The 55,760-nt window shown below is 71.0% G+C and carries 58 protein-coding genes (1 of these 58 running past the window's edge); 40 read left to right on the top strand and 18 right to left on the bottom strand.

Annotated features, from left to right (window positions below):
• Together Q7T52_RS03985 and Q7T52_RS03980 are read right to left on the bottom strand one after the other, a co-directional pair.
• Positions 1–1,092 carry the start of a hypothetical protein gene (locus Q7T52_RS03985; protein ID WP_304799615.1) on the bottom strand. It extends 1,140 nt beyond the left edge of the window, so 1,092 of the gene's 2,232 nt are visible here — the first part of the coding sequence; it begins with the start codon at positions 1,090–1,092; its stop codon lies off the left edge, out of view.
• A gap of 418 nt (positions 1,093–1,510) precedes the next feature.
• Positions 1,511–1,999: a very short patch repair endonuclease gene (locus Q7T52_RS03980; protein ID WP_304799613.1), complete on the bottom strand. Its 489-nt coding sequence runs from the start codon at positions 1,997–1,999 to the stop codon at positions 1,511–1,513.
• 238 nt (positions 2,000–2,237) lie between these two features.
• Here Q7T52_RS03980 and Q7T52_RS03975 point away from each other — a divergent pair, with 238 nt between their 5' ends.
• Positions 2,238–3,116 carry a hypothetical protein gene (locus Q7T52_RS03975; protein WP_304799611.1) on the top strand — a complete coding sequence of 293 codons (879 nt, stop codon included), beginning with the start codon at positions 2,238–2,240 and terminating at the stop codon, positions 3,114–3,116.
• 578 nt (positions 3,117–3,694) lie between these two features.
• Here Q7T52_RS03975 and Q7T52_RS20600 read toward each other — a convergent pair.
• Positions 3,695–4,120 (bottom strand): sigma factor, encoded by a 426-nt coding sequence (locus Q7T52_RS20600; RefSeq protein ID WP_370692288.1) that lies wholly within the window; start codon positions 4,118–4,120, stop codon positions 3,695–3,697.
• 71 nt (positions 4,121–4,191) lie between these two features.
• Positions 4,192–4,851: a sigma factor-like helix-turn-helix DNA-binding protein gene (locus Q7T52_RS03965; protein WP_304799609.1), complete on the bottom strand. Its 660-nt coding sequence runs from the start codon at positions 4,849–4,851 to the stop codon at positions 4,192–4,194.
• Positions 4,852–5,692: 841 nt separating this feature from the next.
• Between Q7T52_RS03965 and Q7T52_RS03960 the strand changes: the two genes are divergently transcribed.
• Complete coding sequence (locus Q7T52_RS03960; RefSeq protein ID WP_304799607.1) at positions 5,693–6,409, top strand: TIGR02391 family protein; 717 nt, start codon at positions 5,693–5,695, stop codon at positions 6,407–6,409.
• A 59-nt stretch (positions 6,410–6,468) separates the two neighbouring features.
• Here the strand turns inward: Q7T52_RS03960 and Q7T52_RS03955 are convergent, their stop codons facing one another.
• Positions 6,469–7,287, bottom strand: coding sequence for a GIY-YIG nuclease family protein (locus Q7T52_RS03955; protein WP_304799605.1), 819 nt, complete (start codon positions 7,285–7,287; stop codon positions 6,469–6,471).
• 199 nt (positions 7,288–7,486) lie between these two features.
• On the opposite strand from Q7T52_RS03955, the gene Q7T52_RS03950 reads away from it, so the two are divergent.
• Complete coding sequence (locus Q7T52_RS03950; protein WP_304799603.1) at positions 7,487–8,089, top strand: hypothetical protein; 603 nt, start codon at positions 7,487–7,489, stop codon at positions 8,087–8,089.
• A 612-nt stretch (positions 8,090–8,701) separates the two neighbouring features.
• Complete coding sequence (locus tag Q7T52_RS03945; protein ID WP_304799601.1) at positions 8,702–8,980, top strand: hypothetical protein; 279 nt, start codon at positions 8,702–8,704, stop codon at positions 8,978–8,980.
• Positions 8,981–9,233: 253 nt separating this feature from the next.
• Here Q7T52_RS03945 and Q7T52_RS03940 read toward each other — a convergent pair whose 3' ends face one another.
• On the bottom strand, positions 9,234–9,740 hold the full coding sequence (locus Q7T52_RS03940) for a hypothetical protein (protein ID WP_304799599.1): 507 nt from the start codon (positions 9,738–9,740) through the stop codon (positions 9,234–9,236).
• A 611-nt stretch (positions 9,741–10,351) separates the two neighbouring features.
• On the opposite strand from Q7T52_RS03940, the gene Q7T52_RS03935 reads away from it, so the two are divergent.
• The 12 genes from Q7T52_RS03935 (at position 10,352) to Q7T52_RS03880 (ending at position 21,253) form a co-directional block, all read left to right on the top strand.
• On the top strand, positions 10,352–10,663 hold the full coding sequence (locus Q7T52_RS03935; RefSeq protein ID WP_304799597.1) for a hypothetical protein: 312 nt from the start codon (positions 10,352–10,354) through the stop codon (positions 10,661–10,663).
• Between the two features lie 275 nt (positions 10,664–10,938).
• Entirely contained in the window at positions 10,939–11,991 is a 1,053-nt protein-coding gene (locus tag Q7T52_RS03930; protein ID WP_304799595.1) for a hypothetical protein, read from the top strand.
• A complete protein-coding gene (locus tag Q7T52_RS03925; protein WP_304799593.1) occupies positions 11,991–14,162 on the top strand; it encodes a hypothetical protein in 2,172 nt (723 codons plus the stop codon). Before Q7T52_RS03930 ends, Q7T52_RS03925 begins: the two co-directional genes overlap by 1 nt.
• Positions 14,163–14,381: 219 nt before the next feature.
• The gene (locus tag Q7T52_RS03920; protein WP_304799591.1) at positions 14,382–14,756 is read left to right on the top strand and encodes a hypothetical protein; all 375 of its coding nucleotides are present in this window, start codon (positions 14,382–14,384) and stop codon (positions 14,754–14,756) included.
• A complete protein-coding gene (locus Q7T52_RS03915) occupies positions 14,753–15,439 on the top strand; it encodes a hypothetical protein (protein WP_304799589.1) in 687 nt (228 codons plus the stop codon). Before Q7T52_RS03920 ends, Q7T52_RS03915 begins: the two co-directional genes overlap by 4 nt.
• A gap of 52 nt (positions 15,440–15,491) precedes the next feature.
• On the top strand, positions 15,492–15,863 hold the full coding sequence (locus Q7T52_RS03910) for a hypothetical protein (protein ID WP_304799587.1): 372 nt from the start codon (positions 15,492–15,494) through the stop codon (positions 15,861–15,863).
• 735 nt (positions 15,864–16,598) lie between these two features.
• Positions 16,599–17,579, top strand: a complete 981-nt coding sequence (locus Q7T52_RS03905; protein ID WP_304799585.1) for an SDR family NAD(P)-dependent oxidoreductase — start codon at positions 16,599–16,601, stop codon at positions 17,577–17,579.
• Positions 17,580–17,592: 13 nt separating this feature from the next.
• Positions 17,593–18,222, top strand: a complete 630-nt coding sequence (locus Q7T52_RS03900) for a nitroreductase family protein (protein WP_304799583.1) — start codon at positions 17,593–17,595, stop codon at positions 18,220–18,222.
• On the top strand, positions 18,210–18,854 hold the full coding sequence (locus Q7T52_RS03895; protein WP_304799581.1) for a hypothetical protein: 645 nt from the start codon (positions 18,210–18,212) through the stop codon (positions 18,852–18,854). The genes Q7T52_RS03900 and Q7T52_RS03895 overlap by 13 nt, the downstream gene beginning before the upstream one ends.
• A complete protein-coding gene (locus tag Q7T52_RS03890) occupies positions 18,851–19,333 on the top strand; it encodes a glutathione peroxidase (protein WP_304799579.1) in 483 nt (160 codons plus the stop codon). Before Q7T52_RS03895 ends, Q7T52_RS03890 begins: the two co-directional genes overlap by 4 nt.
• Position 19,334: 1 nt before the next feature.
• Complete coding sequence (locus tag Q7T52_RS03885) at positions 19,335–19,805, top strand: SRPBCC family protein (protein ID WP_304799577.1); 471 nt, start codon at positions 19,335–19,337, stop codon at positions 19,803–19,805.
• Between the two features lie 101 nt (positions 19,806–19,906).
• Positions 19,907–21,253, top strand: a complete 1,347-nt coding sequence (locus Q7T52_RS03880) for an NAD-dependent malic enzyme (RefSeq protein ID WP_304799695.1) — start codon at positions 19,907–19,909, stop codon at positions 21,251–21,253.
• A 53-nt stretch (positions 21,254–21,306) separates the two neighbouring features.
• Here Q7T52_RS03880 and Q7T52_RS03875 read toward each other — a convergent pair whose 3' ends face one another.
• Positions 21,307–21,987: a hypothetical protein gene (locus Q7T52_RS03875; RefSeq protein WP_304799575.1), complete on the bottom strand. Its 681-nt coding sequence runs from the start codon at positions 21,985–21,987 to the stop codon at positions 21,307–21,309.
• 67 nt (positions 21,988–22,054) lie between these two features.
• Here Q7T52_RS03875 and Q7T52_RS03870 point away from each other — a divergent pair, with 67 nt between their 5' ends.
• The 5 genes from Q7T52_RS03870 to Q7T52_RS03850 all read left to right on the top strand — a co-directional run bounded on the left by Q7T52_RS03870 (position 22,055) and on the right by Q7T52_RS03850 (position 27,487).
• Complete coding sequence (locus Q7T52_RS03870; protein WP_304799574.1) at positions 22,055–23,665, top strand: von Willebrand factor type A domain-containing protein; 1,611 nt, start codon at positions 22,055–22,057, stop codon at positions 23,663–23,665.
• Positions 23,666–23,867: 202 nt separating this feature from the next.
• Positions 23,868–25,334 carry a fatty acid desaturase gene (locus Q7T52_RS03865; protein WP_304799572.1) on the top strand — a complete coding sequence of 489 codons (1,467 nt, stop codon included), beginning with the start codon at positions 23,868–23,870 and terminating at the stop codon, positions 25,332–25,334.
• A complete protein-coding gene (locus Q7T52_RS03860) occupies positions 25,334–25,540 on the top strand; it encodes a ferredoxin (protein WP_304799570.1) in 207 nt (68 codons plus the stop codon). The genes Q7T52_RS03865 and Q7T52_RS03860 overlap by 1 nt, the downstream gene beginning before the upstream one ends.
• Before the next feature lie 31 nt (positions 25,541–25,571).
• Positions 25,572–26,159: a TetR/AcrR family transcriptional regulator gene (locus Q7T52_RS03855; RefSeq protein WP_304799568.1), complete on the top strand. Its 588-nt coding sequence runs from the start codon at positions 25,572–25,574 to the stop codon at positions 26,157–26,159.
• Positions 26,160–26,233: 74 nt separating this feature from the next.
• Positions 26,234–27,487, top strand: coding sequence for a M15 family metallopeptidase (locus Q7T52_RS03850; protein ID WP_370692287.1), 1,254 nt, complete (start codon positions 26,234–26,236; stop codon positions 27,485–27,487).
• A 15-nt stretch (positions 27,488–27,502) separates the two neighbouring features.
• On the opposite strand, the gene Q7T52_RS03845 is transcribed toward Q7T52_RS03850, so the two are convergent.
• From Q7T52_RS03845 to Q7T52_RS03835, 3 genes are all read right to left on the bottom strand, one after another.
• Positions 27,503–28,795 carry a hypothetical protein gene (locus tag Q7T52_RS03845; RefSeq protein ID WP_304799565.1) on the bottom strand — a complete coding sequence of 431 codons (1,293 nt, stop codon included), beginning with the start codon at positions 28,793–28,795 and terminating at the stop codon, positions 27,503–27,505.
• 73 nt (positions 28,796–28,868) lie between these two features.
• Positions 28,869–29,717 (bottom strand): alpha/beta hydrolase, encoded by an 849-nt coding sequence (locus tag Q7T52_RS03840; protein ID WP_304799563.1) that lies wholly within the window; start codon positions 29,715–29,717, stop codon positions 28,869–28,871.
• Positions 29,718–29,766: 49 nt separating this feature from the next.
• Positions 29,767–30,198 carry a hypothetical protein gene (locus Q7T52_RS03835; protein ID WP_304799561.1) on the bottom strand — a complete coding sequence of 144 codons (432 nt, stop codon included), beginning with the start codon at positions 30,196–30,198 and terminating at the stop codon, positions 29,767–29,769.
• Positions 30,199–30,298: 100 nt separating this feature from the next.
• Here Q7T52_RS03835 and Q7T52_RS03830 point away from each other — a divergent pair, with 100 nt between their 5' ends.
• The 5 genes from Q7T52_RS03830 (at position 30,299) to Q7T52_RS03810 (ending at position 33,397) form a co-directional block, all read left to right on the top strand.
• The gene (locus tag Q7T52_RS03830) at positions 30,299–31,264 is read left to right on the top strand and encodes an NADPH:quinone oxidoreductase family protein (RefSeq protein WP_304799559.1); all 966 of its coding nucleotides are present in this window, start codon (positions 30,299–30,301) and stop codon (positions 31,262–31,264) included.
• The gene (locus tag Q7T52_RS03825; protein ID WP_304799557.1) at positions 31,251–32,015 is read left to right on the top strand and encodes a 2-phosphosulfolactate phosphatase; all 765 of its coding nucleotides are present in this window, start codon (positions 31,251–31,253) and stop codon (positions 32,013–32,015) included. Before Q7T52_RS03830 ends, Q7T52_RS03825 begins: the two co-directional genes overlap by 14 nt.
• A gap of 71 nt (positions 32,016–32,086) precedes the next feature.
• Positions 32,087–32,608, top strand: coding sequence for a DinB family protein (locus tag Q7T52_RS03820; protein ID WP_304799555.1), 522 nt, complete (start codon positions 32,087–32,089; stop codon positions 32,606–32,608).
• Positions 32,609–32,648: 40 nt separating this feature from the next.
• Positions 32,649–32,816, top strand: a complete 168-nt coding sequence (locus Q7T52_RS03815; RefSeq protein ID WP_304799554.1) for a hypothetical protein — start codon at positions 32,649–32,651, stop codon at positions 32,814–32,816.
• A 5-nt stretch (positions 32,817–32,821) separates the two neighbouring features.
• Positions 32,822–33,397, top strand: a complete 576-nt coding sequence (locus Q7T52_RS03810) for a GNAT family N-acetyltransferase (protein WP_304799552.1) — start codon at positions 32,822–32,824, stop codon at positions 33,395–33,397.
• A gap of 2 nt (positions 33,398–33,399) precedes the next feature.
• On the opposite strand, the gene Q7T52_RS03805 is transcribed toward Q7T52_RS03810, so the two are convergent.
• The gene (locus Q7T52_RS03805) at positions 33,400–33,687 is read right to left on the bottom strand and encodes a putative quinol monooxygenase (RefSeq protein ID WP_304799550.1); all 288 of its coding nucleotides are present in this window, start codon (positions 33,685–33,687) and stop codon (positions 33,400–33,402) included.
• A 46-nt stretch (positions 33,688–33,733) separates the two neighbouring features.
• On the opposite strand from Q7T52_RS03805, the gene Q7T52_RS03800 reads away from it, so the two are divergent.
• From Q7T52_RS03800 to Q7T52_RS03785, 4 genes are all read left to right on the top strand, one after another.
• Positions 33,734–35,704 carry a M13 family metallopeptidase gene (locus Q7T52_RS03800; RefSeq protein ID WP_304799548.1) on the top strand — a complete coding sequence of 657 codons (1,971 nt, stop codon included), beginning with the start codon at positions 33,734–33,736 and terminating at the stop codon, positions 35,702–35,704.
• Between the two features lie 91 nt (positions 35,705–35,795).
• Positions 35,796–37,445: a LuxR family transcriptional regulator gene (locus tag Q7T52_RS03795; RefSeq protein ID WP_304799546.1), complete on the top strand. Its 1,650-nt coding sequence runs from the start codon at positions 35,796–35,798 to the stop codon at positions 37,443–37,445.
• 28 nt (positions 37,446–37,473) lie between these two features.
• On the top strand, positions 37,474–38,019 hold the full coding sequence (locus tag Q7T52_RS03790) for a hypothetical protein (RefSeq protein WP_304799544.1): 546 nt from the start codon (positions 37,474–37,476) through the stop codon (positions 38,017–38,019).
• 29 nt (positions 38,020–38,048) lie between these two features.
• Entirely contained in the window at positions 38,049–38,342 is a 294-nt protein-coding gene (locus Q7T52_RS03785) for a DUF2470 domain-containing protein (RefSeq protein ID WP_304799542.1), read from the top strand.
• A gap of 4 nt (positions 38,343–38,346) precedes the next feature.
• Here the strand turns inward: Q7T52_RS03785 and Q7T52_RS03780 are convergent, their stop codons facing one another.
• Positions 38,347–38,511, bottom strand: coding sequence for a hypothetical protein (locus Q7T52_RS03780; protein ID WP_304799541.1), 165 nt, complete (start codon positions 38,509–38,511; stop codon positions 38,347–38,349).
• A gap of 82 nt (positions 38,512–38,593) precedes the next feature.
• Complete coding sequence (locus tag Q7T52_RS03775; protein ID WP_304799539.1) at positions 38,594–38,803, bottom strand: hypothetical protein; 210 nt, start codon at positions 38,801–38,803, stop codon at positions 38,594–38,596.
• Between the two features lie 228 nt (positions 38,804–39,031).
• On the opposite strand from Q7T52_RS03775, the gene Q7T52_RS03770 reads away from it, so the two are divergent.
• The 6 genes from Q7T52_RS03770 to Q7T52_RS03745 all read left to right on the top strand — a co-directional run bounded on the left by Q7T52_RS03770 (position 39,032) and on the right by Q7T52_RS03745 (position 45,757).
• Positions 39,032–41,146: a RecQ family ATP-dependent DNA helicase gene (locus Q7T52_RS03770; RefSeq protein ID WP_304799537.1), complete on the top strand. Its 2,115-nt coding sequence runs from the start codon at positions 39,032–39,034 to the stop codon at positions 41,144–41,146.
• A gap of 25 nt (positions 41,147–41,171) precedes the next feature.
• Positions 41,172–42,047, top strand: a complete 876-nt coding sequence (locus Q7T52_RS03765; protein WP_304799535.1) for an LLM class flavin-dependent oxidoreductase — start codon at positions 41,172–41,174, stop codon at positions 42,045–42,047.
• 23 nt (positions 42,048–42,070) lie between these two features.
• Complete coding sequence (locus Q7T52_RS03760; RefSeq protein WP_304799534.1) at positions 42,071–43,021, top strand: hypothetical protein; 951 nt, start codon at positions 42,071–42,073, stop codon at positions 43,019–43,021.
• A gap of 21 nt (positions 43,022–43,042) precedes the next feature.
• Complete coding sequence (locus tag Q7T52_RS03755; RefSeq protein ID WP_304799532.1) at positions 43,043–44,089, top strand: hypothetical protein; 1,047 nt, start codon at positions 43,043–43,045, stop codon at positions 44,087–44,089.
• An 85-nt stretch (positions 44,090–44,174) separates the two neighbouring features.
• On the top strand, positions 44,175–45,353 hold the full coding sequence (locus Q7T52_RS03750) for an ATP-binding protein (RefSeq protein ID WP_304799530.1): 1,179 nt from the start codon (positions 44,175–44,177) through the stop codon (positions 45,351–45,353).
• 17 nt (positions 45,354–45,370) lie between these two features.
• Positions 45,371–45,757 carry a nuclear transport factor 2 family protein gene (locus Q7T52_RS03745; RefSeq protein ID WP_304799528.1) on the top strand — a complete coding sequence of 129 codons (387 nt, stop codon included), beginning with the start codon at positions 45,371–45,373 and terminating at the stop codon, positions 45,755–45,757.
• A 10-nt stretch (positions 45,758–45,767) separates the two neighbouring features.
• Here the strand turns inward: Q7T52_RS03745 and Q7T52_RS03740 are convergent, their stop codons facing one another.
• Complete coding sequence (locus Q7T52_RS03740; RefSeq protein WP_304799527.1) at positions 45,768–46,196, bottom strand: hypothetical protein; 429 nt, start codon at positions 46,194–46,196, stop codon at positions 45,768–45,770.
• A gap of 149 nt (positions 46,197–46,345) precedes the next feature.
• Here Q7T52_RS03740 and Q7T52_RS03735 point away from each other — a divergent pair, with 149 nt between their 5' ends.
• The gene (locus Q7T52_RS03735; RefSeq protein ID WP_304799525.1) at positions 46,346–49,129 is read left to right on the top strand and encodes a DEAD/DEAH box helicase; all 2,784 of its coding nucleotides are present in this window, start codon (positions 46,346–46,348) and stop codon (positions 49,127–49,129) included.
• The gene (locus Q7T52_RS03730; RefSeq protein ID WP_304799523.1) at positions 49,126–49,839 is read left to right on the top strand and encodes a hypothetical protein; all 714 of its coding nucleotides are present in this window, start codon (positions 49,126–49,128) and stop codon (positions 49,837–49,839) included. Before Q7T52_RS03735 ends, Q7T52_RS03730 begins: the two co-directional genes overlap by 4 nt.
• Before the next feature lie 34 nt (positions 49,840–49,873).
• On the opposite strand, the gene Q7T52_RS03725 is transcribed toward Q7T52_RS03730, so the two are convergent.
• Positions 49,874–50,434, bottom strand: a complete 561-nt coding sequence (locus Q7T52_RS03725) for a TetR/AcrR family transcriptional regulator (RefSeq protein ID WP_304799521.1) — start codon at positions 50,432–50,434, stop codon at positions 49,874–49,876.
• A gap of 19 nt (positions 50,435–50,453) precedes the next feature.
• A complete protein-coding gene (locus Q7T52_RS03720) occupies positions 50,454–51,989 on the bottom strand; it encodes an MFS transporter (RefSeq protein WP_304799519.1) in 1,536 nt (511 codons plus the stop codon).
• A 185-nt stretch (positions 51,990–52,174) separates the two neighbouring features.
• Here Q7T52_RS03720 and Q7T52_RS03715 point away from each other — a divergent pair, with 185 nt between their 5' ends.
• Positions 52,175–52,846: a TetR/AcrR family transcriptional regulator gene (locus Q7T52_RS03715; RefSeq protein WP_304799517.1), complete on the top strand. Its 672-nt coding sequence runs from the start codon at positions 52,175–52,177 to the stop codon at positions 52,844–52,846.
• A gap of 13 nt (positions 52,847–52,859) precedes the next feature.
• On the opposite strand, the gene Q7T52_RS03710 is transcribed toward Q7T52_RS03715, so the two are convergent.
• On the bottom strand, positions 52,860–53,966 hold the full coding sequence (locus Q7T52_RS03710) for a homoserine O-acetyltransferase (protein WP_304799515.1): 1,107 nt from the start codon (positions 53,964–53,966) through the stop codon (positions 52,860–52,862).
• Entirely contained in the window at positions 53,963–55,249 is a 1,287-nt protein-coding gene (locus tag Q7T52_RS03705) for an O-acetylhomoserine aminocarboxypropyltransferase/cysteine synthase family protein (RefSeq protein WP_304799513.1), read from the bottom strand. Before Q7T52_RS03705 ends, Q7T52_RS03710 begins: the two co-directional genes overlap by 4 nt.
• A 114-nt stretch (positions 55,250–55,363) precedes the next feature.
• Between Q7T52_RS03705 and Q7T52_RS03700 the strand changes: the two genes are divergently transcribed.
• Positions 55,364–55,760, top strand: a 397-nt coding sequence (locus tag Q7T52_RS03700) for a carboxyl transferase domain-containing protein (RefSeq protein ID WP_304799511.1), incomplete at its 3' end; no start/stop codon positions are given.

The following is a 55,760-nucleotide window of genomic DNA, read 5'->3' as shown; positions in this document are numbered from 1 at the left end:
TTTGCCGGGGACGTGATAGCTGCGGATGAGTTCCTGGATGGTCGCCGAGACCGGGTTTCGTTCTTGTGCCGTGGTGACGGGGTCGGGCTGGACTCGCAACGTGAGGTTGACCGGCATCGTTCGCATGAGCTGAAACGCCACGGCTGCGGGGTTGTGCTCGGCGACGTCGTTGAGCCAGACGTCCTGGTCGGCCCCGGGGAAGTACCCCGCGGCGGCTGTTGTCTTGAACCGCAGTGCTTCCTCCAACGCGCGGACGTCGTCGGCGTCGTAGTCACGCAGCCGGGCGCCGCCTCCGTCGAACCAGTGGGCAGTGGCGAGGGTATGAACGGATCGCAGGGCGAGAGCGTCTAGGCCGAGCAGCGATGAGAACAAGCGCTGTGCGCCTTCTGCGGCCTCGGCTACCCAGGCCGACCCGGTTCCGGAGACGAGTTGGGTGAGCATGATGTCGGGCGGCTCAAGGACCCCGAACTGGACGATGCTGTCGATGCGGCTGCGCTTCTTGGGATCCGCTGAGGTGTAGGAGTCGAGCTTCACGAGGTGACGTTGAGCATTGATGATCTGCAGTACGGCCTCGGCGTCGTCGACCTCCATGACAGGCAAGTCGTAACGGTCGTGGTCAACCGCAGTGGTCAGGAGCTTGGTGTGGCCGCCGAGCGCGGATCCGAGTCGCCGCAGTGCGCGGCCGTTGGTCAGCCATGGCAGGACGAGCGGGACGTTGACCAGGAATCGCACCTGGTGGAGAACCCCGAACTCGGTTCGCTTTGTCTGCGGAGCCGACAGAAAGGCGTGGTTGCGGTCGGTGTCGGCGTTGAGGGCTTCGATGAGCCTGATGAGACCGAGATCGACGTCGTCGGGGTCGATGTGGTGGATCTCGGCGAACACGTCGCGGAAGCGGCTGCCGACCTTTGTGAGGCCTGCCCCGTCTGACTGCCGGGTGCTGCTGCGTTCCGGTCGGAAGGCGATTGGCCGGAGCGGGCGGCCCTCGAGTCGGCTGGCGGGGGGTGCCAGATCTGGATCGCTGAGCGGGTGCAAGACCGCGCTACTCGTCTGGCTGAGCGAGGACTTGGCTGTGCGGGTGATGTTGCGGGACACGTTGACCTCCTGGGGTCGACGAGCCCGTGCCGGTGATCGGCGGGACGGTCAGAACACACCGCAATGTGCTCTGGGTATGAAAAAGCCCCTCCGGTCGGACCGCTACCTAGGACGGGAGCATCGAGACAGTCTGGCTGCGCCGAAACTCCGTGCACCTGGGTGAGGCACGAGCAGATGGATATTGAACCTTGAGGGTTCACTGCCGTATCCGCCTTGTCAAGGCCACCTTTGAAGTTGCACCCGCGTCGCGTCCGCACCCGAACCGGTCCTGCCCAAACGAAGAACCCCGGCGGAGACAACGCCAGGGCGAACGAATAGCTGGCACTGTTGCTGGTCGTCCTGTGCACTCTACGCGGGCTTTGCAGGACACGTTGTCGTCCGGCTGACCAAGGCGCCACCACCGCCTAGTGGCACGGGGCTACCTCCATGCGCCCCGAGCGCGCACGCACCTTTCGACCTCGGAGGCCACCAAATCCGGATCCTCGTGTTCCCAGAACCGTAGCGGCAGCCACCCAGCAGCTTCGAGTGTCCGCACTACCCGTTCATCCCGCTCACGGTTCGCTGCAAGCTTGGCGGCCCAGTAGTCCTGGTTCGACTTGGCCACGGTGTGGTGTAAAGGGCACCCATGCCAGAAGCATCCGTCGATATACACGGCTACCCGCGACCCCCGAAACACCAGGTCGGCACGGCTGCGAACTGTCGGGATGGGCGCCTTGTCGACGAGGTATCGCAACCCTCGAGCGTGCAGCCGACTACGGACCCGCAACTCGGGCTTCGTGTCGCGCCTCCGGTTGCCGAGCATGACCTTCCGGGTCGCAGGACTGCTGGCCCACGAGCCAGAAGGTGAGCTCGTCGCATCTTTCGATGATGCCTGTGGTCGTCGACCACCCGGCCCGGGACGAGACATGTCGCGACCGTACGCCGAGAGCAAGCCCTCCCACTTCACCCAGCATGGCTACGACAGCAACACGGGTTGCCTGAGGATGGAGCGGGCTGAGCGGGTGGCCCTCCCGCCCCGCCGATCGCAGATCTCGATCCAGCTCAGACCATGCGGACTCTGCCGAATGCTCGAAATTTCTGTGGACTCACGCGGTCCGTCCGGGCCGCAAGAGGTGTGTCGGCCAGGAATCTGCGAACGTGGCCAGATGGTTCCCGCTTCGTTCTACAGCGATCGCACCGGCGGAACGGTGCCCCGCACCGCTACAGAGGTTCCCGACTCGACCTGGCGGGGACTTCACAGCCTGGTGAACGTCAAACTGGACGCGGACTGGTTCGCAGAAGCGTTCCCCGAACCGTGCCCCGACGGACGCGGAACCATCGGAACCAACCGTACGAATTTCTTCGATACGGTTCAGGCACTGGTCCCCTCGCTGCCCTGGCCTGCGCCGAAGGAGGCACCCGCGACGGCGACGATCTTCGACCTGATCGAGTTCGCGGCCCAGCGCGTGTCGAAGCCTTCAAAGGCCCGCTACCACCCGTTCTTCAGCCATGACGAGCTCAAGTTCGATCGTGCGGCCGGACGTTCGAGGTATCGCGATGAGGTCAACGAGCTCCTCTCTCGCGGCGGTGTGGCTTTCGAGCTTCGAGCCGACCTGACGATCGCCCGTCTCGGCCCCCCGGAAGGGCGACAAGTCGTTGCCGACCTGATGCCGGACACCGGCGATGCGCGACTGGATGAGCTCATCGTGGAGGCCCGCACTCGTTTCCTATCACGCCACCCCGATGACCTGCGGGCAGGGCTGGAGCGACTGTGGGACGCGTTCGAACGGCTGAAGACGCTGGAACCGGGCAGCAACAAGGCGCTACAGGCGAAGGCACTGCTCGACCGGGCGGCCTCCGGCTACATGCGCGATGCCCTCGACGCAGAGTCCCGCAATCTCACCGAGATCGGCAACCGAATGCAGATCCGCCACTTCGAAACGAATAAGGACCACGTCGAAGACCTTGAGGTGGACTACCTCTTCGTGCGAATGGCGGGCTTCCTGGTCCACGTGCTCCGCGCGACCGGTCGCCTCGCCACCTGAGCACCACAGGGTCCCCACGCGTGACGCGTAGCGCAGGCATTCATCGAGTTCCTCCCGACCCGGGTCGCGGTCCCTGACGACGCCCACCTGCGTCTCGCGATCTCCGTGTGCCGCTCTGACGGCAAGTTCGAGCCGGGCACCTTGAAGGTCCACGGTGACTCGGCGCTGCTCCTGCCGACAGTTCAGGCCTCAGTCGACTGAGCAGGGACCACGTCGGCTGACCGAAGCCGACCCACGAACCCCCGGGCACCTTGAAGGCCCGGGGCCCTCGTGCGCGGTAGGGGGGCGCACGACGAGGGAAGCGTCGGGCCGGGCGGAAACGCCCGGTCCGACGTTTTGTGCGATCGAGGCTAGGGATCGACGAGCAGCTCGGATGGCCCGCCACGATTCGGAACCTTCCCAGGCAATCGAAGTAGCGAAGGCGGACCCCGGCGGGTCAGCAAGTGCGCAGCGCCTGCCAACAATGCGGCCGCTCACGCCCGGCGCCCAGCCTGCTGAGCCGCCCTGCACGGTTCAGGTTGGGCCGCCCCATCCCAGTACGTGCGTCAAGCTCGCAATTGGAGGCAGGACGCCCGTCGTCACGCCCCAGGGCCTCCTTCGATGAATTCCTGAACGAGTTCCCGCTGCCATGGATACCCGCTCTCGGTCTTCACCTCGGCGGGCTTTGGAGCGCGGTCTTTGAGTTCGAGGTTCGTCAGGCAGACGTTGGTGGCGATCCGGTAAAGCCAGGTGCGCACCGAGCTGCGGTTGCGGAAAGTAGAGCTGAGCGTCCAAGCCCGCATGAACGTCTCTTGCACCAGGTCCTCAGCCTCCTGCGCGGACCCGCTCATCCGGTAGCAGTGAGCCGTCAGCTCGCCCTTGAAGCGGCTCACGAGCAGGTTGAAGTCGGTGAGTTCTGTCGGCAGGGCTTCGGGCTGGGCGACAGCCGTGGCGGGGACGGCTTCCTCGACTCCACGTCGCATACCGCGGATCCGAGTCAGAGACGCGCGCTCTGCCAGCTCCACGTTTGCTGGCTCGGCGAAGGAAGCTCCCGCGACCAAAGCGCGATCTGGGGCAATGTCGGACTCTATTGGGCTCATGCCCGCCTCCGTCCTGGATACCGCTCGTCGAGAGCAGTGCGGGCTCTGGCTAGTTGGCTTCGGACCGCGCTGGGTGTGATCCCGAGTATCGCTGCGACCTCGGTCTTTGAATAGCCCAGCGCAATCAGTACTACCGTCTGCTGCGTGATGTCAGGAAGCTGCTCTAGGAGGTCCTCCGCCTCCTCATCTAGGTAGAACGGCGGGGCATCTCTTCCGGCGGCTATGCCGCTGGGGTTCGTCAACAGCTCAGTCATCGAGGTGGGGTCCACGAGTATGTCGCTTCGGCGCAGATACCCAGGGAGCCATTGCTTGTAGCTGTCCTTGAACTCTTGGATGCAGGTGCCGACCAACCATTGAACGAGGGTCGCGCCCCCTTCCGGGTTCCACTTCGAGCTCATCAGAGCGTCGCGGAGGAACCGTGCCCAAGCCCGCTCGACGACGTGCCACGCCAACAGGTCCAGGTCAGAGGGGCACGCTCGCAGTTGTCTCAGTCCGGCCGTCGCACTTGGGACGGGGCGGCCCAGCCGGGCGCACTCGTCGAACATCCGTCCCGTCAAGACCATGGCCTTGACGCGCTCGACCGCCGATCCGATCAGTAGGTCTGCACCCAGGTCGAATGGCTCTCCCGAGTAACCAGCCTCCTTCACGGCAAGCACCCAGACACCATCGCGCTGCAGATTGAGCGCATGCTGGTCTGCTGGCTCAGGGCCAGAGCTTCCCCTCAATGCACCGGCTGTCGTCATCCCGTCCCCGTCGTCGCTGCTCCTGCGAAACTTATAGGGGCAGTCGCTCGCGCAAACGTCCCTCCAACGTAGGAAAACCTTCAGTCAAGTTTCGTGGGACAGATGTCGCTTGTCCCGGCCCTAGTTGTTGTAGAGGCGCACGGGACGTGGCACGAAAGCCGACACAAGTCAGTTGGCTCGCCCCTGAACCCTCAACCATGAGCGCAGAAGGAGACGATGATGGTCAAGCGCGAAGTGCTCTATCGCCTGCTCATCGAGCGGGAGAAAACCAACCGCGCACTGGCGCTTCAGGGCTGGGGGCCAACGCTCCGCCTCAAGGTACTGAGGAGCTCCGGTGCAGTTGCAGCCGTTGTCGGAGGCGGCGCGGGAGTCGGGGTTCTCATCCGCGAGCTCGTTCGACTTGTGACCTAGAGCAAACTGGCACGTGAGGGACGCCCCGGTTCGGACAGTCGGTCAGTTCAACCCTCCGCCCTCTCCGTCCACGAGCTGCGGCGGTGACGAGAGTGGAACGCCTCAAATGCAGTCAGCACAACTGATCCAACGAGGCGGCCGACAGAGCTCCTAACTAAGGAGCAAGGTCGCCCCGCCGCCCTCTGGCGACATCGCGGTCGGTGAAGCGTCTCCCATCCACACCAGTACGCGGGTCTGACCGTCAAGCGGCCGGATAAGTGGCTCGCGAGCCTCCGTCCGAGTCGGAGCCGGGCTAACGCAATTGAGTGCCGGTGACCTCGTGCATGCTGTCGGAGTGACTCGCATGGACAAGACCTGGGCTATCGGTGAGATCGACCTCTTCCTATCAATCACCACTCGGGTAGTCCCCGACGACCGAGCAAGCGCGGCCTACATGGGCACGGTCCAACGTGGCTCATCAACAGACGCCGCGGCTCAAGCCCATGTGGTCGAGCAAATCATCGACCGCGTCATTCCGGGTTGGCCCAAGGAACCCGCTGTCGCGCAGCGACGTCGCTGGACCCACTTGCAGGAGTGGGCGGCGAGAGCTCGGCTTATGTTGACGCGCGAAGACGAGATCCGAGACAGGCTCGGCGACGACGCGCCAGAAATGGACGCGTCAAGGTTGCACCCGTGGGTTTGGGAGGCTGCAGCTCCCTACTGGCGAACCGGACACCACGCCGTGGCTGTCACCCAGTCCGCGATTCGGGTCAACACGGAGGCACAGGCGAAACTAAGCCGTCGCGACATCTCTGAGGGAGACCTCTTTGCCCAAGCGTTCACTCTCGATGCGCCCAAACCCGGGGCACCTCGCCTACGCCCGATGCAGGACGACGGAAGCAAGACTTACCAGAGCGTTCACCGTGGCGCTCGAACTCTTGCGGAAGGTCTGTACGCAGGGATCCGCAACCCCACGTCCCACGAGATCGTGGTCGTCGACGAACAGGTCGCGTTGGAGCAGCTCGCCGCTTTCAGCGTCCTAGCGCGGTGGGTGGACTCCGCCACCGTTGAGCGGGCGTGAGCGTTGGCCGGGAGGCGCGACGTGTGCCGGAATGTCGATCACAGGTTTTGCTACGGCACTTAGTTGTAGTTCAGGCCGAACGGTTGTCGGGTCATGAGTGCGTTCTTGTAGTGAGACTCGGCGGCGTACACGACTTCGGGGTCCACAGACGGCCCGAACACGCGTAGCAGACTGTAGACGAAGTGCTCGGCGTGAAGGGGGTCGTCGCGGAACAGGCTGAGCAGCTCCTTATTACCGCCGTGCCCGTTGCCTGCGTACTGCGACCAGCGGCCGAGGATGCGTTGGCCCCCAGCGGTTTGGCCGACATAGTGGCGGCCGTCGCTGGAATCGGTCATGAGGTAGATGCCTTGAACCGACTCCAGCGCGGTGCGCCAGTGTTGGTAGAGCGGGTCGTTGACGACCGTGCGTAGCTGCGCCTGGGTCAAGATGAGGGAGTCGAATCCAGGGAACGGTTCGGCGACCGGGTCGGCCAGGGACACCACTTCGCCCTTGGCTGCGGTGGGGCCGTACACACACCAGCGGCGTGGGTTGGACCAGGTGATGGTCAGCCGTTGTCGGTAGGTGTCGAGCAGGTCGGTTTCTTGCAGGTCGAAAGTGCGGCCCTCGAACCCATCCTCGGCAGTCCAGCGTTCCACTTCGCCGTGGTTGTCGTAGACGGTGATCAGACGAGCGTTGCGGCCTTCACCGATGCACACGATCCAGTAACGCGGCGGCTTGGCTGGGAACGCCTTGCCGTCGACGCCCTGCCGTGAGGTGTAGAGAAGCAACTTGTCACGGTCGGCGAGGTCCTCGGGTCCGCGAAGGTGGTCCGCATCGGTCTTGAACACGTGCCTGATGACGATGGCGTCCTCGGCGGCGATACCGGCGGACTCGAGCACGTGACTCAGCCGCAGAACCCCATGGCCTGAAGCTGCCCGGCCAGGCTCGACGACGGCGGTCCCGGAATCAGGTGTCGTGTCTCCGTGCATGGAGACCATCGTCGCAGCATCCACAGGACGTCGACAGAAGTCAGCGTGCTGACCGCTGACACCCGTGCCCGTTGCCGTGGCGCCCGGGTCTGTCGCCCTACGATCAGCCGTGCCGTCATTCGAACTGCTCCCGGAGGAGCAGCAGTTCCTGGATCGGATTCTCAGGCAGGCCGCCGGATCACGGTCCTTCGGCGCAAAGGATGAATGGCTCTTCGACGAAGTCCTCGACGGGGTCCCGCAACGCAGCGAGGACGACAGCGCACAATCTGGATGGCTCAATGCGTGCCGGACGATCGCTCTGACCGCTGTCTCTGAACGTTGCCTGGCGCCTCGCGCGGCTGATAGGGCGCTGTCTAGGGCTTGGAGCCTGGACAACTCGCCGGAGGCAGCGATCGGTACCGACGACTGGGTGGCGGCGTTCAGGGTCGTCGGTTTCACATGCGACCCCGACGAGCCGTTCGAGCAGCCGACCTCGCCCACACAGGTCTGGCGTGGAGCACCGACTGAACGTGCCCGTGGGTTGGCCTGGACGACCGACATTCATGTTGCCGCTGACTTTGCTGGTGCCACGGCAGGCGCAAGCCGTGGCGGGGTTTGGACGACGGTCGTCCCTCCGCAACTGGTGCTGGCCCGCTACAACACTCGTGCTGAGGATGAATGGGTCATCGATGCCCGCGAGCTTCAGTTGGAGCTGTACACACCGTCCATATGAGCCTGTCGTCGTCGAGCACGGCCGTGGCGCGGTCGTTCATTCTGATTGACTGGGCACGTGAATCCCGGTCTCGACGTCCGCTTCGTGAAGTCGTTGATTTACGGGGATGACGGGGCGGTCCTGATCTCGCACGGACGCGTTGCATGCGTACTGACGTGGCTTACTTCAGCGTTCGAAGACGAATCGCCGATACGCATCATCTGGACTCGACCGGACAGCCGCCGCCATGGCTTCGCAACGGACCTCGCACGCGCCGTGAACGGACGGCACCCCCTGCGACACTCGAACCTTCGTACCGCTGAAGCGGAGTCCTGGTCCGCTCAGACTGGCCTCCCCAGGCCCACCAACAAACATGCCCCGTCCGAGTTGGGCGAAGCGGGACCTGTAGCGGCCGAGACGGCGCGCGTGCGCCTCGGGCTTCCTGGATTCCAGCCTGGCGATGCGCCATCTCTGTACGACGCGTTTGAGTTTGAGGCCGACTGGGCGCCGGTGACGCAGACGCGGGGGAGCGCGAGGCAGGTCCTCCACTGCATGCGGGCGGGGCATTCGCTGGGATCAGTGTCTCTTGGGCTCCGACATTTAAAGGCTTCACCTCCGCAAGTCAGCTTGGACATGATCCGGGTCAACGACGATCCGCACTGCCGCCACCAGGTAGTCGCGTTCTTCCTCATGCGCCATGTGGTCGCCAAGTGGCCGGGTGCTGCGGTCGTAGGTGGTCCGCTGAGCGAGGACGAAGGTCCCGGCCCGAGGTTCCGGCTTCGCTGCTGGGACGAACTCGACGTCCCGTTCCATTCGATGGGTTGTTCGCTCGGCGAGGGCTGCGAGTGCCGAGCCAAGTTGCCTTCGGAGATTGAAAGACGTCAACAGTTGCGGCGGGACGCCGACACCTGAGTTACCTCGGCGGTGTGCGAGGGGTCGAAGCCCAACCGAGGAGTGAGGTCGGGGGATAGGCCGCAAACGACACGACGTGCTAACCGCAGACCTTCGGGCCGCGACGTCACTCATGAGTGGACGTCGCAGGGCGCAATGGGTCGATCCCGCTGCTGCTCGTCGACCACATGTCGCGGTTGGGCGCCTTGGTGGTCGTATTGACGTCGGGGGGCACCCGCCGTGTTGAGCAATCGACCTCGCGTGGTGCTGAGGGTCAGTCGGTGTCGGTGTTTTCGTATCGGCGGGTGACGACGGGTGGGAGGGCGCTTTCGCGCCAGGCGACGAGGTCTTTGGAGCAAAGCAGGAGTGCGTGTTGCCAGGTGCCTTCGTGTTGTGACTGGAAGTGGGTCGAGGACCGTCCGACGGCGAGTGAGAGTTGGTCGATGAGGGTGGAGAGTTCTTGGACGTCGGCCCGGGTGAGGCCGACGTGGGGTTGGCCGCCTGAGGACCGGGCGGCTCTTTCGGCTTGCTTGCGGTCGTTGTAGGCGGTGTCCCTGGCTCTGCGGCGGTCTTCGGTGCAGGCCCCGCAGGTGGCGCGGGGGCGTCCGGGCCCTTTGGAGGGGAGCAGGGTGTCGTCGCAGCAGGCGCAGTAGGGGGTGCCGTCGGCTGCTCGTCGGCGTTTGAGCCCGGCGTCCGGTGCGGTGATCAGTTGCTGCTCCCCGATGGGGGCTGACTCGGGTGGGTGTCTGGCCTTGTCGTAGGTGACGCCGGGGGGAAGCATGCTCACTCCTGTGGTGAAGCGGGGCGATCGGCCACGTCGTTTGGCCGGATCTTCGGACGCGTAATCGGGGTTCTGGCCCCGGACGTAAGTGTCGCGAATTCGCGTCGTATTCGTGCGGCGTCTCGCCGTCTATTCGTGCGGCGGGTTCCGTCCGGGCCGGTTGGGCGCCGTGAATGCGGGCGGTTGCGCCCGTGTTCGGCCGCGCGCCGACGAGGGCGGGATGTCAGCGCGAACTCGCGCCGGATTGGTGTCGGATTCGTGTCGCCACGGTCGGGTCTTGAGCTCATGCACGGTGGCCGTCCGATGCTGCAGGCTTACCCATGTCGCCGCAAGCAGGTCCGGGTCACCGGCCGGATCTGCTGGCCGACACGGGGCAGACGTCGAGGTGACGACGTGTGCGCTGGGCGAATAACAGGTCTGTGGTTGCTTGACCCGCCTGTGACCCGCCATCCACGATGTAGCGGATCCGTTACATCGTGGTGCGAAGGAGACGGCCGCCGTTGACGCGGCGACCGCCTCCCCGGACCGGCGCATCAGCGCGCCTGCCCGAAGTTGCACCCCGGCCTTACCAGGACCGGGATCCACCGAAACAGAACTAGGAAACCGCTTCGATGAGTACAACTCTCGCTCCACAGACTCTGCCGGTCAACGTCGACAGGTCGCACCGCGACGTATTGGACGCCCTGGCCGCAACCGGCTTCATCCTGGACGTCCTCGACGACTACGACGCCTCCAAGGCCAAGCAGTCCGCAGAACCCCCCGCCGCACAGACCGTAAGCCGAGCCAGGCGCAACCAACTCTCCCGGATCGCCACCCTCGTGACGGGTTCAGCGGCGACCGACGAGCAGCGCCTCGAGTACCTGGCGTACCTCGCGGACCTCGGACACGGCTCGCCCGTTGCCAGCGATGGGGACCTGCGATGACCAAGAACGCACGCAAGCGCCTCACCCCGGCCCAGATCGCTCAGCGCGACGCAGACGACCCCATGATTCGCGCCCGAGCAGCAGCCGCATCCGCCTCCGCCTCAAGCGTGGCGACACCCCCCACGGATCGCCCCTCGCCCACGACGGCGGCATCGAACACAGGCCGAGAAGGCTCCGGCGACGTCGTCCTCCCAGCCCACACCTCCAACACGGCGACCGCCGGGGCGACCGCCGGGACGACCGCCGGGACGACCGCCGTGGCGACACCCGGAGCCGTGACCGCCACGACCGAGCACGGCACCACCCCACCGGCGGCACAGATCGGCCGGACCGACACCGCCGCCGGTTCCAGCACTCAGGCTGCCGAGTTCCGGCTCCTGACCGAGGGCGACACCGTCGGTGACGACGTCCGTCGAGCAGCTCTCCAAGCCATGTTTCCCGAAGGCCCGAAGCACGACGTCGCCGCCGTGAAGGCCACCGTCATCGAACTGATCTGCCAGGTCTCCTTCACCTCCTTCGTCTCGGACCGTTCGATGATGACGATCGGAACCTCGTTCGCGCGGTGGTGCCTTCACAACACCCCCGACTCGACCTTCAGGCCCGACCGCGACCTCAACGAGGACGCCCTCGCCGACTACCTCAACTTCGAGAAGAGCGGCGTCACCGACCAGACCCGAGACACCTACGCCTCCCAACTTCGTCGCCTGGCCCGCCAGGGAACCCCCCGACGTCGAGGGACCCGCAAGGCAGCCAGCGCGCCCTACAGCAGCCGCTCACGAGACCGCATGTGGACCGCGGCCTGCGCCATCGACGACTGGGTCGGGGCCGAATCGCGGTCGCTTCTCTCCTTGACCTTCGGCGGCGGCATCCGAAGCGACGAGGTGCACGCCTTCAAGGCCCGCCAGGTCACCCAGGTCGGCCGCCGTGTCGTCCTCGAAGTGATCAGCGGCGGCATGTGGGTCCGCCACGTCCCGGTCTACGGCCAGTACGGCCAGTGGCTCCTGACCCGCAGCCGCGAACTGCGGTTCGACGACTACCTGTTCCGTCCCACGTTCCTCGCCGACCGTGCAGACGCCATCTCATCGCTCGTGCCGAAGATGCGGGCCCGCAGCACCGTCTTCGCTGACTTCAAGGCCGCCCGGGCGCGTCACACCTGGCTCACCCAGGCCCTTGTCGCAGGGATCCCCTACAACGCGGTCAGCCAGGTCGCAGGCATCGGCAAGGACTCAAACCTCCCCTCCGACCTGCTGGTTCACATGCCGCACCTCAGCAGCGACGACACCTACCGGTGCTTCGACGCGGCCTACAACCGGGCGCAGGTGGCCTGATGAGCATCCACACCATCGCCACCCACGTCTCCGACCACGACACCGACGCACTCCTCGCCGACGCCGTCGCTGTCATGGCCCACGCCCGGGTCCCCGAGCTCCTCGGACAGGTCCCAGGGCCCATCCCCGCCCCGAACGGTGCGGATAGCCCGGACGGCCCGGCCGACTGGGACGACCTGGACGACCCGGACGCCCCGACCGACCCGCACGACTCGACCGACCCGGACGCCCCGGACGACCTGCGTCACCCGGAGGGCCCGGACGACCTGCGTCACCCGGAGGACCTGGGCGACCTGCCTCAGCCGACCGCTCCCAAGCCGGTAAGCACCGTCAGCAACGCGACCAACCCCGACGACCCCGACCGCGCAGGCGTCGAAGTCGACCAAGCCCCACCCGGCGCCTACACCGTCCACGGGTTCTTGTGCGCCCAGTACGAGATGGTCGCCAGCCACCGGCCGTTCTCCCTCAAAGAACTCTTCGACACCCTCTGGGTCCGCTACACCCCCGCCCAGATGGCAGCCATCGGCCTCGCCCACCTCCGCACCCCCGAACGCCTCGCCGCCATGGCCCGACCAGTCCCCAAGCCCGGCCAGCCCGTCACCAACGCCGACATCAACCGGGCCGTCCGAGCCAACAAGGCCGAATACCAGCGCATCTGGCAAGAGTTCCAGCGAGCCTTCGCCGCCATGGACGACACCCCCATCGTCGCCAACCATCGCGGAACCGACCGACCCAGCCGCACCGAAGTCGCCAGGGCCGCAGCCCACCCCGACCTCATCCCCAAGCGCCAACTCAAGTGGGCGGTCCTCAACGCCATCATCGGCGCCAGCGTCCACCACGAAAACGACCGGCGCCACCCCGGCACACCCCTCCACGAAGGGATCCTCGCCAACCACCACGGTCACGTCGCCATCGACGAAACCCACGCCGTAGTCGGCCTCGGCGACCTCCCCAAGGGCGCCGCACCAGGCAACCAAATCGCACGAGTCCACGCCAAGAGCCGACAGCACAAAGGCATGGCACCCGCCGTCGTCGGCGTCACCCTCGGCATCGCCGCATCCCGACCCGACCAGGCCCACGCCAACCCAGACCTGTGCCTCGCCGCCAGCATCCACCACCCCACCGGCGGACTCGGCTCAGCCGCCCTTACCGTCATGGACGCCATCGACACCAACCGGCTGCGCGCACCAAGACCTTCCAACCGCAACCAATACGTCATCGTCGACGGCGGCTACACCGAAGCGGTCAACCTCAACCGCCAGCTCCACGCACGCCACTACGGCATGGTCATGGAGTACCGCAAAGACCGCCGCGTCCTCTTCGAGGTCGGAGCCATCAACCACCCCGACGGCGAGCGCACCCCCGGCATCCACATCTACAACGGCCGACCCCTCTGCCCCGGCGAAAGCCGCAAATGGCTCGAGAAGACCAAGCCCCGCATCCCCAAGGACGACGACGGCAACTTCCTCCCCGGACCCGAACTCGACGCCCACGCCAAGCTCGAGCGACGCATCACCGCCGCCACCATGCCCACCCACGGACGACCCGAAGAACACGCCAACCGCCCACGCGGCGGCCAACGCAAAACCCACCCCGGCGTCCCCACACCCACACCCGACAACGTCATGCGCGTCACCGTCATCTGCCCCGCCATCCAAGGCACCGCACGCTGCCGCATCTTCGACGACTTCGCCGACCCCGCCCTCGCCCACCTCCCCGCAATCCCCGCCCCACCCGTCGACCTCCCACTCGACAAGAGGCCCGCCTGCTGCTCCAACGACAGCGGAAAAATGCGCGTCAACATCCCCCTCGACGTCTTCAAGACCTGGCAAGACTTCATGCCCGGCACCTGGGAACACGAGGACTGGTACACCGCACCCAGATCAGCCAACGAGCGATACAACAACTACCTCAAGCGCCCCCACGGCGGAGCGAACCTCTCACGCGGCGCCATCGCACCCCGCAAAGCAGCCCCCTTCGCCCTTGCCATCGCCATGAGCGTCGCCACCACCAACCGACGCGTCATGGAGTCCTGGGACGCCAGGGTCGCCGCAAAGGGCGGAGTCATCCCCGCCCCACCCGCCAAAGCCAACCGCGAGGCACGAGCCGCCGCCCTCAACGCCGACGGCACCGCCACAACCGGCGCCAACCGCCCCACAAGGGGCCGCTGACCCCGCCAAACAGTCACCACCGCCACCCCCGCCCCTACAACCAGGGCACCCCAGGCCGCCGCCACTGACCTAACCGGCCGATAGCCACCTGGGGCCCCGCAACCCCACCGCCGAGCTGCACGCCAAGTGCACCGCACCGCGCGCAGCTCGGCGGCGGGACCCGCACGCCCAAACACCACCCACCCGCACACCCAGAACCCGCGCCTCAGAAAGAAGCCAATGACCAACCACGAACCCGACCAGCCCGCCGACCAGCCCGCCGACCAGCCCGCCAACAACCCCAGGCAGCCGCAGCACCACGAACTACACGGCCGCTGGGGCTACACCCACCCCGCAGAACGCGGCCAGGCCTACATCGCCGTCATGCGCGACATCGCCGAAGCCCACGACGACATCAACCTCCACGAACACCACCTCGAAGAACTCGTCCGCATCATCCGGCCCTTCCCCCGAATGACCCCCGACGAACTCAACAACGTCCTCGACGGCATCCACGACGCCCTCCTAGAGCTCCTCGGCGAACTCATCGTCGAACCCCGAATCGGCAACCGACCCTTCCGCGACGTACTCGGAGTATTCGGAGACCCCGAATGAGGTTTTACAAAGAAGACTCAAACGGCCGATACGTACCCGCTGACTGGGCAACAGGAGCAGGAATCCACTTCAAATGCCACCTCACCCGCGCACTCATCGCCCTCGACGACGACAACGAGAACTGGCTAGACGAAACGGCCAGCCACCTCAAAGCAGCACGACGAATCGTCGCCCACGCCGTCGCGAGCTCTGACCCAACTCGGCTCACCGGCCTCATCGAGACAACCCTCGCCGAAATCGAGCAAAACGTCGACCGCAAACGCGCCTACCTGCGCGACAACGCCAGCACACTCCCGCCCGGTCCGAAAGCAACCGGTCGGGCCTACGGACAACCGCCGCCTCATCGGTACCCAACACCCACCGACCAGCCGATAACCAAACCGCGCCACCGCCCCACCGAAACGTCCGAACAAACCAAAGGAAGCCCCATGACCACCGCACCACCCGCCGACCAATTCGGCACCCACATGCCCGAATACCAGCGCGGACGCGCCTGGTACCGCCACCTCATCGAATCCACCCTCGTCCACATCTCCAACCGACCCGACCTCGCCAACCGCGCCTTCGACAACGTCGAAGACGTCATCGCGCCCCTCATCGAATGGAACGAAGACCAACTCCGCGACTTCATCGCGGGCGTAACCCGCGAACTCGAAGACCTCATCTACCCAAACGGTCGATAACCGCCTCCCACCATCCCAACCAACCCACCCCACAAACCCACCGGAAAGACCCATGAGCGACTACAACCTCGACACCAACCATGCCAACGCAGACCGCGACGAAGCCTGGCAAGAAATCATCGACGGCCAACCCGAAATCCCACCCCTCACAACACCACCACTCGACTTCATCGAGGAATGCAACCGCAACATCGCGCTCTACCAAAACCCCACCAACACACTCTGGCGAGAACTCGGCGAACACGACTGGGACCTCTCAGTCACCCTCGGCCGATTCGGCGACGACCACCCCGAAAACGAAATCGCACAGGAGCGCCTCGAACAGCTACGCGAACACCTCCACCACCTCACCGCCGACCAACTCCGCAGCTACATCAAAGGCATGCACTCCGGCATGAACACCTTCTTCTGGAACGGCCTTTGACCGCACACCCTCAACAACCACAAACCAGCTTCACCACAAAGGGACCGTCCCCACCAGGGACGGTCCCTTTCGCATTACCCAAAACAGATCGTGGGAGATCCACGCCCCCAATCGAACGCCACAAACAAAACGGCCCGTCCAGCTCCCGAAACAACACAGCAAGCAGAACCGGACCCGGACACCTGTCGTAGCTCAAACCGTCCAAACCGGGCGGCCCGTGGACGGCCCACAACGCCCTGACCTGCACAAACGAATCGTGGGAGACAAGCACAACGGCTCGTGGGAGCCCGAACCGCGAACCGTCCATGACCTCCCGACATGAATCGCTCACACACACAGGAACAGGCCAGGAGCCCTCGGGCTCCTGGCCTGTTCCCGTTGCTGACGGACCGGCCCCGGACTACTTCCTCGGGATCGTGACCGCCGCGGTGGTCGCCGAGCCGCCCACGTGGGCCGGGTTCGACGCGGTGACCGTCACGGTGAGGCGCTTGCCACGTCCTGACGTCGTCCGGCCGGGAGCCGGAGCGGGACCCCGAACCACCGCCGCACCCGGCCGCGCCCTGAGGTCTCCCTTGAGCAAATGTTTGGGTTGAGGGTGGCGCGGGGCCGGAAACCCTCGGTTAGCCTGAAATCGCCGTCCCCCGCTCGACCGTGGGGGGAGAGCGGGGGACGGTTTCTCACTCTGCACGTCGTTGCACGACCTCGCTCGACCTGCCCCTTCGTAGATTGGGCAGCGTGCCCGCACTCACCGCGCTCCTCGACGGGGCCCTCGACCGGTCCCTCGTCCTCGGCTACACCCGGGTCGGCCCCGCCCTGCGGCGCCGCTGGTGGCCGGCCGACCCCGAGCCCGGCTCGCTCGCCGGGCGGCGGGTGGTCGTCACGGGTGCGACGTCGGGCATCGGCGAGGCCATGGTGACGCTGTTCGCGGCGCTCGGGGCGACCGTGCACGTGCTGGGCCGCAACCCCGACAAGGTCGCCGCCGTCGTGTCCGACGTACGCCGGTCGCTGCCGTCGGCCGACCTCGTCGAGGAGGTCTGCGACGTGGGTGACCTCGACGCCGTCCGGGCCTGGTGCGACGACCTGGCCGGCCGCGTGGACTCGCTGCGCGGCCTCGTCCACAACGCGGGCGTGATGGTCCCCGAGCGGACCGAGTCGGCCCAGGGCCACGAGCTCGCCCTCGCGGTGCACGTGCTCGGGCCGCACCTGATGACCGAGCGGCTGCTCCCGCTCCTGGGCGCCGAGGCCGGCAACCCGGGCAGCGTGGTGTGGATGTCGTCGGGCGGGATGTACAGCGCCGGGCTGCGGAGCACGCCCGACGAGATCGAGTACCGCGACGGGACCTACGACGGCGTGCGCGGCTACGCCCGCACCAAGCGGATGCAGGTCGAGGTCGTCGACGCCTGGAACGACCGGCTGCGCGGTGGCCAGGTGCGCATCGAGAGCTGCCACCCCGGCTGGGCCGCGACCGCGGGCCTCACCGACAGCCTGCCGGGCTTCGAGAAGGTCATCGGCCCGCTGCTGCGAGACGCGGCCGGCGGCGCCGACACGGCGGTCTGGCTCGTCGCGACCCGCCCCGACTCCTCCGGCACCCACCACTTCTGGCACGACCGGGCGCCGCGCCCGACCACCTACCCGGTCCAGCGCCGGCGGGATCCCGCCGAGCGGCGGGCCTTCGTCGACTACGTCGCGGCCGCCACCGGCACGACGTGGCCCTGACAGACTGCGCGCCGTGAGCCACGCCCCGATGCCCGACGCCGAGGGCCTGGCCGAGCCGCTGCGCTCGCGGTGGAGCCCCAGCGTCTTCGACGACGCCCACGAGCTGACGTCCGCCGAGGTCGCCACCCTGCTCGTGGCGGCGTCGTGGTCGCCGAGCGCGGGCAACAGCCAGCCGTGGCGGTTCGTCGTCGCGCTGCGGGGCAGCCCCACGCACGCCGCGTTCGTGCCGCACCTGAGCAGGGGCAACTCCGGGTGGGTGCCGCGCGCGTCGCTCGTCCTGGTCGCCGGGTGCGAGGTCGTCGACGTCAAGGACGCCGACACCGCGCGCTACGACCTCGGGCAGGCCTCGGCCCACGTGACCCTCCAGGCGCGGGCCATGGGCCTGCACACCCACCAGTTCGCCGGGTTCGACAAGCCCGCGGCCGCTCTCGCGCTCGGCGTGCCCGAGAGCGTGCGGCTGATGGCGGGCATCGCGATCGGGGTCCGCGGCGACCCGGCCGACGTTCCGGAGCGCGACCGGGAGCGCGAGGACCGCGAGCGGACCCGCCGCCCGCTCGGCGAGATCGCGTTCACCGCTGGCGACCCGGGCGACCCGGGCGACCCGGGCGACCCGGGCGGCGGGTGGCGGCCGTGGGCCGGCTGAGGCACAAGGGCGTCCTCGTCGTCCTGCTGCTCCTGGCCGTCGTCAACCTGCCGTTCGTGCACGGGGCCTGGGTCGGCCGCGACATCGACCGCAACGGCGTCGAGGTCGTCGCGACCGTCCTGCAGACCCGCGAGTCGGGCCGGGGCGGGCTGGTCGAGTTCCGCTTCGACACCGAGACCGACCCCGACCAGCAGACGTGGACGGCGGCCCTCGACGAGGAGGCCTTCGCGCGGGCGGAGCAGACCGACGAGCTCGGGGTGCGGGTCGTGCCGGGCTCGCCCAACCGCTACCGCGCCGCCGGCGAGCTCGGCGCCGGTCTGCTCGTGGGGCTGACGGTCTTCGCCGACGTCGTGCTGCTGCTCGCGCTGGTGCTGATGCTGCGCCGTCGTACGGGCCCGCTGGCGCTCGTCGCGCTCGAGGACGTGCGCCGGGCGCGTCCGGGCGGGCGCCTCGAGCGGCTCACGCCCACGACCTACCTCGTGACCGGCGAGGTCAGCCTGATCGAGGCCGACGCGGTCGTGCTCGACGTGGGTGACCGCGAGGTCCGGGTCGACCTCGGCGGGTTCGAGAACCCCGTGGGGTACGAGCAGCCTGCGCAGGTGCGGTGCCGCCTGCCAGAATCGTCGGCATGACCTCACTCCAGGACTTCAGCGCCACCACCCTCGACGGCCAGCCCGTCGACCTGTCGGCCTACGCCGGCCAGGTGGTGCTGGTCGTCAACACCGCGTCGCAGTGCGGCTTCACCCCGCAGTACGAGGGCCTCCAGAAGCTGTGGGAGTCCTACGGCGAGCAGGGCTTCGTCATCCTCGGCTTCCCGTGCGACCAGTTCGGTCACCAGGAGCCCGGCGACGAGGCCACCATCGGCGCGTTCTGCCAGAAGAACTACGGCGTCACCTTCCCGATGATGAGCAAGGTCGAGGTCAACGGCGACGACGCCCACCCGCTCTACCAGTGGCTCAAGCAGGAGAAGAGCGGCCTGCTCGGCGGCAAGATCAAGTGGAACTTCACCAAGTACCTCGTCGGCAAGGACGGCCAGGTCATCGACCGCTACGCGCCGACGACCAAGCCCGAGAAGATGGCGGGCGACATCGAGAAGGCGCTGAAGGCCTGAGGTGAGCACGTTCTCGTCCTCGACCACGGCCGAGGCGGTCGTCCCCGTCGAGCGCGACCGGGTGTGGGAGGTTCTCACCGACCCCGACCTGGTCGCCCGGTTCACGCCCTTCATCGCCAAGATCTCCGTCCAGGGCGACGACCACTGGATCTGGCACATGTCGGGGCTCCAGGTCCTGGGCAAGGGCTTCTCGGCCACCTTCACCGAGCGGATGACGCTCGAGGAGGGCAAGCGGATCGAGTTCACCCACGACCCGCCCCAGGGCGCCAAGGAGCGGGCCGGCGTGCACGGCTGGTACGCCCTCGCCGACCACCCGCGCGGCGTGATGCTCGAGACGAGCATGGAGATCTGCGTCGACCTGCCGCTGCCCAAGATCTCGGGCGGCGCCGTCCGGACCACGATGCGTGGGGTCATCAACCAGATGGGCGACCGGTTCTCCAAGAACCTGCTCGCGCACCTCGGGGTGTCCTGACCACAACGACCGCAACCCGTCGTTACTCGCTCGTAACGGACGGTCGGTGACATGGTGGCGACGTGTCCAGGACCGCCACCCCGTCGTCGTACTCGATCACCATGCGCCTCCACACCGCGCCCGACCACCGCGTGACCGGTGCGGTCGCCACGGCGATCGCCGAGGCGGGAGGCATCGTCACCGCGATCGACGTCGCCGAGTCGAGCCACACCCGGCTCGTCCTCGACGTGACGTGCTCGGCCGGCGACGCCGACCACGCCAAGCTGCTCGAGCAGGCCGTCGACGCGGTCGAGGGCGTCGAGGTCCACAAGGTCAGCGACCGCACGTTCCTGCTCCACATCGGCGGCAAGATCGAGGTGTCGTCCAAGGTCCCGCTGCGCAACCGCGACGACCTGTCGATGGCCTACACGCCGGGCGTCGGCCGGGTCAGCATGGCGATCGCCGAGAACCCCGAGGACGTGCGGCGCCTGACCATCAAGGGCAACTCGGTCGCGGTCGTCACCGACGGGTCCGCCGTGCTGGGGCTCGGAAACATCGGACCCGGCGCGGCGCTGCCGGTGATGGAGGGCAAGGCCGCGCTGTTCAAGCGGTTCGCCGACATCGACGCCTGGCCGATCTGCCTGGCCAGCCAGGACACCGACGAGATCGTCAAGGCCGTCGAGATGATCGCGCCGGGCTTCGGCGGCATCAACCTCGAGGACATCGCCGCCCCCCGTTGCTTCGAGATCGAGCAGCGGCTGCGCGCCAGCCTCGACATCCCCGTCTTCCACGACGACCAGCACGGCACCGCGATCGTCGTCCTCGCCGCGCTCACCAACGCGATGCGCGTCGTCGAGAAGGACCTCACCACGGCCCGGGTCGTCGTCGCCGGAGCGGGCGCCGCCGGAACGGCGATCGTCACGCTGCTCCTCGCCGCCGGGGTCACCGACGTCGTCGTCTACGACCGCGTCGGCTGCCTGGTGCCCGACCTCGCGGGCCTCTCGCCCGCCCAGGTCCAGCTGGCCGAGGCCACCAACCCGCGCCGCGTCACCGGCGACCTGCACGACGCGCTCAAGGCCGACGGCGGCGCCGACGTGTTCGTCGGCGTCAGTGCCCCCAACATCCTCGACCCCGAGTGGATCGCCGACATGGCCGACCGCTCCGTCGTGTTCGCCCTGGCCAACCCCGATCCCGAGGTCGACCCCGGCGAGGCCGGCAAGCACGCGGCCGTCGTCGCCTCCGGCCGCTCCGACTACCCCAACCAGATCAACAACGTGCTGGCGTTCCCCGGTGTCTTCCGCGGGCTGCTCGACGCCCGTGCCACCGAGATCACCGTCGACATGCTCCTGCGCGCCGCCCAGGCCATCGCCCACGTCGTCCGCGACGACGAGCTCAACTCGAGCTTCATCATCCCGAGCGTCTTCGACGCCGACGTGCCCAAGGCCGTCGCCGCGGCGATCCGCGGCTAGTCCTCACCCACGACGCGCTGACCCGTCGCCGATCGAGGACGGGTCGGCGTGGGTCAGGCGCCGGCGCGGACGACGAGCTGCTCGGCGGGGCGGTAGCGGACGAGCTCGTCGAGCGCGGTGTCGCGCAGGTCGGGGTCGGGCGCCGCGACGGTGACCGAGAACGGGTGGTCGGTGTAGGCGACGGTCACGCGGTAGAGCCCGTCGTCGCCGGGCTTCCTGGAGCGGAACACCAGCCGCTCGCCGTCGGCCTCCGAGACCGGCTTGGCGCCGTAGACGCGTCGGAGGAAGGCGAGACCCTCGTCGAGCGAGGTGCGCACGCTGTAGGTGATGACCACCGGGCGCTGGTCGTAGCGCTGGTTGCAGGCGAACTCGAACGGCCGGCCCTTGTCCTGGTCGCGCCGGCGCACCTGCGAGCAGTCGCTGTCGTCGGGCTTGAAGCTGGGGAAGACCCACCGCAGGCCGAACTTGCCCTGCGGCTGGGGGCACTGGCTGATCGGCGCCTGGGTGTTGTTCCAGCAGGTGACGTCGGGGTCGGTCGCGGCCTCCTGGGGCAGGTCGGCCCACAGCTTGCTGGCCCCGATGCTGGCCGCGACGAGGAGCCCGACGACGAGGGGCACGAGCACGATGCCGGCCCGCATCCGCTTCAGGGCCCGGAGCACCACGTTGCGCTCGCCGACCTCGTCGGCGTCGGGCGCATCGGCGTCGAAGCGCGCCATGGGTGCCGGGTCGGACATGGGTCCATTGTGCGGGTGGTGCGGGTCACGCCGGAACCCCGGCCCGGCGGGCTGCGTCCGACCCGGCATGACCACACGACGTACGACCGCGATCCTGGCCGGACTGGCCGTCACCACCGCCCTGGCCGTCTCGGGGTGCAGCGGCTCCGCGGGGGGTGACGAGGGGAGCGAGGTCGACGCCGAGCGCTACTACGAGTCCTACGACGAGTCGCAGCAGGACACCGCCGCGGGCGGGGCCGTGCCCCACGCCACCGCGGCCGAGGACGGCGGTGCGCCCGTGCCCGAGGCGCCCGAAGTGCCCGAGGTGCCCGACCCGGACGAGGACAACACGTTCGTCGACCCGGGCGTCAACGGCTTCGTCCCGACCGACCGTGACCCGCTGTCGACCTTCGCGCTCGACGTCGACACCGGCTCGCTGGGCGTCGCCCGCGCCCTGCTCAGCGACGGCTACGCCGTCCCGGCCGCGTCGGTCCGGCCAGAGGAATGGGTCAACGCGGTGCCGTACGACGACCCGGCGCCCACCGACGCCGACCTCGGTCTCGTCGCCGAGAGCGGCCTCGCCCCGACCCTCGACGACGGCACCCAGGTGGTCCGGGTCGGGGTCAGCGCCCGCGAGGTCGACCCGGCCGACCGCCCGCGCGTCAACGTCACCCTCGTCGTCGACCGCTCCGGCAGCATGGACGTGCGCGACCGGCTCGGACTCGTGCAGTCGTCGCTCGCGCTCCTCGCCGACCGCCTCGAGGACGACGACACCGTCTCGGTCGTCTCGTTCGAGGACCAGGCGGCGCCGATCCTCGAGCCGACGCCCGTCAGCGACACCGAGGCCATCCTCGACGCGGTCGAGCGGCTCACGCCCGGCGGCGGCACCAACCTCGAGGGCGGGCTGACCCTCGGCTACGAGCAGGCGCGGGCGGCCTTCGACCCCGAGGCCGTCAACCTCGTCGTGCTCTGCTCCGACGGCGTCGCCAACATCGGCGCCACCGGGCCCGGCTCGATCACCGACAAGATCGCCGAGGAGGGCGCCGACGGCATCCACCTCGTGACCGTCGGGTTCGGCATGGGCAACTACAACGACCACCTGATGGAGCAGCTCGCCGACCTCGGCGACGGCTTCTACTCCTACGTCGACACCTACGACGAGGCCGAGCAGCTCTTCGGCACCGACCTCACCACGACCCTGGTGCCGGTGGCCGCCGAGGCGCGCGCCCAGGTCGCCTTCGACCCCGAGGTCGTGTCGTCCTACCGCCTGATCGGCTACGAGAACCGCGACCTCGCCGACGAGGACTTCACCGACCTCGGCGTCGACGCCGGCGAGCTCGGCTCCGGGCACCACGCGACCGCGCTCTACGAGGTCACCGTGGCCGACGGCGTCGAGCCGGGGGCCCGGATCGGCACGGCCTCGCTGCTCTGGAGGCCCACCGGACCCGGCACCGGCGAGGCCGAGCCCCAGGAGGCCCAGGTCGACCTCGTCGCCGCCGACCCTGCTGCCGACCCGTCGGCGTCGCTGCGGCTCGCCACGGTCGCGGCCGACCTCGCCCAGGTCCTCAAGGGCGCCGCGCCGTACGCCGACCGCGGCGTCACCCTCGACGACCTCGACGAGCGGCTCGACGCGCTCGAGGGCACGCCCGGCGCCGCCGAGCTGGCCGACCTCGTGGAGCTGGCGCGTCGGGTGGGCTGACGGGCCGGCGTGCGGGCAGCGCGCAAGTAACTCACCGTCCGGAGGACTTGCCCGCCCGAATGCGGGCGGGTAAGTCGCACGGACGGTGAGTTACTGCTCCGCCGGCCGCCGACCCACCCGACTTTACAAACGCACCCCTCTTGTCAAGACGGTTTACATCACCTACGGTTCTGTAAACCCGCAAGGACGCAGGAGGCCCGCGATGACCGACACGATCCGCAACAGCACCGTTGCGCCAGGCTCGAGCGAGACCTGGAAGGACGGCAAGCGCTACCTGTGGCTGATCGGGCTGGTGGTCCCGTCGCTCGCGTTCCTCGCGGGCGGCCTGTGGGCCGCGACCGGGTGGGGCGTGTGGTTCTGGATCGGGCCGATCGTGGTGCTGGGCGTCGTCCCGGCCATCGACCTCGTCGCCGGCCTCGACCGCACCAACCCGCCCGACGACGCGATCGAGGCGCTCGAGAAGGACAAGTACTACCGGTGGATCACCTACCTGTTCCTCCCGATCCAGTACGTCGGCTTCGTGGCCGCGTTCTACGCGATGGCGAAGGGGGCGCCGTTCGGGCTCGGTGAGCTCAGCCTCGTCGACAAGATCGGCCTGGCCATCACGATCGGCACCATCGGCGGCATCGGCATCAACACCGCCCACGAGCTCGGCCACAAGCGCGAGGCCAACGAGCGCTGGCTCTCCAAGATCGCCCTGGCCCAGAGCTTCTACGGCCACTTCTACATCGAGCACAACCGCGGCCACCACGTGCGGGTCGCCACCCCCGAGGACCCCGCGTCCTCGCGCCTCGGCGAGACCTTCTACTTCTTCTGGCCGCGCACCGTCATCGGTTCCCTCAGGAGCGCCTGGAACCTCGAGAAGAAGCGCTACGCCCGCAAGAAGACCCACCCGTTCCACCTCGGCAACGACGTCCTCAACGCGTGGCTGATGTCGGCGGTGCTGTTCGGCGGGCTCGTCGCGTGGCTCGGCGTCGGCATCCTGCCGTTCCTCGTCCTCCAGGCCGTCGTCGGCTTCTCGCTGCTCGAGGTCGTCAACTTCATGGAGCACTACGGGATGCTGCGCCAGAAGGTCGGTGCCGGCGAGCGCCAGCGCTACGAGCGCGTCGACCCCTCGCACTCGTGGAACTCCAACAACATCGCCACCAACGTGCTGCTCTACCACCTGCAGCGCCACAGCGACCACCACGCCAACCCGACGCGTCGCTACCAGACGCTGCGCGACTTCGAGGAGAGCCCGGTGCTGCCGACCGGCTACGCCGGCATGATCGTCCTGGCGCTGGTCCCGCCGGTCTACCGCCGCGTGATGGACGAGCGCGTCGTGCGCCACTTCGGCGGCGACGTCACGCTGGCCAACATCCAGCCCCGCAAGCGTGCCGCCTACCTCGCCCGCTACCCGCGCCCCAGCGAGGTGCTCGAGGCCGAGCGGATCGCCCGCGAGGACGCCGCTCTCGCGGCCGCCGCGGCCGCCGCCGCCGAGGAGGTGCTGGCCGCCCGCTGCCCCGGCTGCGGCTACACCTACGAGGTCGAGGTCGGCAACGAGCTCGAGGGCTTCGCCGCCGGCACCGCCTGGAAGGACGTCCCCGACGACTGGTGCTGCCCCGACTGCGGCGTCCGCGAGAAGGTCGACTTCGTCCCGATCGGCGACACCGACCGGCAGGACGCCTGATGGCCACCATCCGCGTCGACCGCGACCGGTGCGAGGGCCTCGGCATGTGCGAGGCGATGGCCTCGGACTACTTCGAGCTCACGGAGTCAGCCGACGGCGACGACGAGATGACCGTCCTGCGCGAGGAGGTCCCCGACGCCGACCGCGGTCACGTCCACGCCGCCACCCAGGCGTGCCCGGTGCTGGCCCTCACCCTCACGGGCTGAGTCCCGCCGCAGGCCGCCTACCCTGGACGGCATGAGCGGGACGACGGCGGCGGGGGTGACCGGTACGTCGACGCGCGAGCGGGTCGTCGACGCCGCCGTACGCCTCACCAGCGAGATCGGCTGGTCGCAGGTGACGATGGCCAAGCTCGCCGACGTCGTCGGCGTCAGCCGCCAGACCGTCTACAACGAGATCGGCACCAAGCCCGGGCTGGCGGAGGCGATGATCCTGCGCGAGCTCGAGCGCTTCCTCGCGGTCGTCTCGCTGTCCTTCGACGACCACCCCGACGACCTCGTCGAGGCCATCCGGGTGGCGTCGCGCACCGTGCTCGAGCACGCCAAGGACAACCCGCTGCTCCACGCCGTCGTCTCTGCGACCCACGGCGCCGACACCGAGCTGCTGCCGCTGCTGACCACCCACGCCGAGTCGCTGCTCGTGGTTGCCAAGGCCGTGATCGTCGAGCGGATCGAACCCTACGGCGTCCCCCTCGACACCCACCGGCTCGACGCCGCGGTCGACATGGTCGTGCGAGTCGTGCTCAGCCACGTGATGCAGCCCAGCGGCCCCCCGGACGCCACCGCCGACGACATCGCCTGGATCGCCGCGCGCGTGCTGCGCTGACCTCCGGTCGAAGAGCTGGCCCAACCGGCCACCCGAGTTGCGTGCTCGTCATACCCTCGACATCGGGAGGGTGCATGAACGTGTCGCGCGTGTCGACCGCCGCCGCCGTGGCGGTGGTGCTGCTGGCGAGCGCCTGCACCGCCGGCCCGCTCGGTCCTGACGACCCCGACACCCCGGGGGCCACCGACACCGGCGACCCTCGTGCCGCGTCGGCGGAGCCACCCTCGCCCTCCGCCAGCACCGCCACCACCGCCACGGACGAGAAGCGCCCGGGCACCCTCGACCCGGCCTTCGCCGTCGACCCGCCCGGCCCGCGCACCCAGCGGATCGGCGTCGCCGACATCATGATCACCGCCCAGGACACCCTCGACCCCGACCTCGTCGAGCAGGTCTCGAAGATCGACGGCGTCATCGCCACGACCACGATCTCGCTGGCCAACGTGCCGATGGAGAACAAGGTCTACAACCTCGCGGCGGTCGACCCGGCGTCCTACCGGCTCTTCACCAGCAACGCTGACTTCCAGGAGGCCTGGGACCGCGTCGCGGCCGGTGAGGTCGCCGTGGCCAAGGGCCTCGAGAAGAAGGCGCCGATCGACGAGCAGGGGTTCCTCCGGCTCAGCGACGAGGACTCCGGCACCGTCCACGTCGGCTCCTTCCCCGAGCAGGCCGAGAAGATCGACCTCGTCGTCAACCGCAAGCGCGGCGAGGCCCTCGGTATGGTCCCCGACAACGCGATGCTCATCAGCACCGGCCAGACCGCGCCCGAGTCGTTGCGTGGGCCGATCGCCCGTATCGTCGGCGACGCGGCGACCGTGCAGAACCTCGACGCCGTCGCCCGCTACGGACTCGATCCCGGCGCCTTCGACTCTGCCGTGCTGGTCGGCGACTTCGCCGACGCCGTGGGTGTCTTCAACTTCACCCCGATCGGTGGCGGCCGGATCGCGCCCGACCCGGCGTGGGTGCGCAGCCACATCGTCCAGGAGACGGTGCCGATCCTCGGGACCATCACCTGCAACAAGTTCCTGATGCCCCAGCTCAAGGCCGCGCTCGGCGAGATCGTCCAGCTCGGCCTCGAGGACAAGATCAACCCGGGGGAGTACGCCGGCTGCTACTACCCGCGCTACATCGCCGGCTCGTCCACGCTGTCCAACCACTCGTTCGGCCTGGCCCTCGACCTCAACGTCCCCGGCAACCAGCGTGGCACGGTCGGCGAGATGGACCGCGGCGTCGTCGCGGTCTTCAAGCGGTGGGGCTTCGCGTGGGGTGGCGACTGGGGCTACACCGACCCGATGCACTTCGAGCTGTCCCAGCTCAAGGCGCCGGGCTAGCCCCGCCGGGCACGGTCAGCCGACGCTGATCGTCCCGTCGGGCTGACGGGCGCAGGTGAGCCGCGGTGCACCCGCGGTCCAGGCGCCTGCGAGGCACTGCCCGAGCGCCTGGTGGCCGGCGGCGCTGGGGTGCCACGACTCCTGGCAGGTCTGGTAGTGGTCGGAGCAGGTGTCGGTGACCCGCTTGATGTCGAGCTTGTCGAAGGGCGTGAAGCTCTCGACCTTGACCCCGGTCGGTCCGTCCATCACGCGCAGCGGCGTGGCGAGGGTGCCGGTCGGGCTGCCGGCGTCCTCGCAGAGGCGGGCGCCGTCGAAGGCGTGCTGGACGCTGAGGTAGGTGAGGTCGAGGCCCGGGCGCTCGGCGCGCAGGGTGTCGGCGGCGCCGGCGACCATGGCGCCGAGGCCCTGGCTGAAGCGGTGCGCGGGCGCGAGGCTGGCGACGTCGATGGGGCAGCCGGCGGCGTAGCGCTCGTCGACGAGGGCGCGGTACTTGTCGCGCTCGTCGTCGCGGCCGTCCTCCTCGAGGTAGTCGGCGGCGTAGGCCTCGGGCAGCGGGTTGGTGTAGTCCTGCAGCACGATCCGGTGCTCGCCGTCGGGGTCGATCTCGGCGAGGACGTCGACGACCTGGCGCAGCGCGGCGGTGGTGTCGGCCTGGGCCGCCGAGAACTGCTCCGGCCCGGCCAGGTTGGCGTCGGTGCACGGGTCCTCGTCGAGCTCGGTGCCGTTGATCCAGTTGAGGAGGTCGATCCAGACCTCCCACCAGCCGGTGTAGCCGTCGCCGACGAAGCGGCCGGCGCACTCGGCGGCGACGGTTCCGAAGGTGAAGTGGGCGTTGTTGGACCCGAGGCCGATGAGCACGAGGTCGATGTCGTGGGTGGTGGCGACCTGGCGGAGCTGGTCGATCTGGGCCGCGACCGTGCGGCCACCCGCGCGGGCGCTCGACGGGCTGGCCATGTCCTGCGGCTGCGCGCCGCTGCAGGCGATGTTGACGCGCTCGGCGATGCCGGGCAGGTCGGCCACCGCGATGCTGGCTTGGGGTGAGCGGTGGCAGAAGTAGGCGTTGGCGTTGGCGGCGTCCCAGCCCGGGAAGCCCTGGGTGATGCCGGCCTGGTCGACGACCGCGGCGTAGTCGCCGGCGCCCTCGCCGCTGATGAAGGAGTCGCCCATCGCGACCGCCGTGGGGGGTCGGTCGTCGGCCGCCGCCGGTGGGGCCTGGGCGGTCTGGGTGGCGACGCCCAGGGTCGCCACGGCGAGGACGGCGGCGGCTGCTGTGCGCCGGACGGTGGGGGTGACGCGACGTGCGGACATGCTGGACCTCCCGAGAGCGCGGCCCGCGGAACGTGGGCCGCTGCCCGCACTCTTCGCCCGGCCGGGCGGGCGGTCAACGGGAAGGTTCCTCCGTGAGCGCGGACCGCACGCGCTCGGCGACCATGGCCATCGTCGTCCGGGCCCGCTGGGGATCCTCGGTGAGGAAGTAGTGGTCGGCGCGGGGGGTGACGTCGTGGACGACGTCGACGCCGGCCTCGCGCAGCCGCTCGGCGTAGCGGTCGCCGTCGCGGCGCAGGGTGTCGCGCTCGGCGGTCAGCACGACCGCCGGCGGCAGGCCGGTGAGGTCGGGCGCCAGCACCGGGGAGGCGTAGGGCTCCGCGCGGGTCGCGGGGTCGGGGAAGTAGACACGGCGCACCAGGGCCCGCAGCGACGGCGAGATCATGCCGTTGCCCGCCGGCAGGTCGGAGGCGAGGTCGAGGGCGGGTACGCCGAGCACCTGCAGCCGCGGGACGAACGACCCGAGGTCGCGGGCCTGGAGGGCCACCGAGGCCGCGAGGCCGCCGCCGCTGGAGAAGCCGCCGACGGCCACCGGACCCGTCTCGGCGACCGTCGCCGCGACGTCGTGGCACTGGTGCTGGGCGACGGGGTAGGTGACGTAGGGGCCGGTGCGGAAGTCGACGTTGACGACCCGCACCCCGGCTGTGGCGGCGACGTAGCGGCACCACCAGTCGTCCATCTGTGGGTAGCGCATCAGCCACGCCCCGCCGTGGAAGTGGACCAGGGCCGGGGCGTCGGGCGCGCCGTACTCCCAGCCGGTGACGACGCCGTGGCGGGTGGCGTAACGGCGCCTCGCCGGCCGGGGGAGGTCCCGGCCGGCGAAGCGGAGGTCGGCGCCGTAGCGCACGGTGAAGCGCGCCGAGGCGTGCATCGTCATCGCGCTGACGCGGTCGGAGAGGCGCACGCCCGGTGTTCGGAGCGACGGCGGCGCCGGTTCGGTCGGCGCGACCCCGTCAGTGCGCGATCCCGCCGACCTCGGCGAGCACCTGGCCGAGCGAGCCCTGCAGGTCGGGGCTGCCGCCTGCGGTGAGCAGCTCGAGCGCCCGCTCGGCCACCAGCGGCACGATCGGGTCGCTGAGGTCGTCGAAGTCGCGGCCCCGGGGCTTGGGCGGCCAGCGGCGGGGCCAGTTGGTGCCGCACCAGTCGTCGAAGTCGAGGGTGGCCCGCAGGGCCCCGAGGACGGCGCCGGGCTCGGCCTTGTCGCCGCCGGCCTTGACGCCGGCTGCGTCGACGAGCTTGCGCGCGACGTCGACCGAGGTGAGGGCACCCACGCGCGCCACGACGACCGAGGCCAGGACGGCGTCGATCTCGAAGGCGTAGCGCGCACGGATGAGGAGCTGCCACGGGATGTTGCCGGCTCCCGGGAAGTCGTCGGCGGTGTACATGGGTGTTCCTCCTGTCGCTGGCCCGACCTGGTGCCGGGCGCCTGTCCGGGAGGAGGGACGAGGGGACCGCCCTGATACGCGGGCCTCTACGTTGGTGGGCATGCGCGCAGTCCAGGTCGTCACGCCCACCGGTCCCGCCGACGTCGTCGTCCGCGAGGTCGACGAGCCCACCCCGGGGGAGGGCGACGTCCTCATCGAGGTGCACCGGGTCGGGGTGAGCTTCCCCGACCTGCTGCTGAGCCGCGGTGAGTACCAGATGAAGCCCGAGATGCCGTTCTCGCTCGGCGTCGACGTCGCCGGCACCGTCGTGAGCGGTCCGGGCTTCGAGCCCGGCCAGCGGGTCGCGGGCGTCGGTGGCTGGGGCGGCGCCCAGGAGCGTGCGGTCGTTCCGGCGATCTTCACGTTCGCGCTGCCCGACACCACGTCCTACGACGAGGGGGCGGCACTGCCGATGAACTACCTCACCGCGGAGTTCGCCCTCCACGAGCGGGGCGGTCTGCAGGCCGGCGAGACCGTGCTGGTGCACGGCGCGGCGGGCGGTCTCGGCACCGCGACGATCCAGGTCGCCAAGGGCATGGGCGCGACGGTCATCGGCGTCGTCAGCACCGAGGCCAAGAAGGCCACCGCGACCGACGCCGGAGCCGATCACGTCGTCCTCCTCGACGGCTTCAAGGACGCGGTCGGGGAGATCACCGGCGGCAACGGTGTCGATGTGGTCGCCGACATCGTCGGCGGCGACGCCTTCACCGACTCGCTGCGCTCGCTCGCGACCCAGGGCCGCGTGCTGGTGCTGGGCTTCGCGTCCGGCGCGGGCATCCCCCAGGTCAAGGTCAACCGGCTGCTGCTCAACAACGTCGACGTCCGCGGCGTCGGCTGGGGCGCGTTCGCCATGACGCGGCCGGGCTACATGCAGGAGCAGTGGGCGCGGCTGGTGCCGATGATCGAGGCCGGCCACGTCAAGCCGCCGATCGGCAGGCTCTACGAGCTCGACGAGTTCGGCCAGGCGCTGGTCGACATGGACGAGCGTCGCACGCTCGGCAAGTCGGTGGTGCGTGTCCGGGACTGACCCCGCCCACGCACAGGCCTCCTGGGCCGTCCGGCTCGAGTGGGGCCCGACCGGGGGCGCCGCGGTGGCGGCCGGCGCCGACGTGGCGGTGGTGGTCGACGTGCTGTCGTTCACCACGACGCTCACGGTCGCGCTCGACCGCGGCATGACCGTCTATCCCTTCGCCTGGAAGGACGCGCGGGCCGAGGCGTACGCCGCCGAGCGCGACGCCGTGCTCGCCGTCGGACGGCTCGAGGCAAGTCAGGGCCAGGCCGGCGTCAGCCTGTCGCCCGCGTCGATGCTCGCGGTCGACGGCGTCGAGCGCGTGGTGCTGCCGTCGCCCAACGGATCGTCGATCGCGTTCGCCCTTGCTGGACTGGGATGTGTCGTGGTCGGCGCCTCGTTGCGCAACGCCGGCGCGGTCGGCTCCTGGCTCCGGCCACAGGTCGAGAGCGGTGCTCGCGTCGCGGTCGTACCGGCGGGGGAGCGGTGGCCCGACGGGTCGTTGCGCCCGTCGGTCGAGGACCTGTGGGGGGCGGGAGCAGTGCTCTCGTCGTTGGACGGCAGTGTCGAGCTGTCGCCCGAGGCGAGGCTGGCGGTGACGGCCCACGCCGCCGCGCGCGACGACCTGCGCGAGGAGCTGGTCGCCTGTGCCAGCGGGGCGGAGCTCGTCGACAAGGGGTTCGCGAGTGACGTGTGGATCGCCGCCGAGTCCGACGTGAGTGACATCGTGCCCGTGCTCGACGGTGAGGCCTTCCACCCCGCACCCTGAGGGTGCACGAGGGTCGTGCGACCGACGCCACCCTCGGGACCCACCGCGGGGTCGTTCACTAAGGTCGACGGATGGAGACCGCCTCGAGCCACGACCCCGCGAGCTTCGCGGCCCCGTTGCGGGAGCAGCTCGAGCTCTTCCTCGACGACCACCGGCGCGACCTCCACGACTGCCTCGACGGCCTGACCGACGACGAGGCCCGCCGCCGGCTGGTCCCGTCCGGCACCACGCTGCTCGGGCTCGTCAAGCACGCGACGTTCGTCGAGCAGGTGTGGTTCGACGAGGCCATCACCCGCCGCTCCCGGGCCGAGATCGGGTGCCCGGAGGGGCCCGAGGAGTCCTTCCGGCTCGACCCCGACGACACGATCGACTCGGTCCGGGCCGCCTACCGCGAGGCCTGCGCGGCCTCGCGGGCCGCGGCCGCACCCCTCGGGGTGGACGACCTGGTCGAGGGCAACCGCCGCGGACCGCTGCCGGTGCGCTGGGTCTACCTCCACGTCCTGCGCGAGCTGGCGCAGCACTGCGGCCACGCCGACATCCTGCGCGAGCAGGTCCTGGCCGCACGCGACGCCGCCGCCGGTGCGCAGAGGTGACCTACGATCCCGACATGTCACCTCTCAGCACGACCGCCCGATGAGTCTCCTCGTCGCGTTCTTCGCCGGGCTGGCCGTGCTGGTCCTGCTCTTCGTCGTGGTCATCCTGCTGGCCGGCTTCCGTCCCCAGCGCGGCAGCCGCGCGGCGCGCTCGCGGTTCCGCGGCAACGGTGGCGTCGGCGACGGCAGCGGCGGTACGACGCCCTGACCGTCATGCCGCCGCTGACCACCCCGACCCTGACCACGGCCCGGCTTCGGCTGCGGCCCTTCGTCGGCACGGACGCGGAGGCCCTCTTCGCGCTGCACCGCGACGCGGAGGTGCTCCGCTACTGGGACGCACCGCCCTGGGAGGACCCGATCCGCGCCGACGGCTTCCTCGCGAGGTGCGAGCAGTTGGCGGAGGAGGGCAGTGGTGTGCGCGTGGCCATCGACCGGGCCTCCGACGGGTCGTTCGTGGGGTGGTGCAGCCTGAGCCGGTGGAACCCGGACTTCCGCAGCGCTGCCCTGGGCTACTGCCTCGGCGGGACGGCGTGGGGCCGCGGCTTCGCGACCGAGGCCGCGCACGCCGTCGTGCAGTGGGCGTTCGACACGCTCGACCTCAACCGGGTCCAGGCCGAGACCGACACGCGCAACGCGGCGTCGGCCCGGGTGCTGGAGAAGCTCGGGTTCGTGCTCGAGGGGACGTTGCGCGAGGACTGCATCGTCGAGGGCGACGTGTCCGACTCGTGGGTCTACGGCCTCCTCCGGCGCGAGTGGACGGCGGCGGCCACCCCCGCCGAGGTCGGCTGAGCTCAGACCTCGCCCAGCACGTGGATCGCGATCTCGCCCGCCAGCAGCGGACCCGCGACCTCGAAGGCCTTGGCGACGTGGGGCTGGGTCATGTGGGCGTCGAGGTCGGACTGCGCCTCCCACTCCTCGACGGTGACGAAGGTGCCGGGCACGCTGGTCGACGCGAAGACGTCGTAGCGCAGGCACCCGGCGTCGGAGCGGGAGGAGGCGGCGAGCTCGGCGAGGGCCGGGCCGGCCTCGTCGGCACGGGCGGGGTCGATCGGGATGGTGGCCACGACGTTGAGGGTCATGCCAGGGACCCTAAGCCCCCGCGCACCACCCGGATAGGGTCGCGAGGTGAGCATCCTCGATGACGCCCGCGAGGGCATGGACCTCGGCATCCGCCCCCAGGACGACCTGTTCGGCCACGTCAACGGACGGTGGCTCGACACGGTCGAGATCCCCAACGACCGGTCGAGCTGGGGACCGTTCATCCAGCTGGCCGACGCGGCGGAGGCTCAGGTCCAGACGATCATCGAGGACCTCGCGGCGCAGCCGGTCGACCCCGACGACCCGGGCAACCCCGACGCCGAGGACGCCCGCAAGATCGGCGACCTCTTCGCATCGTTCATGGACACCGAGGCGATCGCCGCCCGCGGCACCGAGACGCTGCGGCCGCTCGTCGACGCGGTCGGCGGACTGCGCGACACCCGCGACCTGGCGGCGTTCCTCGGCGAGTTCGAGCGCATCGGCGGCCACGGCATCTTCGGGATGTACATCGACAACGACGACAAGAACTCCGACCGCTACCTCACCAACCTCTACCAGGGCGGTCTCGGGCTGCCCGACGAGTCCTACTACCGCGACGACAAGTTCGCCGACAAGCGGACGGCCTACGTCGACTACCTCACCCGGCTGCTCGCCCTCGGACGCCACGAGAACGCCCCCGAGGCGGCCGCGACCGTCCTCGGCATCGACACCCGGATCGCCGCCGGCCACTGGGAGCGCGCCGAGACGCGCGACGTGCAGAAGACCTACAACCTGATGACCTACGACGAGCTGGTGGCGCTGTGCCCCCAGTTCGACTGGGACGCCTACGTGCGCAACCTCGGCGGCAGCCGCGACACGATCGCCGAGGTCTGCGTGCGGCAGCCGTCGTTCTTCGCGCACCTGTCGACGGTGCTCGAGGAGGTGCCGATCGAGGACTGGAAGGCCTGGCTGCTCAGCCACGTGCTGCGCTCGGCAGCGGCCTACCTGACCGACGACTTCGTCGAGACCAACTTCGACTTCTACGGCCGCACCCTCAACGGCACCCCCGAGCTGCGGGCCCGCTGGAAGCGCGGCGTGGGCTTCGTCGAGGGCGCGATGGGCGAGGCGGTCGGCAAGCAGTACGTCGCCCGCCACTTCCCGCCGACCAGCAAGGCGCTGATGGACGAGCTCGTCGCCGACCTGCTCGAGGCCTACCGCCAGTCCATCGCCACGCTCGACTGGATGACCGACGACACCAAGGCCCGCGCCTACGACAAGCTCTCGACCTTCCGGCCCAAGATCGGCTACCCCGAGAAGTTCCGCGACTACTCCGCGCTGCCCGTCGACCGCGGCGACCTGCTCGGCAACGTCTACGCCGCCTCCGCGTTCGAGACCGACCGCCAGCTCGGCAAGATCGGCTCGCCGGTCGACCGCGACGAGTGGTTCATGCTGCCGCAGACCGTCAACGCCTACTACAACCCCGGCACCAACGAGATCTGCTTCCCGGCCGGCATCCTGCAGAAGCCGTTCTTCGCCCCCGACGCCGAGCCGGCCGAGAACTACGGCGGCATCGGCGCCGTCATCGGCCACGAGATCGGCCACGGGTTCGACGACCAGGGTGCGCAGTACGACGGCCACGGCAACCTCAACGACTGGTGGACCCCCGACGACAAGGCGGCCTTCGAGCTGAAGTCCAAGGCGCTCGTCGAGCAGTACGACGCCTTCGAGCCGCGGGCCCTCCCCGGCGAGCAGGTCAACGGCTCCCTCACCGTCGGCGAGAACATCGGCGACCTCGGCGGGCTGACCATCGCCCTCAAGGCCTTCGCGATCAACCGCGCGCGGCACGCCGAGGAGGTCACCCAGGAGGGCCGCGCGACGCTGTTCCTCAACTGGGCCTTCGTCTGGCGCACCAAGCGGCGCAAGGAGCAGGAGCAGCAGTACCTCACCGTCGACCCGCACAGCCCGCCGGAGTTCCGCGCCAACATCGTGCGCAACCTCGACGAGTTCCACGAGGTCTTCGGCACCGTCGAGGGCGACGGGCTGTGGCTCGACCCGGCCGAGCGGGTTCGGATCTGGTGAGCGTCAGCGGGCGCTGACGCATCCGCGCCCGCCCCCGCCGCGCCTCGGTGATCCGACCACGTCAGGGCCACGACGAAGTAGCGTGGAGCCGGTGGACGCCACGCGCCGGGAGGCCGCGCTCTCGGGGCTGCTGGACCGTGTCGTCGCGAGCACGGTGGTCCAGGGCACGCCGGCCGAGGGCACGTGGCCCGGCGAGGCCAGCTCCGACCCGGTCTGGGACGCGGCCCTCGAGGCGCTCCGGCACACCTTCGCCTCGCGCTGGGACTCGGCGCGGACCCTCGCGTCCGCGCTGCCCGCGCCGGACGCCGACGACGACGCCGCCCGCTGGTTGCACCGGGGCGTCGTCGTCTGGGCGGCCGCGGGCGACCCGGCGCCGACGAGCGACCTGGCGCTCGTCCCCGTCCTCGACGACCTGCCCGACGTGACCACCCCGCTCGGCCGCTTCGCCGCGCACCTGCTGGTCGAGGGTGTCCTCGCCCATGCCCGCCTCGACCTCGCCGCCGCGCTCGTCGAGGCGCTCGGCGACGGCCTGTGGACCTGGCTGGTGCTGGACGGTCGGGCCCACCCGTTCGGGGCGATGGTTCAGCTGTGCCGGGTGCGCGTGCTCGCGTTCCGCGGCGAGCTCGCAGCCGCCGACGCCGTGCTCACGACCGTCCCGCCGGCCCCGCCCGGCGCGATCGCCGCCCTGCTCGCCGCCACGGCCTGCCTGGTGCGCGGCAACCAGGCCGACCCCGCCGACGTACGCCGGCTGGTCGCCGTGGTCGACCGCAACGCGCCGGTCGCGGTCGACCACCTGACCGCCGGCTCGCAGATGCTCGCGTCGTTCGGCCTGATCGCGCTCGGGGACGTCATCGAGGCCGCCCGCCGGGTGCTCCTCGCCGGCGGTGATGCGGGCCTCACCCACCTCGACGTCGTCGACCGCGCGCTGGGCCTGGAGATGCTCGTCGTGCTCGCCCTCGCCGCCGACGACCTCGACGCGGCGTGGGCGTGGGCCGACCAGGCCGTGCCGCTGCTGTCGTCACCGATCGCCGACTCGACCGTGGCCCGGCTGCTCAGCCGTCTCGCGCTGGCGGAGGACCGTGTCGACGACGCGGTCGCGTGGGGCGAGCGCGCGGTGGCGCGCGCGCGGCAGGTCGACCGGGTCATCGAGTACGCCGAGGGCGAGATCGTCCTCAACCGGGCCCGCATCCTGCAGCGCGGCGAGGGCGGGCTGGTCGCGGCCGTGCGCGCGCTCGAGGCCATGGTCGCCTCTGCCGAGGAGCGCGGTCACCGCGCCGCCCGTCGCTCGGCGTCGCGCGAGCTGCGCCCGATCGGGGTGCGGCTGCGACCGCTGGCCGGGAGCGGCTGGGCGGGCCTGTCGACGCGCGAGGCCGAGGTGGCCCGGCTGGTCGCCGAGGGGTCGTCCAACCGCGAGATCGCCACGCGCCTCCACGTCTCCGAGCACACCGTGCGCGCGCACGTGTCGCGGGTCCTCGCGGCGTTCGGCGTCGCGACCCGCGCCGCCCTGCCGGCAGTGGTGGGCGTCGCCCCAGGGGAGGCCGGGTCACGGCCGGCCCTCACCCCGCGGCAGGCCGAGGTCGCCCAGCTCGTGGCCGACGGCCTCTCCAACCGCACCATCAGCGACCGGCTCGGGCTGTCGCCGCGCACGGTCGAGAAGCACGTCGGCGACATCCTCATGCGCTGGGACCTGGCGGGCCGGACGGCCATCGCGCGGGAGGTCAGCGCCCGCCGCGCCGGCTGAGCTTGGACCATCGTGTAATCATGATTACATGATTACAAACGAGACGCAGGAACGGGTGCGCGGCTGGTTCGCCGGTCGCCTCCCGCAGGAGTGGACCACGGTGGCGCCCCGGGTGAGCACCGACCGCGAGGAGGTCGTCGTCGTGCTGACGATCGACGACGTGGCCCTGTCGGCCGAGGGCGCGGAGGTGTCGGAGGCCGAGCGCGCCGAGGCGCGGGCCGGCCGGGCCCGGGCCTTCCGCGAGGAGACCCGTGACGCGCGGGTCGCCATCGCGCGGGAGGCCGAGCACCGCTTCGAGCGCAAGGTGTCGTGGGGCGTGGTCGTCGGCTCCGCGGACGACGGCCAGGAGGAGCTGTGGACCCACGTGTCCGCACCCGTGATGACGCGGCTGCGCCAGCCGCAGCGGCTGGTGCTCGACACGCTGGTCGACGCGGGCGTGGCCAAGTCGCGCTCGGAGGCCCTCGCCTGGTGCGTGCGGCTGGTCGGTCAGCACGAGGACGACTGGCTCGCCGAGCTGCGCACGGCCATGGAGTCCGTGGCCGACGTGCGGCGCAAGGGTCCGGCCGCCTCGTAGCCCCTCGTAGCCCCTCGTAGCCTGGGGGCGTGACCGACTTCGACCCTGCCGTGGTGGCCGCCGTCCTGGCCCACATGAACGACGACCACCGCGACGACAACCTGCGCATCGTGCAGGCGTTCGGCCGCCCGCAGGCGACCGGCGCGGAGATGGTCGGCCTCGACGAGCACGGCGGCGTCTGGTGGGTCGACGTCGTCGACGAGGGCGGTGGCGACGGCTCCGAGCTGCGCGTGGCCTGGCCGGCCGGCCCGATCAGCGAGCGGACCGAGATCCGTCGCGAGGTCGTCGCCCTCCACGAGGAGGCCGTGCGCCGCCTCTCCTGACGGGTCAGTCGACGACGACGGCCAGCACCGGGCGCCGGTGCTCGGCGCGGGTGCGCAGGCCGCCGCGTCGACGTACGGCGTTGGTCACGAAGACCACCTGCTCGTCGGAGGCGTCGGCGACCGAGAGGTCGCGCAGGGTCAGGGACGGGGCGGGGGCGGTGCGCTTCATGGCGGTTCCTTCGTGGTCCGGGACGGTGATCACGAGGAGGAGTCCGCACCCCCCGGGCCTGATACGGCGCGGGACGAGAAGGTCAGCGCACGACCGCGGCGAGCACCGGTCGACGGTGCTGCTCGGCGCGGGTGCGCAGTCCGCCGCGACGGCGTACGGCGTTGGTCACGAAGACGACCTGGTCGCGCTCGGCGAGCGGGGCGACCGGGCTGGGCAGCGGGGCGAGCACGGGGGCGGGAGCGGGCAGCTCGTGGAGCGTCACGGTGGTGCGGGACGAAGACTTCTGGCGCATGGCGGTCACTGTCCTCACGGGTATTTCGGAAACCTGGGGGAATCCTGTTCGGGGCCTGACCGGTCTGGACCGGTCGCGGGCCGCGGGCGCGGCGGTGCAGCGTGCGGCCTGATGCCCCCTGGCGGGAGGCTAGGACGGCTCCCGTCGCACGGCATGGGGGTTCCGGCTACATCACGGGCCCTGTGGAGGGCGCGGGCGCCTGTCGGCGCCCGCTGGTAGACAGGCGGCATGTCCACCACCTCCACCGCCGACGGCGAGCTCACCGCCACCCGCGAGGCCGCCGAGGCCCACCTGCGTGCGCTGGTGGGTCGCGACGACGCCGTCCTGCGCGACGACCAGTGGACGGCGATCGAGGCACTGGCCGTCGGCCGGCGTCGGGCGCTGGTGGTGCAGAAGACCGGCTGGGGCAAGTCGGCGGTCTACTTCGTCGCGACGCTGCTGCTGCGCGCCCAGGGCGCCGGTCCCACGGTGATCGTCTCGCCCCTGCTCGCCCTGATGCGCAACCAGATCGCGGCGGCCGAGCGGGCCGGCATCCGCGCGGTGACCATCAACTCGACCAACCTCGAGCAGTGGGACGAGACCCACCGCGCGATCGCGGCGGGCGAGGTCGACGTCCTGCTCGTGAGCCCGGAGCGCCTCAACAACCCGGGCTTCCGCGACGAGGTGCTGCCGCGCCTCGCGGCGACGTGCGGCCTGCTGGTGGTCGACGAGGCCCACTGCATCAGCGACTGGGGCCACGACTTCCGCCCCGACTACCGCCGCATCCGCACCCTGCTCGGTGAGCTCCCCGACGGCATCCCGGTGCTCGCGACGACGGCGACGGCCAACGCGCGGGTCACCTCCGACGTCGCCGAGCAGCTCGGCACCGACACCCTGGTGCTGCGCGGCTCGCTCGACCGCGAGTCGCTGCGGCTGGGGGTGGTCCGGCTCAAGACCGCCCAGCAGCGGCTCGCGTGGCTGGCCGACCACCTCGCCGAGCAGCCCGGCTCGGGCATCGTCTACTGCCTCACCGTCGCCGCGACCCACGAGGTCGCCGACTACCTCCGCTCGCGCGGCCACGAGGTCGCGGCCTACTCCGGTCAGACCGAGACCACCGAGCGGATGGCGCTCGAGGAGGCGCTGATCACCGGCAAGGTCAAGGCGCTCGTCGCGACCAGCGCGCTGGGCATGGGCTTCGACGCGACGCTCGGGTTCGTGGTCAACCTCGGGGCGCCGCAGTCACCGGTCGCCTACTACCAGCAGGTCGGCCGCGCCGGCCGCGGCGTGCCGGCCGACCCCGGCGCGACCGTGGTCCTGCTCCCGGCGCTCGAGGACCGCGACATCTGGGCCTACTTCGGCTCGCTGTCGTTCCCGTCCGAGCCGCTGGTGCGCCAGACGCTCGAGGTGATGGGCGACGAGGGCCGGATGATGTCGACCGCCGCCCTCGAGACCCGGGTCGAGCTCAGCCGCAACCGGCTCGAGCAGATGCTCAAGGTGCTCGACGTCGACGGCGCCGTACGCCGGGTCCGCGGCGGCTGGGAGGCCACCGGCCAGCCGTGGTCCTACGACGAGGAGCGCTACCGGCGGGTGCGCGAGGCGCGCGAGCGCGAGCAGCAGGCGATGCTCGACTACCTCGCCACCACGGAGTGCCGGATGCGCTACCTGCGCGAGCAGCTCGACGACCCGGGCGCCGTCGACTGCGGGCGCTGCGACAACTGCGGAGGGCTCGCGCTCGACGCGACCGTCTCCGACGCGGCGGTCGCCGAGGCGGGCGACCGGCTGTCGCGGCCCGGCGTCCCCGTCGAGCCGCGCAAGATGTGGCCGACCGGCCTCGCCGCCATGGGCATCGAGCTCAAGGGCAAGATCTCTGCCGGCGCCTCCGAGGGCCGCGCGGTGGCCCGGCTCACCGACCTCGGCCACGGCCAGGCGTTGCGCGACCTGTTCCGTCCGGGCGCCGGCGACGGACCGGTGCCGCCGGGCCTGGCGCGGGCCCTGGTCGAGGTGCTGATGGACTGGCGGCCGCAGGTCGACGGCATCGTGGTGGTCGAGTCGGTGACCCGGGGCGGCCTGACCGACGACCTCGGGCGCAACCTGTCCACCTTCCTGAAGAAGCCGCTGCTCGGCCGCTACGCCGTGGTCGACCCCGACATCGAGCCCGGTCGCGGCGCGATGAACTCCGCCCAGCGGGTCTCCGCCGTCGGTCGCCGCTTCGCGCTCGAGCTCGACGAGCCGGTCGAGGGTCGTTCGGTGCTGCTCGTCGACGACCTGTCGGCCACGGGGTGGACCCTGACCCGCGCCGCGGTGTCGCTCCGGTCACGGGGGGCGACCGAGGTGCTGCCGCTCGTGCTGGGCGTCGAGCGTTGAGAGCGGCCCGTCCTAAGGTCGGAGCATGCGCTTCGGCATCACGATCCTGACCGACCTCCCCTGGGCCGACGCCCGCCCGCGCTGGCAGGCGGCCGAGGAGCTGGGTTTCGACCACGCCTGGACCTACGACCACCTGGTGTGGGGCGGACTCCCCGAGTCGCCGTGGACGACGGCGACGCCGGTGCTGGGCGCCGCGGCCCAGGTGACGTCGCGGATCGGGCTCGGCACGTTGGTCGTCTCGCCCAACTTCCGTCATCCCTACCTGCTGCTCCGCGACGCCCAGGCGCTCGAGGACCTCAGTGACGGCCGGTTCCTGCTGGGTGTCGGCACCGGCGGCAACCTCGACGCCACCGTGCTCGACCTGCCCGAGCTCACCGTCCGCGAGCGCGTCGACCGGTTCCAGGAGTTCACCGAGACGCTCGTCGCGCTGCGCGACGGCGACCACGTGACCCGCGAGGGACGGTGGTTCTCGACGTCCGACGCGCGCACCCTGCCCCCGCTGCGTCGTACGCCTCTGCTCGTCGCGGCCAACGGCCCACGCTCGCTGCGCTTCGCCGCCCGGGTCGGCGACGGCTGGGTGACGACCGGGCCGACGGTCGAGACCGACGAGGAGTGGTGGGCCGGACTCGCGGCGGCCACGGCGACCTTCGACGAGGCGCTGGCCACGGCCGGCCGCGGGCCGACGCCGCGCTACCTGCTCACCGACGCCGCGCCCCACATCGACCGGAGCGGCCGGTTCGCGCTGACCAGCCGCGGCTACTTCGAGGAGGTCGCGGGCCGGGCGGCCGAGCTGGGGTTCACCGACCTGGTCACCCACTGGCCGCGCCCGGACGAGCCCTACGCCGGCGACGTGGCGGTGCTCGAGGAGGTCGCGCGCGAGGTGCTGCCCGGCCTGCGCTGAGGCGACGCCCCTACTGTCCGGGCATGACCGCCGCCCGCACGACCCGCACGACCAGCACGTCCGGCACGACCGGTCGCCGCACGACGAGCGCGAGCACTGCTCTCGGTGCCGCCCTGCTGTCCGCGGCGGTCGCGGTCTCGGCCAGCCGGGCCCGCACCAACGCCTCGGGCGACCTCGACCCGACGGTCTACGGCGTCGGCGTCGCGGCTGCCTTGGTGCTGCTCTACGGCTTCGGCGCCCGTGCCCTGGTCCGCGACCCCGACGTCCTCGCGGCGGCGGCTCCCTGGCCGCTCGCCCTCGGGTCCCTGGCCGCCGGCCTCGTCGTGGCGGTCGGGCTCGACGGCGGCACCGCCACGGCCTACGTCGCGGGCGCGGTGGTGCTGGCGCTGGGGGCGGCGTCGTACGCCCTGGTCCCGAGCGCCCCGCCGGCGGTGGCCGCGGTCGCGGGTGCGTTCGTGGTCTACGTCCAGGGGTTCGAGGACAGCTTCAGCGACGCGACGCTCAACACGAGCCTCGTCCCGATCGCGCTCGCCGTCGTGGTCTTCGTGGTGCCGGTGACGGCGGTCGCGTGGGTGCTCCCGCCCGCGCGGACCACGGTCGCGGTCGTCGTGGGGGCGGGAGCGGTCGCCACCTACACCGGCGTCGTCGCGCTCGTGGCGTTCACGCGGCAGTTCCAGCGCGTCGACCTCGACGCCGGGGACGGCCTGGTCCCGGTCAGCCATGCCGACGACGTCTACCTGACGCTCGCGCTGGCGGCGGTGCTGATGGCGGGCTGGACGGTCCTCGGCCACCTCACCGACAGCGCCGGCTTTCGGGTGCTCGTGGTGGCGATGGCGGTCACCCTGCTCCCGGTCGCGCTCGCCGCGCTGGCCGTGGACCACCCGACGACCTTGGCGCTCGCGGCGGGTGTGCTCGGGGCGGTCGTCCTCGTCGTGACCGGGGTCCGGGCCCGGACGGCCCGGTCGGGTGACTAGAACACGTTCTACGGTGGCGGCATGACCCTGCGCGTGATCCAGTGGACGACCGGAAACATCGGACGGCGCTCCCTCGCCGCCATCATCGCCCGCCCCGACCTCGAGCTGGTCGGTGTCTACGCCCACGGCCCCGGCAAGGTCGGCAAGGACGCCGCCGAGCTCTGCGGGCTCCTCGAGGAGCGCGGGCCGACCGGCGTCGTCGCGACCAACGACGTCGCCGCGCTCGTCGCGCTGGGGGCCGACGCCTGCTGCTACAACCCGCTGTGGCCCGACGTCGACGACCTGGTCGCGCTGCTCGAGAGCGGCGTCAACGTCTGCTCCAGCGCAGCCTGGATCACCGGCGGCAAGCAGACCCCCGAGGACCGGGCCCGGATCGAGGAGGCCTGCGAGACCGGTCGGTCGTCGATCTTCGGGTCGGGCGCCCACCCCGGCATGACCAACCTCGTCGGCATGGTCCTCAGCGGGTCGTGCGAACGCGTCGACGAGATCCGGATCACCGAGTCGGTCGACTGCTCGACGTACGAGTCGGCCGGCACGCAGACCGCCATGGGCTTCTCGCAGCCCCCGGACACCCCCGGCCTGGCCGAGTCGGTGCGCCGCGAGAGCGAGGTCTTCGCCGAGTCGGCCGCGATGATGGCCGACGCCCTCGGGGTGACGCTCGACCGGCTCACGTTCGACGTCGAGTTCACCGCCGCCACCGGCGACACCGACCTCGGGTTCATGCAGATCCCGGCCGGCACCGTGGGCGGCGTGATGGGCTACCACCGCGGCTGGGTCGGCGACCGCAACGTCGTGTCGGTGGGCTTCAACTGGACGATGGGCGAGCACGTCACCCCGCCCAAGCCGCTGGCGCACGGCCACGTCATCCAGGTGTTCGGGGTGCCCAACATGCGCACCGTCATCCACTGCCTGCCGCCGAAGGACTGGCCGGAGGGGTTCATGGACCTCGGCATGATCTACACCGCCATGCCGGTCACCAACGCCGTCCCGTCGGTCGTCGCCGCCCGCCCCGGCATCGTCACCCTCGCCGACCTGCCCCCGATCACCGGCCGCGTCGCCCTGCACTGACGCCGACCCGTCGTAGATCGACGACGGGTCAGCGGGGATCGGCCTTATGATTCCTTATGAACGACGACTTTCATAAGGAATCATCATGCTGCCGAGTCCCTACACCCCGGGTGAGACCCCCACCGTGCTGGTCGGGCGCGAGGAACAGCTCGAGAGGGCGCGGGCCGACCTGTCGATGATGGCGACCTACGGCCGGTTCCTCGGCCGGGTGCAGGTCGACATCGGCTCCCGCGGGGTCGGCAAGACCTCGCTGCTCAAGGCCGTCCGCGACGCCGCGGCGCAGTCCGGAGCCGTCGTCGTCTGGGTCACCGCGCGCGGCGACGAGAGCCTGGTGGCGGGGCTGACCCACGGGCTGCTCCGCGCGCTCGAGGGGCTCGGCGTCGACGTGGGACCGCGGACGCCGCTGCGCGAGCGGTTCCAGAGCGTGAGCCTCGAGCTGGGCGCCCTCGGGGCGAGCGCCGGGGTCGAGGTCGACGTGCAGCCGCGTCGTACGCCGGGCTCGGGCGCCGCCTCGACCGCGTTCGCCGAGCTGGTGTCGGCCGCCGCGATCGCCGCGCGCGAGCGCGGGTCGGCCGGGGTCGCCCTGCTCGTCGACGAGGTCCAGGCAGCCCCGCGTGAGGACCTGCGCACCCTGGCCTACGCCTGGCAGGAGCTGCAGCAGTCGACGCCCGAGCCGCCGGCCGTCGTCTTCGCGGTCGGCCTGCCCAACGCCCCGGACGTGCTCACCGCGGCCGTCACGTTCAGCGAGCGCTTCGCCTTCCGCACCCTGCAGCGGCTGTCGGCCGTCGACGCCGCCGAGGTGCTCGAGGGTCCGGCCCGCGCCCACCGGGTCACGTGGGAGCCGGAGCTCGCGGCCGAGGTCGTGCGGATCGCCGACGGCTACCCCTACTTCCTCCAGCTCTACGCCGACGCGCTGTGGCGCGTGGTCGGTCCCGACGAGGGCGCGGTGCTGCCGCTCGACGCGCTCGACCGGGCCCGTCCGCTCGTCGCCGACGAGCTCGACACCATGTTCCGCGCCCGGTGGTCGAAGGCCGCGCCCGGTGAGCGCCGCCTCCTCGTCGCCCTGGCCGAGCTCACCGACGACCGGGAGAGCCCGGTGCGCCGGGGCGCGATCGCCGATCGGATGGGTGTCACCAGCAACGACCTCAGCGAGCCGCGGCGCAGCCTGCTCGACAAGGGCCTGGTCGAGGCCGCCGACAGGGGCACCCTCCGCTTCACCGTGCCGGGGTTCGCGGCGTTCGTCCGCGCCGAGAGCGCCGGCTGAGGGGCAGGATGGCGAGCATGCCGCTCACGACCGCCGACAGGCTCGCGCTGCACGAGCTCGTCGCCCTGCACGGGCACCTCGCCGACCAGCGCCGCACCGACGACCTGCACCTGCTGCTGACGTCCGACGCGGAGTACGACGTCACGGCCTACGGCCTGGGCGTCGTGCGGGGGCTGCCCGACATCACCGACCTCTTCACGGCGGCGCCGGGCGACCAGCCTGCGGGCCACCACGTCACCAACGTGGTGGTCACCGAGGCCGCCGATGGCACGGTGACGGTGCTCTCGAAGGGCTTGTCGGTGATGGCCGACGGGGCCGCCGGCACCGTGACCTACGAGGACGAGGTCGTCCTCACGCCCGGGGGCTGGCGCATCAGCCGCCGGCGCGTCGTACCTGCCCGGTGACCCCGGGGAGTCAGGCGGCGCCGGACAGCGCGTCGTAGGGCAGCGGCAGGAGGTCGACGTCGGTCGCCAGGTGGACCACCTCGGTCCGGACCCCGGCGGCCCGGCAGGCCCTGACCAGGCCGTTGGCCCAGGCGCGGTCGAGGTCGGTGACGGTCGCCCCGCCGGGCCGGGTCAGCAGGAAGGCCCAGCGGCCACCGGGGGCGACGTCGTCTACGAGGGTGCCGGCGAGCTCGGCGAACCCGGCCAGCACCTCGGGCTCGGGCGGCCGGTGGCAGTCCTCGACCTCGGTGAGCTGGGGGAGGGGGCGGTCGTCGGCGTCGAGCAGCATCATCCAGACACTGCTGCGGGAGAAGCCGAGCGGCTCCATGAGGTGGCGCCAGGCGTGCTCGAGGTCGGCCTGGGTGCGGATGGACGGGCGGAAGGGTTCCGAGAGAGTCATGCCGACCAGCGTGAACCAGTTCCCCGGTCGCTGCTGGCGTCCTCCACAGGCCTCTCCGGGCCTGTGGACAGCGCGGCGTCGCGGTGGGCGGAACTCGCTGTCGGTGCCGCCCGTTACGGTCGTGAGGTCCACCCAGCCGAAGGAGGCCCGTGAGCTTCGTCCCGGTCACCGGCACCGCGACCTTCCGCGCGGCCGACCCGCCGCGCGACAGCGTCGTGGAGTTCAGCGACGACCGCCGCACCGTCGCGCTGCCGATGCGAGCGGCGCTCCCGGTCCTCACCAGGGCGCGCGGTCGCGACGACGTCCATCCCAGCGTGGGGCTGCTGTCGGGCGCGGTGCTGCTCGGGATGCGCCTGGTCGCCGACGGCAAGTTCGAGCCGGGCGACGGCGCCTGGCGCATCTCACCGCTCGACGCCCGCGACACCGAGCGGGTCTCGCTGCTGGCCGGCTCGCGCGCCCACGACGACCTCGACGCCGCGAACGCCACGGCCCTGGTGCGCCAGGTGCTCGACGCCATCGCCGACACCATGCCGCGTCACCCGCCCGCCACCGCCAACGCCACCGCCACCGCCACCGCCCGTCGTACGCCGAGCGCGCCGGGCCGCGCGTCCGTCCGCGCGCCGGTGCCGACCACCGACTTCACCGAGCGGCTCCAGGCGCGGATCGCCCGCCACCGCACGGTCGCCGCGGCCGCCGACCTGCCCCAGCTGGTGCGCATCTCGCTGCGGGTCGAGGCCGACGAGGAGGAGCTGGTCGCGGGCTCGGTGCGGGTCGTGCTGCAGGTCCACGACGAGCAGGACCCCCTCCACCTCTGCGACGCTGCGGTGCTCTTCACCACCGACCACGAGACCCACGGCTTCGGCGACCGCGCGCGCACCCATGCGAGCATCGCCCTGCGTTCGGCGGCCGAGGCCTGGCCAGCGCTCGACCGGCTGCTGGCGCTGCGGGTGCCCGACGAGATCACCCTCGACACCGACGAGCTGGTCAGCCTCCTCGACGGCGGTGTCGCGGCGCTCGGCGAGCGCGGGGTCGACGTGCTCTGGCCGCGCGCGCTGGGTCGCGACCTCACCTCCAGCGCCGTCCTCGACGCCGCCCCCGCCACCCGGCGGGCCGGCGGCACCCAGCGCGAGGAGCCGCTCAACCAGCCGCTGCTGTCGACCGAGACGCTCTTCAGCTTCAAGTGGCAGCTCGCGCTCCACGGCGACCCGCTCACCGACCACGAGATGGACCAGCTCGCCACGGCCGCCTCGCCGGTGCTCAAGCTCCGCGGCGCCTGGACCGTCGTCGACCCGGCCACCGCGCGACGGGCGCGCAAGCGGCTGATCCGCACCGTCAAGCCGGTGCAGGCCATCGCCGCCGCGCTCACCGGCGTGGTCGAGGTCGAGCCCGACACGGACACCTCGGTGGTCGTCGGGGCGTCGCTGCTCACGATGCGCGAGCGCCTGCTCACCGCCGCCACCCGCGAGCCGGTCGACGCGCCGGCCGGCCTCCACGCCCACCTGCGCGACTACCAGCGCCACGGCCTCACCTGGCTGGCCGACCTCACGGCCCTCGGGCTCGGTGCGTGCCTGGCCGACGACATGGGCCTCGGCAAGACCGTCACCCTCATCTCGCTCCACCTCCACCGCGTCGAGGCGGGCGCGACCGGCCCGACGCTGGTCGTCTGCCCGGCCAGCCTCCTCGGCAACTGGGAGGCCGAGGTCCACCGGTTCGCGCCCGGGGTCGAGACGCGCCGCTTCCACGGCACCCAGCGCGACCTCGAGGGCGCCACCGGGTTCGTGCTGACCACCTACGGCACGATGCGCGTCGGCGCCGAGGACCTCGCCCGGGTCCCGTGGGACCTGGTCGTCGCCGACGAGGCCCAGCACGTCAAGAACCCCGCGTCGTCCACGGCCCGCAAGCTGCGCACCATCCCCAGCACCGCCCGCGTCGCCCTCACCGGCACCCCGGTCGAGAACAACCTGACCGAGCTGTGGGCCATCCTCGACTGGGCGACACCCGGCCTGCTCGGCAGCCGCAACGCCTTCCGCAAGGTCTGGGCCGGGCCGATCGAGTCGGGTCTCGAGCCGACCAAGGCGCGCCAGTTCGCCGACCTGGTCGGACCGTTCCTGCTGCGCCGCCGCAAGTCCGACCCCGGCATCGCCCCCGAGCTGCCGCCCAAGACCGAGACCGACCACCCGCTGACCCTGACCCGCGAGCAGGTCGTGCTCTACGAGGCGTTCGTCCGCGACACGATGGAGCGCATCGAGCGCGCCGACGACGACACCCGCCGCGGCATGGTGCTCGCTCTCCTCACCGGCCTCAAGCAGATCTGCAACCACCCGGCGCAGTTCCTCAAGCAGTCCGGCGCCGTCCGCCTCGCCGGCCGCTCGGAGAAGCTCGACCTGCTCGACGAGCTCGTCTCGACCGCCGTCGCCGAAGGCGGCTCCGTCCTCGTCTTCACCCAGTACGTCGCTCTCGGCCGCCTGCTCGAGTCCCACCTCGACCGGGCCGGCGTCACCCACCAGTTCCTCCACGGCGGCACGCCCGTGCGTGACCGCGAGGCGATGGTCGCGCGCTTCCAGGCCGGCGACGTGCCGGTCTTCCTGCTCTCGCTCAAGGCCGGCGGCACCGGCCTCAACCTCACCCGCGCCGACCACGTCGTCCACGTCGACCGGTGGTGGAACCCCGCCGTCGAGGAGCAGGCCACCGACCGGGCCTACCGGATCGGCCAGACCCGTCCGGTCCAGGTGCACCGGATGATCATGCGCGGCACCGTCGAGGAGAAGGTCGCCGAGCTGCTCAGCCGCAAGCGCGCGCTGGCCGACGCCGTCCTCGGCCGCGGCGAGGCCGCGCTGACCGAGCTGAGCAACGACGACCTGCGCGACCTGGTGGAGCTCCGCGGACCCGACCGACAGCCCGACCGACAGCCCGACCGACAGCTCGACCGATGACCGGGTCGACCGTGGCCTCTCATCCGCCGGTCGCCGCCCGTCGCGGCACCGCGCGGGCCTCCACCTGGTGGGGCAAGGCGTGGGTGCGCGCCGTCGAGGAGGCCGCCTACGCCGAGAGCGACCTGCGCCGGGGCCGCTCCCTCGCCCGCGCCGGTGCCGTCGGGGGCATCTCGATCACCGCCGGCCGGATGGTGGCCGCGGTCGCCGACGACCAGGGCGGCGGCCGTGACCACGGCCTGTTCACGGTCGACTGCCGGCTGCCCGTGCTCGACGACGAGGGCCGCTCGGCCGTCGTCGAGGTCGTCGCCGCCGAGGCGGGTCGCATCGGGTCCCTGCTCGCCGGCCAGCTGCCGCACACCCTGGTCGAGCACGCCGACGAGGCCGGCGTCGAGCTGCTGCCCTTCGGCACCGAGCTCGAGACCTCCTGCACCTGCGTCGGCTGGCTCGACCCCTGTCCCCACGCGCTCGCCGTGCTCTCCCAGGTCGCGTGGCTGGTCGACGCCGACCCGCTGGTGCTGCTCCACCTGCGCGGCCTGCCGCGCGACGACCTGCTCGCCCGGCTGCACGCCCGCACCGTCCCGGCGGCCGAGCCGGCCGACGACCTCGACGGCGCCGCCCTCGACACCGCCGTCGACGCGGCCGCCCGGGCCGCACGGCTGCTTGCGACCCTCGCCGGCGACGACGAGGCGCACATCGACCACCTGCTCTGACCTGTCTCGACCCTGTCTCGACCCGCTGCCCTCGTCAGCCGAGCAGGGCGCGCATCGCCATGGCGACCAGGAGGTCGTGCATCGCCCCGTCGGGCAGCTTCCCGCTGTGCGGCGTGGAGTTGATCAGCCCGAACGTCGCGTGCGCCTGCGCCCGGGCCTCGTCGCGACCGCGCGTGGGGTCGACGAGGCGCAGCTGGGCGGCCCACAGGTCGACGTACTCGCGCTGCAGCCAGCGCACCTCCTCCCGCGCGGCGTCCGGCAGCGACGACCAGTCGCGGTCCTGGACGACGATCAGCGCCTGGTCACGCAGCGCGAAGTCGACGTGCCAGTCGACGAGCGCGGCGACGGCCTCCCGTGGCCCGGCCGCCGCGGTGACGCGGTCGCGACCGACGGCGAGCAGGCGCTCGCTGATGCCGATCAGCATCTCGGCGAGCACGGCGTCCTTGGAGGCGAAGTGCTTGTAGAGCGCCGGCCCCGAGATCCCGCAGGCGGTGCCGAGCTCGGCGACCGAGACCCCGTGGAACCCACGCGCCGCGAATAGCCCGGCGGCGGTGGCCAGGATCTGTTCGCGGCGGGTGAGCACGGCCTCGGTCACCGTCCCAGGTTAGCGATCGTTAACGCGTCGAGGGGACCGTCTCGGCGGGCTCGACGAGCTCGCCCTCGGCGACCGGGTCGTAGCGGGTGCCGGGGAGCGCGACCGCCGCGACCGCTGCGGCGACCAGGCAGAGCAGCCCGATGACCACGCAGCCGGCCGACAGCCCGTCGAGGAAGGCCGCGTTCATCGCGTCGGTGACGCCGGGCACCCGGGCGGCCAGCGCGTCGGAGAAGCCGACGGAGTCGCGGGCCCGCTCGAGGGTGGAGGAGTCGACCCGGCCGTCCAGGAGCGCGGCGAGGCGGTCGCCGTACAGGGAGGCGAACAGCGACCCGACCACGGCGACCCCGAGGGTGCCGCCGAGCTCGCGCGTCGCGTCGTTGACGGCCGAGCCGACCCCGGCTCGGGCGGGCGGGAGGACCTGCAGGATCGACTCGGTCGCGGGGGTGCTGACCAGGCCGATGCCCAGGCCCATCAGCACCATCTGCGGGACGATCGTCGTCGCGTAGGAGACGTCGACCTCGAGGAACGAGATCCAGAGGAACGACGAGCCCAGCAGGGCCAGCCCGGTGGTGACGACGACCTTGGTCCCGATGCGCGGGGCGAGCTGCCCGCCGGCGACGGAGGCGATCGCGATCGCCAGCGCCACCGGGAGGATGCGCAGCCCGGTGCCGAGCGCCGAGTAGTCACGCACGAACTGGAAGAACTGCGTGATCAGGAAGATGAAGCCGAAGAGCGCGAAGAACGCGACGGTGACCGCGCCGCTCGCCGCGCTGAAGCGGCGGTCGAGGAACAGCGTCACGTCGAGCATCGGCTGCTCGACGGCGCGCTCGATCGTCACGAACGCGGCGACGAGCGCGGCGGCGACGGCGAAGCCGGCGAGGGTGGTGATGCTGGTCCAGCCGTGCTCGGGGGCCTCGATGATCGTCCAGGTCAGGGTGCCGAGGGCGGCGATCGAGACGAGCAGGCCGGGGCGGTCGAGGCCGGGGACGGACGGGTCGCGCGACTCGGGCACGAAGGCCAGCGTCATGCCGATCGCGACCAGGCCGACCGGGACGAGCGCCCAGAAGACGCTGTGCCAGGTGAAGTGCTCGAGCAGCAGGCCACCGGTGACCGGGCCGAGGGCCACGCCCACGCCGACCGCGGCGCCCCAGATGCCGAGGGCGGTCGCGCGCTCGCGCCGCTCGGGGAAGGCGTTGGCGATGATCGACAGGGTGGTCGGGAAGATCAGCGCGGCGCTCACGCCCATGACGAACCGCAGCGCGATCAGCGCCTCGACACTGTCGACGAGCGCGGCCGCGCCGCTGGCGGCCGCGAAGGCGCCGAGACCGATGACGAGCGACGGACGCCGGCCGAACCGGTCGGACAGGCTGCCCATCGCCAGCACCAGCGCCGCGAAGGCCAGGTTGTAGCCGTCGACGACCCAGAGCAGGTCGCGGGTGCCCGCGTCCAGCTCGCGAGCCAGGCTCGGCAGCGCGACGTTGACGATGGTGGTGTCGAGGTTGATGGTGAGCGCCGCCAGGCAGACGGTCGCCAGGATCATCGGTTTGCGCGACATCGGCCGCTCCCTTGCTCGGGTGAATGTTGCTGCTGTCAACATCGAGCATGCCGGGTGATGTGGGCGGTGTCAACATCTTCGGCGGACGGGGGTGGAGCCGGGTCTGCCCGGGTTGGCGCCGGGGGACAGGTCGTCGGACGATCGGCGATGTGTACGCCGACAACATCGCGGCCTATCGTCGGAGCGTGACGGCGACCCGCTACCACCACGGCAACCTCCGCGAGGCCCTCGCGGACGCCGCTGTCGACGCGGCCCGCGAGCACGGCCCCGACGGCCTCGCCGTCCGTGAGCTCGCCCGCCGCGTCGGGGTGTCGCACAACGCGGCCTACCGACACTTCGCCGACCGTGATGCCCTCGTCGACGTCGTCGCCGGGCGGGCGCTCACCGGTCTGGTCGAGGCCATGGAGCGCCGGCTGGCCCGGGTCGACGAGACCGACCCGGTCCTGCGTGCCCGGCGGCGTCTGATCGAGCTGGGCGCGGGCTACGTCGACTACGCGCTCGCCGAGCCCGGCCTGTTCCGGGTCCTCTTCACGGCCTACCCCGAGGTCCCCGGGCTCGACGACAAGCCCGAGGGGGAGGACGCCGACCCGTTCGCGATGCTCAACGCCGCTCTCGACGACCTGGTCGACGTGGGCTATCTCGACCCGGCGTCGCGACCGGGGGCCGAGATCGGCTGCTGGTCGGCCGTCCACGGCTTCGCCGTCCTCAACATCGAGGGCCCCCTCCGCGCCATGCCCGCCGACGAGCGCGAGGCCACCCTGCAGGCCATGCTCGCCCACATCGACCTGGCCTACGGGCGGGGCCAGGGGGCTGAACGACGAAGTCGCGCAGTTCAGGGCCCACAGGACGCGTCCTAGCGGGTCGAACCGTTCAACTTCGTGGTGCGCCACCCAGGAACGCCCGCACCTCGTCGTGGTAGCCGGGCGGGTCGAGGAGGAACGAGTCGTGGCCCCAGGGGGAGGCGACCTCGACGTGGCGGGAGTCGGCGCCGGCGGCGTCGAGGTGCTCGTGCGTACGCCGGGAGTGGGCGGTCGGGAAGCGCCAGTCGGTGTCGAAGGAGACGTGCAGGAAGCGGGTGCCGCCGGACCCCGCCCGCGCGGCCGCACCCGCGTCGGCGAACGGGTCGAAGTAGTCCATCACCCGGGTCAGGTAGAGGTAGGACAGCGCGTCGAAGCGGGCGAGGAAGACCTCGGCCTGGTGGTCGAGGTAGGCCTCGACCTGGAAGTCGGTCTCGTGCTGGGGCGGACCGTCGGGGGCAGAGGCCACCCGGGCGCGGCCGAACTTGGCCTCGAGCGACTCCTCCGACACGTAGGTGATGTGGGCCATCCGCCGGGCGACGGCGAGCCCGCGGTCGGGCCGACGTCCGGTGCCGGCGTAGGCGCCGCCCTGGAAGTCGGGGTCGTGGAGGATGGCGTCACGCGCGACCGCCGAGAACGCGATGTTCTGCGCCGTCAGCCGGGACGACGCCGCGACGAGCAGCGCCCGGTCGATCGCCCCCGGGTCGTCGACCGCCCACTGCAGCACCTGCATCCCGCCGAGCGAGCCGCCGACGGCGGCGTGGAGACGGGTGATCCCGAGGTGGGCGAGCAGCCGGCGGTGCACCGACACCAGGTCGTGCACCGTGAAGAGCGGGAAGGTCAGCCCCCAGGGCCGACCCGTCGTCGGGTCGACAGACGACGGCCCGGTCGTGCCGCGGCAACCGCCGAGGAGGTTGGGGCAGATGACGAAGAACCGGTCGGTGTCGACGGGCCGCCCCGGCCCGACGAGCGACTCCCACCACCCGCCCTCGCCGGCGGCGTGGGCGTCGCCGGTGAGCGCGTGGCAGACGAAGACCGCGTTGTCACGCTCGGGGGAGAGACGACCCCAGGTCTCGTAGGCGACCTCGACGTGGTCGAGCCGGGCCCCGTGCTCGAGCCGCAGCGGGTCGTCCTCGGTGGCGAGGACGACCCGCTGCGCGGGCAGGGGCGCCAGGGTCACTTGCTGGCGGCCAGCGCCTGCTCGAGGTCGGCGACCAGGTCCTCGACGTGCTCGATGCCGATCGAGAGCCGCACCATGTCCTCCGGCACGCCGGCCGCCTCGAGCTCCTCGGGCGTGAGCTGCGAGTGGGTCGTCGTGGCGTTGTGGATGGCCAGCGACTTGGCGTCGCCGATGTTGGCGAGGTGGGAGAAGAGCTCGAGCGCCTCGATGAACCTCGTGCCGCCGGTCCGTCCCGACTTGAGGCCGAAGCTGACGAGCCCGCCGTACCCGCGACCGGTGAGGATGCGGTCGGCGACCTCCTTGTAGGGGCTGTCGGACAGCCCGGGATAGCTCACCCAGGAGACCTCGGAGTGGTTCGACAGGTACTCCGCGACCGTCAGGGCGTTGGCGCTGTGGCGCTCCATGCGCAGGTGGAGCGTCTCGAGGCCCTGCAGGAACAGCCACGAGTTCATCGGCGTGATGGCCGCGCCGGTGTTGCGCAGCAGCACCGTCCGCGCCCGGATGATGTAGGCGAGGTTGCCGACGGCCTCGGTCCAGACGACGCCGTGGTAGGCCGCGTCGGGCCCGGTCAGGCCGGGGAACCGCTCGGCGTGCGCGGCCCAGTCGAAGTTGCCGGAGTCGACGATGATGCCGCCGATCGAGGTGCCGTGGCCGCCGATGTACTTGGTCGCGGAGTGCACCGCGACGTCGGCGCCGTGGTCGAAGACCCGGGCCAGGAAGGGCGTCGGCGCGGTGTTGTCGACGATCAGCGGCAGGCCCTGGGCGTGGGCGGCGTCGGCCCACGCGCGGATGTCGACGACGTTGATCTTGGGGTTGCCGATGGTCTCGGCGAAGACGAGCCGGGTGCGGTCGTCGACGTGGGCGGCCAGGCCGGCCGGGTCCTCGGGGTCGACGAACCGCACCGTGATGCCGAACTGCGGCAGGGTGTGGGCGAAGAGCGCATAGGTGCCGCCGTAGAGCGTCGAGAGTGCGACGATGTTGTCGCCCGTGCCGGCGAGGTTGAGGACGGCGTAGGTCGTCGCGGCCGACCCGGACGCCGTCGCCAGCGAGCCGACGCCGCCCTCGAGCTGGGTGATCCGCTCCTCGAAGACCGACTGGGTCGGGTTCATGATGCGCGTGTAGATGTTGCCCGGCACGGCCAGCGAGAACAGGTTGGCGGCGTGCTCGGTGTCGTCGAAGACGTAGGACGTCGTCTGGTAGATCGGCACGGCCCGGGCGTTGGTCGTCGGGTCCGCCTCCTCCTGTCCGGCGTGGACGGTGAGGGTCTCGGGGCGGTAGGTCATGGGCGGCACTCCTGTGGGCTCGGGGTAGTCAACCTAAAGTAGATCGACAAACCCGACAATGTCTCCGGGGGCCGATCGATGGACGGGTTGGTTAACGATCGCTAACCTGACGAGGTGTCCGACCTCAGAGAGCTCGTCGACGACCTGCGCGAGCGGCTGGCCGTCGTACGACGCGGCGGCAGCGACGCCGCCCGCACCAAGCACACCGACCGCGGCAAGCTGCTGGTGCGCGACCGCGTCGACCGGCTCCTCGACCCCGGCAGCCCGTTCCTCGAGCTGAGCCCGCTCGCCGCGACCGAGATGTACGGCGGGGGCGTCCCGGCCGCGGGCGTCGTCACCGGCATCGGCCGCGTCCACGGGCGCGAGGTGGTCGTGGTGGCCAACGACGCGACGGTCAAGGGCGGCACCTACTACCCGATGACGGTCAAGAAGCACCTGCGCGCGCAGGCCGTCGCGGCGGAGAACCGGCTGCCGTGCGTCTACCTCGTCGACTCCGGCGGCGCGTTCCTGC

It is taken from the genome of Nocardioides sp. (genome assembly GCF_030655615.1).
GTDB lineage: Bacteria > Actinomycetota > Actinomycetes > Propionibacteriales > Nocardioidaceae > Nocardioides.
This window is presented reverse-complemented; position numbering and strand designations above follow the sequence as displayed.

What these genes read in the sequence shown, in the direction of transcription:
- Q7T52_RS03980 (WP_304799613.1), bottom strand. Translation starts at nt 1,999, where the DNA reads ATGTCTCGTCCCGGGCCGGGTGGTCGACGACCACAGGCATCATCGAAA.
- Q7T52_RS03975 (WP_304799611.1), top strand. Translation starts at nt 2,238, where the DNA reads ATGGTTCCCGCTTCGTTCTACAGCGATCGCACCGGCGGAACGGTGCCC.
- Q7T52_RS03960 (WP_304799607.1), top strand. Translation starts at nt 5,693, where the DNA reads ATGGACAAGACCTGGGCTATCGGTGAGATCGACCTCTTCCTATCAATC.
- Q7T52_RS03945 (WP_304799601.1), top strand. Translation starts at nt 8,702, where the DNA reads ATGATCCGGGTCAACGACGATCCGCACTGCCGCCACCAGGTAGTCGCG.
- Q7T52_RS03940 (WP_304799599.1), bottom strand. Translation starts at nt 9,740, where the DNA reads ATGCTTCCCCCCGGCGTCACCTACGACAAGGCCAGACACCCACCCGAG.
- Q7T52_RS03935 (WP_304799597.1), top strand. Translation starts at nt 10,352, where the DNA reads ATGAGTACAACTCTCGCTCCACAGACTCTGCCGGTCAACGTCGACAGG.
- Q7T52_RS03925 (WP_304799593.1), top strand. Translation starts at nt 11,991, where the DNA reads ATGAGCATCCACACCATCGCCACCCACGTCTCCGACCACGACACCGAC.
- Q7T52_RS03920 (WP_304799591.1), top strand. Translation starts at nt 14,382, where the DNA reads ATGACCAACCACGAACCCGACCAGCCCGCCGACCAGCCCGCCGACCAG.
- Q7T52_RS03915 (WP_304799589.1), top strand. Translation starts at nt 14,753, where the DNA reads ATGAGGTTTTACAAAGAAGACTCAAACGGCCGATACGTACCCGCTGAC.
- Q7T52_RS03910 (WP_304799587.1), top strand. Translation starts at nt 15,492, where the DNA reads ATGAGCGACTACAACCTCGACACCAACCATGCCAACGCAGACCGCGAC.
- Q7T52_RS03890 (WP_304799579.1), top strand. Translation starts at nt 18,851, where the DNA reads ATGACCTCACTCCAGGACTTCAGCGCCACCACCCTCGACGGCCAGCCC.
- Q7T52_RS03880 (WP_304799695.1), top strand. Translation starts at nt 19,907, where the DNA reads ATGCGCCTCCACACCGCGCCCGACCACCGCGTGACCGGTGCGGTCGCC.
- Q7T52_RS03875 (WP_304799575.1), bottom strand. Translation starts at nt 21,987, where the DNA reads ATGTCCGACCCGGCACCCATGGCGCGCTTCGACGCCGATGCGCCCGAC.
- Q7T52_RS03870 (WP_304799574.1), top strand. Translation starts at nt 22,055, where the DNA reads ATGACCACACGACGTACGACCGCGATCCTGGCCGGACTGGCCGTCACC.
- Q7T52_RS03865 (WP_304799572.1), top strand. Translation starts at nt 23,868, where the DNA reads ATGACCGACACGATCCGCAACAGCACCGTTGCGCCAGGCTCGAGCGAG.
- Q7T52_RS03860 (WP_304799570.1), top strand. Translation starts at nt 25,334, where the DNA reads ATGGCCACCATCCGCGTCGACCGCGACCGGTGCGAGGGCCTCGGCATG.
- Q7T52_RS03855 (WP_304799568.1), top strand. Translation starts at nt 25,572, where the DNA reads ATGAGCGGGACGACGGCGGCGGGGGTGACCGGTACGTCGACGCGCGAG.
- Q7T52_RS03850 (WP_370692287.1), top strand. Translation starts at nt 26,234, where the DNA reads ATGAACGTGTCGCGCGTGTCGACCGCCGCCGCCGTGGCGGTGGTGCTG.
- Q7T52_RS03845 (WP_304799565.1), bottom strand. Translation starts at nt 28,795, where the DNA reads ATGTCCGCACGTCGCGTCACCCCCACCGTCCGGCGCACAGCAGCCGCC.
- Q7T52_RS03835 (WP_304799561.1), bottom strand. Translation starts at nt 30,198, where the DNA reads ATGTACACCGCCGACGACTTCCCGGGAGCCGGCAACATCCCGTGGCAG.
- Q7T52_RS03830 (WP_304799559.1), top strand. Translation starts at nt 30,299, where the DNA reads ATGCGCGCAGTCCAGGTCGTCACGCCCACCGGTCCCGCCGACGTCGTC.
- Q7T52_RS03820 (WP_304799555.1), top strand. Translation starts at nt 32,087, where the DNA reads ATGGAGACCGCCTCGAGCCACGACCCCGCGAGCTTCGCGGCCCCGTTG.
- Q7T52_RS03815 (WP_304799554.1), top strand. Translation starts at nt 32,649, where the DNA reads ATGAGTCTCCTCGTCGCGTTCTTCGCCGGGCTGGCCGTGCTGGTCCTG.
- Q7T52_RS03810 (WP_304799552.1), top strand. Translation starts at nt 32,822, where the DNA reads ATGCCGCCGCTGACCACCCCGACCCTGACCACGGCCCGGCTTCGGCTG.
- Q7T52_RS03805 (WP_304799550.1), bottom strand. Translation starts at nt 33,687, where the DNA reads ATGACCCTCAACGTCGTGGCCACCATCCCGATCGACCCCGCCCGTGCC.
- Q7T52_RS03790 (WP_304799544.1), top strand. Translation starts at nt 37,474, where the DNA reads ATGATTACAAACGAGACGCAGGAACGGGTGCGCGGCTGGTTCGCCGGT.
- Q7T52_RS03780 (WP_304799541.1), bottom strand. Translation starts at nt 38,511, where the DNA reads ATGAAGCGCACCGCCCCCGCCCCGTCCCTGACCCTGCGCGACCTCTCG.
- Q7T52_RS03775 (WP_304799539.1), bottom strand. Translation starts at nt 38,803, where the DNA reads ATGCGCCAGAAGTCTTCGTCCCGCACCACCGTGACGCTCCACGAGCTG.
- Q7T52_RS03770 (WP_304799537.1), top strand. Translation starts at nt 39,032, where the DNA reads ATGTCCACCACCTCCACCGCCGACGGCGAGCTCACCGCCACCCGCGAG.
- Q7T52_RS03765 (WP_304799535.1), top strand. Translation starts at nt 41,172, where the DNA reads ATGCGCTTCGGCATCACGATCCTGACCGACCTCCCCTGGGCCGACGCC.
- Q7T52_RS03760 (WP_304799534.1), top strand. Translation starts at nt 42,071, where the DNA reads ATGACCGCCGCCCGCACGACCCGCACGACCAGCACGTCCGGCACGACC.
- Q7T52_RS03755 (WP_304799532.1), top strand. Translation starts at nt 43,043, where the DNA reads ATGACCCTGCGCGTGATCCAGTGGACGACCGGAAACATCGGACGGCGC.
- Q7T52_RS03750 (WP_304799530.1), top strand. Translation starts at nt 44,175, where the DNA reads ATGCTGCCGAGTCCCTACACCCCGGGTGAGACCCCCACCGTGCTGGTC.
- Q7T52_RS03745 (WP_304799528.1), top strand. Translation starts at nt 45,371, where the DNA reads ATGCCGCTCACGACCGCCGACAGGCTCGCGCTGCACGAGCTCGTCGCC.
- Q7T52_RS03740 (WP_304799527.1), bottom strand. Translation starts at nt 46,196, where the DNA reads ATGACTCTCTCGGAACCCTTCCGCCCGTCCATCCGCACCCAGGCCGAC.
- Q7T52_RS03730 (WP_304799523.1), top strand. Translation starts at nt 49,126, where the DNA reads ATGACCGGGTCGACCGTGGCCTCTCATCCGCCGGTCGCCGCCCGTCGC.
- Q7T52_RS03720 (WP_304799519.1), bottom strand. Translation starts at nt 51,989, where the DNA reads ATGTCGCGCAAACCGATGATCCTGGCGACCGTCTGCCTGGCGGCGCTC.
- Q7T52_RS03705 (WP_304799513.1), bottom strand. Translation starts at nt 55,249, where the DNA reads ATGACCTACCGCCCCGAGACCCTCACCGTCCACGCCGGACAGGAGGAG.